The organism is Methylocystis sp. B8 (genome assembly GCF_005771425.1).
Lineage (GTDB): Bacteria > Pseudomonadota > Alphaproteobacteria > Rhizobiales > Beijerinckiaceae > Methylocystis.
In genome coordinates this window covers 168,864-224,327 of sequence record NZ_VBTZ01000002.1, presented here as the reverse complement: position 1 = coordinate 224,327, position 55,464 = coordinate 168,864, and the positions used below count along the sequence as shown (strand labels likewise).

Sequence of the window (55,464 nt, the reverse complement as noted above, 5' to 3'; positions counted from 1 at the left end):
GCCCCAGTGTCGCCTATGCGACAAGTCAAAGCGGCATCTGCCTTTTTTGTGAAGGCCATGTGTCGGCCGCGGCGAAACGGCTGCGCTCGACCGGCCTACCCGATCCCGAATCACGCTAATATCGCCCATGGCTTCAAAACCCGATCTTTTCAGCGGCGCGGCGCGCAAGGCGCCCGCAGCGAAACCCGCCGCAAAACGAGGTCCGGCTGAATATTCGGCCGCCTCGATCGAAGTGCTGGAGGGGCTCGAGCCCGTCCGCCGGCGCCCCGGCATGTATATCGGCGGCACCGACGAAGCGGCGATGCATCATCTCTTCGCCGAGGTGCTGGACAACGCCATGGACGAGGCCGTGGCCGGCCATGCGACCTTCATCGAAGTGACGCTGGAAACAGGAGGCTGGCTCACCGTCATCGACAATGGCCGCGGCATTCCCGTCGATCCGCATCCGAAGTTTCCCAAGAAATCGGCGCTGGAAGTGGTGATGACGACGCTCCACGCCGGCGGCAAATTCGATTCAGGCGCCTATCAGACCTCAGGCGGTCTGCATGGCGTCGGCGTTTCTGTCGTCAATGCGCTGTCGGAAAAGCTCGAAGTCGAAGTCGCGACAGGCGGCGAACTTTACCGGCAGGAGTTTTCGCGCGGAGAACCGCTCGGCAAGCTTAAATCGCTCGGGCGTATCGCCAATCGGCGCGGCACCAAGGTGCGCTTCAAGCCCGATGCGCAGATTTTCGGCGCGAATGCGCATTGGAAGCCGGCGCGACTCTTCCGCATGTCGCGCTCCAAAGCCTATCTCTTCGGCGGCGTCGAGATCCGCTGGCGCTGCGATCCTTCGCTGATCGAGCCAGGCGCCGATACGCCGCATGAGGCGGTGCTGCGCTTTCCTGGCGGGCTGAAGGATTATCTGGCGCGCGAAATCCACGGCAAGGAGTTCGTCACCGACCAGCCCTTCGTCGGCAAGATCACGAAGGAAGGCGGTCACGGTTCGCTTGAATGGGCGGTTTCTTGGCTCGCCGAGGACGACGGTTTCGTTCACTCTTATTGCAACACCATTCCGACGCCGGACGGCGGCACGCATGAAGCGGGATTTCGCGCCGCGCTGTTGAAGGCGCTCAAGGATCACGCCGAGCGCGTCGGACAGGCGAAGCGCGCCAAGGACATCGCCGCCGACGATCTCATGGGCCAGTCGGCCGCGATGATCTCCGTCTTCATCCGCGAGCCGGAGTTTCAGGGCCAAAACAAAAGCCGGCTGATGAGCGTCGAAGCTTCGCGCATCGTCGAGAGCGCGGTGCGCGACGCCTTCGACCACTGGCTCGCCGGCGCGCCGTCACAGGCCAATAAGCTCTTAGATTTCGCCGTGGAGCGCGCCGAGGAGCGTCAGCGCCGGCGCGCCGAGAAGGACATCGCCCGCAAGACGGCGACCCGCAAACTGCGTCTGCCCGGCAAGCTCGTCGACTGCACGAATAATTCGGCGCAGGGCTCAGAACTGTTCATCGTCGAAGGCGACTCAGCCGGCGGCTCTGCGAAGGAGGGGCGCAACCGCGCAACGCAGGCGATTTTGCCGTTGCGCGGCAAGATTCTCAACGTCGCCTCGGCGACGAAAGACAAGCTCCTCGCCAATCAGCAGCTCGCCGATCTGACTCAGGCGCTCGGCTGCGGATTGGGCGCGCATTACCGCGATGAGGATCTGCGCTACGAGAAGGTGATCGTGATGACCGACGCCGACGTCGACGGCGCCCATATCGCGTCGCTGCTCATCACTTTTTTCTATCGGCAGATGCCGCGGCTCATCGAGAACGGGCATCTCTATCTCGCGCAACCGCCGCTCTATAAGCTGACGCAGGGCGCCAAGACCGTCTATGCGCGCGACAATGAGCATCGCGACGAGCTGATCGCCAAGGAATTGACCGGCAAAGGAAAGATCGAGACGAGCCGCTTCAAGGGGCTCGGCGAGATGAGCGCGGCTCAGCTCAAGGAAACGACGATGGATCCGACGAAGCGCACCCTCCTTAAGGTCGTCGTCGAACCGGAAGATCGTGAGGAGACCGCCGATTGCGTCGAGCGGCTGATGGGAAACAGGGCGGAAGCGCGCTTCGCCTTCATCCAGGAACGCGCCGCCTTCGCGGCGGAGCTCGTCGATATCTAGCCCTCGCGTCCGGACCCGTCCGGGAGTATGCTGCGGGGCTCCCAACCGACGATAGGCGCCGAGTGACCGATACGGAAATTCGCCCAGAAACCGATGACGCGCGCTCCGCGCGGTCCTTCTGCGACGAGCAGGCCTTTGCTCTGGAGCGGATGCAGCTCGCGCTCGACGCGGGGCGCACTGGCATCTGGGATTGGAACCTCCTTACCGGCGAGGTGCATATCGACGAACGCGTGCGCCGCCTATGGGGACTGCCCGAGGGCGTTCCGGCAAGCTTCGAGATTTTCCGCAGCGCGTTGCATCCGCAGGACAAGAAGCGCACCAAGGAGGCGGTCGGCGTCGCGCTCGATCCTACTCACGAAGGCGATTACGAGATTGAATATCGCGTGATCGGTCAGACCGACCGCATCGAGCGCTGGGTCTCGGTGCGCGGCCGCACCTTTTTCGAGGACGGCAGGGCGGTGCGCATTCTCGGCACCGCGCGCGACATCACGCCGCGCAAGCAGCGCGAGCAGCATGTGCGCGTTCTGCTGCGCGAACTCGTGCATCGCTCGAAGAATCTGCTCGCCGTTGTTCAGGCGATGTCGCGGCAGACGGCCGCCGGCTCGCCGTCGCTCGAAGAGTTTCAGCGCAAATTCGCCGCGCGGCTGCAGGCGCTGTCGATGGCGCATGATTTGCTCGTGTCGCAGGACTGGCGCGGCGCCTCGATGCGCGAATTGGTGCGCGCTCAGCTCGCCTATTGCATGGATGTGGCGCGGGGCGACCTGCCGGCGCGCGCCAAGATCGACGGACCGATAATCATGCTCAAACCCGAGGCCGCGCAGAACATCGGCCTTGCCTTGCATGAGCTCGCGACGAATGCGCTGAGCTATGGCGGCTTATCACGACCCGATGGGGCCGTGTCGCTGACATGGCGCTTTGACGACGGGCGGCTCAATATCGAGTGGCGTGAAAGCGGCGGTCCGGCGGTGGCGATGCCGCCACGCGAAGGTTTCGGCCACAAGGTCATCAAACGCCTTGTCGCCCAGGCGCTCGATGGAACGGCGACGCTGAATTTCCCGCCCGAGGGATTGATCTGGACGCTGTCGATCCCGGCGAGCTACGCGACGGTCAGGGAAGCTTCGGCATAGCGCCTAGCCGCTCGCAAAATGCCTTGTAGTCCTTCGCATTCTGCTTTGCGTAGAGCATCGCAAAGGACGCGAGCGCGTCGTCGAATGCTTCGCTCTTCCCCATGTAGCCCGCGAGAGTCGCTGCGTCGACGGAGCGCGCATGCGCGCGCGCTAAGGTGCGCCCGCACAGTTTGGCGTAATCCAGCAAATCATGGCGTTGCATCAATTCGGTGAGCCCGCCCAGACGGCGAGTTTTTAGCTGGCGCATGTAGAACTCTCTCTGGGAAGCCGGGTCGCTCATCGGGGCCAGGAAGATGTCTGAAGCCGCCTGCATCATGCGTTGCCCTCTGACGACGCGCTCGGCCTGAGCGCTCGGCCATGCGCCAACGCCAAAACGCTCCAGCACTGACTGCTTTGCTTCCTTCACTTGGATGAACAGCGGCTCATCGTCCGGGCTCATGAACAGCGCGACCGTGCAATAGGTTCCCAGGCTGCCAACGCCAACGGCCTTGAAGGCAATGTCGCATAAACGGTAGCGGCGCAATAAAGAGGCAATATGCGGAAGCAAATTGGCGAATGCGGCGGCAAGCAGCCTATTGACGTCGAATTGGTTGGCGACGCTTTCGTCGAAGTGGAAGAGCCGCGGCGGCTTATCGTCGATTCGCGAGTCGCCGTTTGCTCCATTCGAAATCTTCGGAAAGTCGTCAGCATGATCGTCTTCCTCCCGACGCGCCGATTGAGCGGCGTGTCTAACGTCGGGGAGAACCCGGTTGCGGAGTTCCGCGACGACATCGCGAAGCGGGACGCGCGTGTTCCAGGCGCGGAGCGGCGGCAAGGCCGCGAGCTCCGCCACAGCCTTGCGATAGGCCTTAATGGCGGCCCGAGCCGTTGATCTTGCAGCTCTCTCACTTTTATCGGCGAGCGCCGCGACGGCGACGCTCGTCGCGAACCGTCGCAAATCGATCGTGACGTCGACATTCGGCAGCGTCTCGTCGAAATCGTTCACGTCGAACAGCGCATGTCCTTCAGGCGAGACGAAGGCGCCAAAATTCATCAGATGGCAGTCGCCGCAGACCTGAACGCGAATTCCCGGCGCTGGCTGCGTCGCAAGATCGGCGGCCATGACGTCGGCGGCGCCGCGTAGAAACGCATGCGGCGACTCCGCCATGGATTTGCGGCGAAGCGGAAGTAAGAATTGTATCCGATCGCGCTCGGTCTCGGCGATGATCGCCGCCGCGTTTCGGTTTGGGGCGGGCATGAAGTCCGCGAGCGACTCGCGCGAAACATTCTGGCGCAGGGCCTTCCCTGCCGTATAGCGGGCGCGACGGTCGGGAGCGCGCTCAATAACGCCGCCGCCCCATGTTTCAATGTCCATTGTCGGCAATCCTCAAACAACCAATCAGGCCATAATGGCACAAAGAATTGGCGGGGTCAGCTTGGCATTGCGATTACCCGAGCAGATCAATCAGTGGCCCGATCAGCGGCGCATCGGCGGGCGGCATTGGATAGTTGCGAAGGTCTCGCGCGCGCGCCCATTTCACCGCCTGTCCTTCTGTTGGCGAAATAAAACCCTCCCACTTACGGCAGACGTAAAGCGGCATCAGAAGATGGAAGTCGTCATAGGCGTGGCTCGCGAAGGTTAGCGGCGCAAGGCAGGGCGCGCACACGCGGACGCCGAGCTCTTCTTCCAGTTCGCGCGCGAGCGCATCTTCTGGCCGCTCGCCGGGATGAATCTTGCCGCCGGGAAATTCCCATAGACCCGCAAGCGTTTTGCCTTCAGGCCGCTGCGCGATGAGCACACGATTGTCAGCGTCGACGAGCGCCGCCGCAACGACAAGCAACAAATTCATGGGTACGCTCAATTGCCGGAGAGAACGACTTTGACAGGGCCTTTTTCCTTGCCGGTGAGCGTCACTTCCTCATACATCGCGCCCCCTTCAGGCGTAGCCGAGTCTTTGGGCGTCCATATGAGCTGCGTGGTGAGGTAGTAGCGTCCTGGCGCGACATTCTCGAAGGTGAAGCGCCCGTTTGATTCTGTCGTCGTCGTACGCGTCAGCGAGGCGTATTGCGTATCGGGCTCGACCTTCGGAATCGACGCCACCGGCAGGAATTTCACTGAGCCGTAGAATTTCTGGATGCGCGCTTGCGCGTAGGTCGTCGCGGGTATGAGCCGTACGGTTTCGCCCGCGGCGTAACGCACGTTCGATTGTCCCAAGCCGTCGGGCAGAAAGGCCTCGCCGGTAATGACGCCCTTGCCAGGCGCCCTGATGTAATTCGCCTGCGACGGATCGAAGGCCATGCCCGGCTCGGGGCCGCGCGCGGTGTTGCATGCTGAAAGCATGGCGAGCGGCGCGACAAAAAGAAACTTAACGCAACGCATGGCGACAACGCTCCACGACGAACGCAGATCGCAACCCCTTGACCGGCGCCGACGCCCCCTCCCGCTAGGCCGGCGAGGCCGGTTCGGCGGCGATCAGATAATCTAGCACGTCATACATGGTTCTGACGACTGCGACGCATACCGACCGTTCCGCGGCTGTCGCCGGCGCCATGTCGGGCACCATAATGGTCATCGCGCCCGAGGCGGCGGCGGAGCGAACGCCGGCCGGCGAGTCCTCGAGCGCCAGACAATATTTCGATGCAATATCAAGTTCCTCTGCGGCTCTCACAAAGGTTTCGGGCGCCGGCTTTGCTTCCTTCACCATATCGGCCGTTATTTGCGCTGCGAAATAGTTAAGAAGGCCGGCGCGCTCGAGATGGCGTCTTGCAATCTCGCCGCTCGTCGACGTCGCCACAGCCATCGGCGTGGAGCGAGAGCGCAGATGCGCGAGGAGTTCGCGCACTCCGGGCTTAACGGGAACGCCGTCGCGGGTGAGCGCGCCAAAGCGATCTTCGAACAGCGTGTCAAAACGCTCCCGCACGAAGCCGTCGCCAAAGCGGCGCTCCATGAGCGCATAGCAATTCGACCAGGGCGTTCCGAGCATCTGCAGATAGAAGCCGTCATCGCCTTCCAATCGCATAGAGGAACACGCCTCGCTGATCGCCCGCAGATAAAGCCGCTCAGTGTCGAGAAGCGTGCCGTCCATATCGAAGATCGCGGCGTGAACCGCGTTCGGGAGCATCATTCGGCGGATCAGCTTCGATAGTCGCCATTGATTGCGACATAGTCCTTGGTGAGGTCGCAGGTCCACACCGTCGCTGCGCCCTTGCCGAGTCCAAGATCGACATTGATGACGATCTCGTCGCGCTTCATGATCTGCGAAACTTCAGCTTCGTCATAATCGGGATCGCGCAGCCCCTTGTGGGCGACGCGCACGCCACCGAACCAGATCGCGAGCCTGTCGCGATCCGCCTTCTCGCCGGCCTTGCCGACCGCCATGACGATGCGGCCCCAGTTCGCGTCCTCGCCCGCGATTGCAGTTTTCACGAGCGGCGAATTGGCGATGGAGAAGGCGACGCGCTTCGCCGCCTTGGCGTTGTCGGCGCCTGTCACCGTCACTTCGACGAATTTACGCGCGCCTTCGCCGTCCTTCACCACCTGATGAGCGAGATCAAGCAACACGGCGTCGAGCGCGCGCTTGAATTCAGCGAGGCGCTTGTCGCTCACCTTTTCGATCTTCGGCGCGCCGCGTTTCTTCGCCGCGCCCGTCGCAAAGAGCAGCAGCGTGTCGGAGGTCGACGTGTCGCCGTCGACGGTGATGGCGTTGAAGCTGCCCTTGGCGCCGCTGTCGAGCATCGCCTGCAGCGCTTCTGCATCGATTGCGGCGTCGGTGAACACGAAGGCGAGCATCGTCGCCATGTCCGGCGCGATCATTCCAGCGCCTTTGGCGATGCCGCTGATCGTCACTTCGACGCCAGCGATCATCGCGGTGCGCGTTGAAAGCTTCGGATAGGTGTCGGTGGTCATGATGGCGCGCGCGGCGTCCAGCCAGCCGTCCGGCCGCGCTTCTTCAACGAGCCTGTCGAGCAGGCCATCGAACTTATGCGCGTCGAGCGGTTCGCCGATGACGCCTGTGGAGGCGAGGAAAATCTGGCGTTCTGGCGCCCCCGTCGCGGCCGCGGCGAGCTTCGCCGAGAATTTGACCGCCTGCGCGCCGGTCTTGCCGGTAAAGGCGTTGGCGTTTCCGGAATTGACCAGAAGCGCGCGCGCCTTGCCGCCCTTTAACTTGTCGCGGCACCAGTCCACCGGCGCTGACGGACATTTGGATTTGGTGAAGACGCCCGCGACTGTCGTTCCTGTATCGAGCAAGGCCAGCATCACGTCGGTGCGTCCGGCATAGCGTACGCCAGCAGAGCCGACGGCGAGGCGCACGCCCTCGAGCGGCGGAATTTCGGGCGGGGATTTCGGCGCAAGCGGCGAGACCGGGACGTCATGAGCCATTGATCTGACCTTTTAAGGATGAAGCGGCGCTGCGCGGTTTGACGGGGCGGACCGCCGGCGTCAAGGCGGCTCATAAGGGAAAGGGATTTTCAGCGCAATCTTGCGCCAAGCGCGCAAGCTTTCGCATGTTTGTCATAACCTCGGACTGTATTGGAAAACCGCGCCTATTTGCGGATTGATTTGAGGATTGACGATTATGAGTCCGACTTACGAAATTGGCCTTGTCTTGTCCGGCGCGATATCGGCGGGGGCCTATTCGGCCGGCGTGATGGATTTTCTGATCGAGGCGCTCGACGCATACGAGGAAGCGAAGGGACGAGCCGATTGGGACGGCCCCACTCACAATGTACGTATTCCGGTCATGGCCGGCGCGTCGGCAGGCGGAATGACCGCCGCAATCGCCGCGCTACATACATTTCGTCGACTCGAACATGTCTGGCCGGACAAGCCCGTTCCGCCCGATACGCGCAATCGCCTCTATTCGAGCTGGGTGCGAGACATAGACATCATGCGATTGCTCGAAACGACCGACCTCGATGGCGTCAAAGCGTCGGCGGGCGTGAAATCGGCGCTTTGCTGCGACGTGATCGACGAAATTGTCGCCAACGCCTTCAATCTGTCGGGAGAATTGCGGCAGCCAAATTGGGTCGGGCGCGGCGACGAACGAACCTTAAGAGTCATGCTCACGCTGACCAATCTGCGCGGCGTGCCATATTCGTTCCAACTCTTCGGCACGAATGATCCCCGTCGCTACGGCATGCTTAATCACGGCGATTATCTCGATTTCAATATTGGCGTCGAGCCTCGAGCCGTCGACGCCGCGTTGCCTCTCGATATTCGAAATACCGTCGGCGACGGATGGGATCTGTTTCGAACCGGCGCCAAGGCGACCGGAGCCTTTCCGATGGGGCTTGCGCCGCGCTATATCGAGCGTCCGTCGACCGACTATTGGCACAGCGACCGCGTCGGATTCGAGAGAGACGGCGGCTTCACGACCGTCTGTCCCGACGATTGGGTGAAGACTGTCAAGCCATACGCTTTCGTTTCCGTCGACGGCGGCACGATCGACAATGAGCCGTTGGAGCTTGTGAGACGCTATCTCGCCGGCGCCGGGGGAAAAAACGAGCGCGCAGGCGACAAAGCGACCAAATCCGTCATCCTCATATCGCCGTTTCCGAATTATCAGAAGACCACCCATGAAAGCCGCGGCGAGAAATTAGTCGAAGTCGTCCCGCGCCTTCTTTCGACGCTTATCGACCAGGCGCGCTTCAAGCCGGCGGAACTGGAGCTCGTCCAGAATGAGAATGTGTATTCCCGATACATGATCGCGCCCGAAAGGGAGTCAAACGCGAACCCAGATTCGAAGCTCTATCCCATCGCTTGCGGCGTCTTGGGCGGCTTCGGCGGTTTTTTGCATCAATCCTTCCGCAGGCATGATTATCTGCTGGGACGTCGCAACGCACAGGCCTTCTTTCGCGCGAATTTCGCGTTGCCCGTCAGCAATCCTCTCTTTAGCGAATTCCCTCAGGAGCGGCGGGACAAGTGGCTCGTGCGCGACATCAAGACAGGAGCCATAAAGACATATGCGACGGACGCTGGCGAGGAATATGGTTTGCCCATCATTCCTCTCACCGAGCCACTAAGCCGGGAAATCAAAATCGACGAAGCGGACTTGCCAAAGCCGCAGGTATTCAGTCAGCCGGAAGTTCGGAGCGCGTTGCGGGCGGCTATCCGGCGGCGGGCGGAAACGGTCGTCGGCGCGCTCGTGGATAACGACCTGAAAGACGCCACTTCGGGATTTTTCAGCCCTCTTAAACGCCTCGGCGCGAAGCATTTTGGAATTGATTTCGCGGTCAGCAAAGCCAATGAGAACATTTTTCCGGCGATCGACAATGTGACGAACGCATTCTACGAGAGCTAATTCGATATTTAGAGCATTTTCCGCCGAAGCCGGTTCGGCGACAAAAATGCATCAATTCAAAAACACCACAGCCTGTTCGCGAACAAATGATTCACGAACAGGCTTTGGCTCTCGCCCGCGGGCGCGGGCGGGCGTCGCTTACTTCTTCTTCGGCGCTTCGGCGGGCTTGGCGCCTTCCGCGGGCTTCGCGCCCGGCGAGCCCTCGCCTGGCTGGTCGGAGCGCTCGATCTTCGAGCCTTCGCGCAGCTTCATGACGAGTTCGCTCTGCGCCTTCTGCACCACATAGCGGGCGACCTGGTCCTTGACCTGATCGAGCGGCGGGAAGGTTTTCGGGCGCTTCTCGTCGAGCTTGATGATGTGCCAGCCGAATTGCGTCTTGACCGGCTCTGAGACCTGACCTGGCTCCATCTTCGCCGCCGCCTCGGCAAACTCCGGCACCATCCGATCCTTTGTAAACCAGCCGAGATCGCCGCCCTTGGCTCCGGGATCTTTCGACAGTTCCGTCGCGACCTTGCCGAAGTCCTCGCCGGCCTTGATGCGTTTCAGCGCGGCCTTCGCCTCATCTTCGGTCGGCACCAGAATATGATGGGCGTGATATTCCGTTTCAGGCTTCTGATTCTTCGCCGCCTCATCATAGGTCTGCTTGATCGCCGCTTCGGTCGCCGATTTTTGGGCGACGTCACCAAGCAGCGTCTCCATCAGCGCCTTGTCACGCAGATAGGCGAGCTTCTTGGCGAATTCCGGCGTCTCGGCGAGCTTGTCTGCCTGCGCCTTTTGCACGACGAGTTGCTCATCGATGAGGAAGTCGAGCACATAAGTGTCGCGCGCTTTTCCTTCGAGCTGGCGCGGGATCGCGGGGCCGAGATCGTCCATAGCGAGCTTTAGGTCTTCGTCGGTGATCTCGACGCCATTCACCTTGGCGAGAACTTTCGCCGCGGCCGCCGCGGCGCCGCCGGCGCTCATCGCCAGCAGGGCGGCGAGTCCGGTCGCTCCAAGCGCGGCGCGAGCGAGAGAACGCGCATTCTTGCGGGCGTGGGACATGATGTGCTCCAAAAAAGAGGCCGAACGGCCTGAAAAGCGACCGTCGCCGCCGAGGGGGAAGGTCCTGCGCGAGGAATCCGGCGTATCTATGCCCGAGCGGCTGGTTCTGCAACTCCCGGTCAAGCTGAAACCGGGCGCTCGGCGACTTCGCCAACGACGCTCGTGAATATTTCCCGGGTCTTTTTCTGCGTATCGGCGAGCAGGGCTTCGAGGTTGGAAAGATCGGGCGCGTCACCGACGCGCAGCAGCAGCTCCGTCAGCCCACGCGGCGCGTCGGCGGGACGGAACACGTCATCGATCGCCAGCCGTAGCAGTTGCGTCAGTCCCTGATAGAGCTTCGAGGCGTCCGCCAACGCCTCCGCAGCGCCCGCGTCGAGAAAGCCGGCGTCTTTGAGATGCTGTAGGGCGATCGTGGTGGTGGTGGAGAAAAGCTCAGGATGCTGCGGGCCATGAAGCAGCATCAGATATTGCGCAATGAATTCGATGTCGACGAGCCCGCCGGGGACCTGCTTGACCTCCCATGGACTTCCCGACCCCTTTTCCTTTTCGAGCCGGCGGCGCATGGCCAACACGTCGTCCTTCAATTTCTGTGCGTCGCAGGGCCTCGTCAGCGCTGCGCGGATCGCCGCATCGACTCGGCTTGCGAACGCTTCAGGACCCGCGATGACGCGGGCGCGGGTCAAGGCCATATGTTCCCAGGTCCACGCCTCGTGAGCCTGATAGTCTGAGAAGGCTTTAAGGCTCACGGCGATCGGCCCGCTGTTGCCTGAAGGCCGCAAGCGAAAATCGACTTCGTAAAGCAGCCCCTCAGCCGTGGGAGCGGAAAGGGCGCTGATCAGCCTCTGGGTGAGGCGGCCGTAATATTGTTGCGTTGAAATGGGGCGCTCGCCGCCTTTCGATTCCGCCATGGGGTCCGCGTCGTAGAGCAGCATCAGATCGAGATCTGATGCTGCGGTCATTTCGCATCCGCCGAGCTTGCCCATAGCGATCACCGCCGCAGCGCCGCCCTCGATTGTTCCATGCGTCCTTGCGAATTCCTCGCACACGCGCGCGAAGAGTTGGGCTATGACCGTCTCGGCGAGGCGCGTATAGGCGAGACCGGCCTCTGCGACCGACATGGAGCCCGTCAGGATGCGCACGCCGATGAGGAATTTCTGTTCCTGTCCGAAGATGCGCGCGCGGTCGAGCGCATCTTCATAAGAGCGCGCCTCCGAGAACTGCGCGGCGAGTCGCTGATCGAGCTCCGCCTGCGAGGGCACGGTCTCGAAAAACGCCGGCTCGAGCAGCGCGTCCAATACGCGCGGGCGGCGCGAGATGGTCTCAGCGAGCTTGGGCGCCGCGCCCATGATCGCGGCGAGCAAATTGAGAAGGCTCGGCTGCGAAACTAAAAGCGAAAAGAGCTGCACGCCGGCGGGCAGTTTCGCGATGAGCTTGTCGAAGGCGAGAAAGGCGGCGTCGGCGTTCTCTGTCGCGGCGAGCGCTTCGAGCAAGACTGGCGTGAGTTCGGTGAGGCGCTCGCGCGCGATCGTCGAACGCGTCGCGGCGTAGCGGCCGAAATGCCAGCCGCGAATCGTCGCCGTCACTGTCTTCGGGTTGGCGAAACCCATATTGGCGAGCGTTTCGATCGTGCCCGGATCATCATCGTCGCCGGTGAAGACGAGATTGCCGGCGGACGAGGTGAGCTGCGGCGCGCTTTCGAAAAGCTTCGCATAATGGCTCTGCACGAGATCGAGCCGCTTCAACAGCGCCTCGGCGAAATCGGCGTAGCAGGCAAAACCCATCATGCGGCCGATGACGGCGACGCCGTCTTCAGTTTCGGGCAAAGTATGTTTCTGCTCGTCTGCGACCATCTGAATGCGATGCTCGACATCGCGCAGGAAGAGATAGGCTTCGCGCAGATCGTCGCGCGCCTGCGGCGCCACCCAGCCGCTCTCGACGAGTTGGTCGAGCATCGCGAGCGTCTCGCGTCCGCGCAGGCGCCGATCGCGGCCGCCGGTGATGAGCTGCTGCGTCTGAACGAAGAACTCGATCTCGCGAACGCCGCCGCGTCCAAGTTTAATATTGTGGCCGACGACGGCGATCTTGCCGTGGCCCTTATGCGCGTGAATCTGCCGCTTGATCGAATGCACGTCGGCGATCGCGGCGAAGTCGAAATATTTGCGCCAAACAAAGGGCGCGAGTTCCTGCAGGAATTGCTCGCCGGCGTATATGTCGCCAGCGACCGGACGCGCCTTGATGTAGGCGGCGCGCTCCCAGTTCTGGCCCATGCTTTCGTAATAGGAGAGCGCCGCTTCGAGCGGGATGGCGATCGGCGTCGCGCCTGGATCGGGACGCAGCCGCAAATCGGTACGAAACACATAGCCCTCGGCGGTGCGCTCGCTCATGATTTTGACGATCCGCTTCGTCAGTCTGACGAAGAGATCGACGTCCGCCGCTGGGTCGGCGAGGCGCGCGCGCGAACGGTCGAAGAAGACAATGAGGTCGATGTCAGAAGAGTAATTGAGTTCGAACGCGCCGCCCTTTCCCATGCCGAGAAAGATCCAACCTGAGCCGCGTTCGGGATCACGCTGGTCGGCGAGTTCGATTTTGCCCGCAAACGCAGCGGCGCGCAGCGTGAAGCGAACGGCGGCGGAGAGCGTGGCGTCGGCGATCCGCGTGAGCGCGCGCGTCGCCTCCGGCATGTCCCAGACTTTGGCAAGATCGGCGAGCGCGATGACGAGCGCGGCTTCCTGCTTCGTGAGTCGCAGCAGGCGCATCAGTTCTGCTTCGTCGTCGGTTTCGATGTTTCGCGTCGACTGGATGAGGGCTTCGATGCGCCGGGCGGGATCGTTTTTGAGGATGCGCGTAAGCCGCGCGGGATCGCGGGCGGCAAGGTCCGTCAGATAGGGCGATGAGCCCAATGCGCCGAGCAGCAGGTCGCGCGCTTGCGGCCGTTCCTGCAACAGCGCGGCGAGCGCCCCATCGCCTGCGCCGTCCTTCTCGAGAACGCGCGCGAGCGCCTCTTCCGCCTTCTCGGCGTCGAGAGGCGCGATGAAGACCTTGGCGCGGTCGATGAGCGAGTGTTCGGTCGGCTTCAAATCTTTTCCCGGCTGAGCCGTCGATGCGGCGCTCGCCCTTCGGTATAATCCTGTGCGTCGCGCAAATCAGCCCCGGCCGCCGACCAGCCGGGTGCCTCAGATTTTCAAGAATCCGCGGGGAGGTTCATGTCGCAGGAGGATGTCGCCGAGCTTCTCGCCCGCATCGCCGGAGCGCTGGAGCGGCTTGCGCCGCCAAATCCAGATAGGCCCGATTTTTCTGCCGCCGAAGCCTTCGTCTGGCGCGCGGCCGGCGAGGCGTTCCATTCGGTCGGTCGCGTCAATCGCGTCGATCTGGCGCTGCTCAAGGGCGTCGATCGCCAGCGCGACATGCTCTTCGCCAATACGAGCCGCTTCGCTCAGGGGCTTCCCGCGAACAACGCGCTGCTCTGGGGCGCGCGCGGCATGGGCAAATCCTCGCTGGTGAAATCCGTCCACGGCGCGCTTGCGGAGAGGGGCTTAAAACTCGTCGAAATCCATCGCGAGGATATTGAAGCGCTGCCAGCGCTGCTCGGCGCGCTGGCGCAGGCGCTGTTCCGCTTCATCGTCTTTTGCGACGACCTTTCGTTCGATGGTTCGGAGACGAGCTACAAGGCGCTCAAGACCGCTCTCGAAGGCGGGGTCGAAGGGCGGCCCGACAATGTGCTGTTCTACGCCACGTCGAATCGCCGCCATCTGCTGCCGCGCGACATGATGGAGAATGAAAGCGCGACCGCGATCCACCCCGGCGAAGTGATTGAGGAGAAAATCTCGCTTTCAGACCGCTTCGGATTATGGATCGGTTTTCACAATTGCAGCCAGGACGACTATCTGGCGATGGTCTTCGGCTACGCCGATCATTTTGGACTGAACGCGCCAGAGGCGACGATCCGCGCCGAAGCGCTGGAATGGTCGATCACGCGCGGCGGGCGTTCGGGCCGCGTCGCCTGGCAATATATTCAGGATTTGGCCGGGCGGTTGGGGAAGACGCTCGGGTAGTCTCATTCCCGACAGGCCGAATACGCCGCATAGAGGGCGTCATTGCGAGGAGCGCAGCGACGAAGCAATCCAGAGTCGCGGGGCGGATTTTGGATTGCTTCGCCTTCGGCTCGCAATGACATGTGCAAACTTCAGACGAGAGTCTTCGCCTTGAAGCGACACAGATCGGCGATGATGCAGCGCGGACATTCGGGCTTGCGCGCCTTGCATACATAGCGCCCGTGCAGAATGAGCCAGTGATGCGCGTGCAGGAGATATTTTTCGGGCACGATCTTCTCTAGTCCCGCTTCGACTTCTTCGGGCGTCTTGCCTGTCGCCAGCGGCAGCCGGTTGGAGACTCGGAAAATATGCGTGTCGACAGCGATCACCGGCTGGTGAAAAGCGACATTGAGCACGACATTCGCCGTCTTGCCGCCGACGCCGGGGAGCGCCATCAGCTCCTCGCGCGTGCGCGGAACTTCTCCGCCATGTCGTTCGACAAGCATTCGGGACAGGGCGACGACATTTTTGGCCTTGGCGCGGTAGAGGCCGATCGTCTTGATGAGGTCGCGCACCCGCTCTTCGCCCAGCGCCGCCATTTTGGCGGGCGTGTCCGCGAGCGCGAAGAGCGCCGGCGTCGCCTTGTTGACGCCGGCGTCGGTCGCCTGCGCGGACAGCACGACGGCGACGAGCAGCGTGAACGGGTTCTTGTATTTGAGCTCGCTCTTGGGTTGGGGATTGGCGGCTGAAAGACGCGCGAAAATCTCCTCGATGCGGGCGGCTTCGGCGGCGGACGGCCGCCGGCCGGGTCGCGCTCTTTTGCGGACGCGCGCGCTTGAAGTATTTGTTTCCGCCATTGGCGCGTTATAACTTTTAGAATCTGAGGGAGAAAGCGCCGGCGGGAGAAATGTCTGACCCCTTCGAGCGGAAAATTTACGAAGCGCGGCTGACGCCGCACCGATCGATGACGCCGCACGCTTTCTATCTTTTCATCCTGATATTCTGTCTCGGCCAGGTCCTGTTTGCGCTGCCTTTCTTTTTTATGGGGGCCTGGCCGGTCGCGGGCTTCATGGGCCTTGACGCTCTCGGCCTCTATCTCGCCTTTCGCGTGAGCTTCCGCGCCGCGCGCAGCCACGAGACCCTCGATCTCACGCCGCTCGAACTCGTCTTTGCGCAGATCGGCGCGCGCGGGCAGCGAAGGGAATGGCGGTTCAACCCGTCCTGGGTGCGGCTCGAGCAGACCGTGCATGAAGAATTCGGCACTGAGCGGGTCGAATTGGTCTCGCGCGGCGAGAGCGTCGAAATCGGCGCCTTTTTGGGGCCTGACCAGAAGGCGGAGCTGGCGCTCGAACTCAATCGTGCGCTCGTCGACGCGAGGATGGGCGCGCGTTTCAGCTAGCGCCGCTGGCTCAGTATTGCGTCGGCTTCGCGTATCAGGCGCGCCTCATGGCGCTTGTAGTAGCGCCAAAGCATGAAGAGTCCGATCGCTAGACCGCAGGCGAGGGCGATTGCAATCGGACCTTTGATCTTTTCGAAGCCGGCGGTGAGAAAATAGGCCCCGTAGCCGAAGACGCAGGCCCAAACGACGCCGCCGGCGGCGTTGTAGATGAAGAAGCGGCCGGGCGGCAGATGATTTGCGCCGGCGAGCGAGGCGGCGAGAATCCGCAACAGAGCGAAGAAGCGCCCGAAAAACACGATGGCCCCGCCCCATCGGTAAAACAAATATTGTCCTAAGCGCAGTTTCTCGGGCCCGAGCCCAACATAATGGCCGTAGCGCTCGAGCAGCTTCGTGCCAAATTCCCGACCCATCCAATAGCCGAAATTGTCGCCGACGATTGCGCCTGCGGCTGCGGCCACAACGATGTCTTCGATGGCCATCGCCCCGGAGAGCCGCGCCAAAATCGCCGCGCCGACGAGCATGGTTTCGCCGGGCAACGGAATCCCGGCGCTTTCGAGAGCCACGACAAAAAAAATCGCCCAATAGCCAAAGGTCGCAAGGATGGCGGCGATCTGCGCCTGATCAAGTAGATGCGGCATCACCGGCCAGGAACGAGACGGCTCTCGACTTTCATATAGGCCTGATGAAGAAAAGGGCGACATCGCCGCAGCGACGCCGCCCTTTCAAGTTGAAAGGCTGGCGGTCAGTGATACCGCAGCGCATTCTCACGCGCGGCGCTGAACCCATAGGGTGGCGTGGCGGCGACTGCTTCGCCGTCTAAAAAGAAAGGGTCCCGCTCCAGCGCCGCTTCGAGCACTTCACGCAAGCCTCTGAGCAGAGGCTGGTCGTCACGGACAACTTTGACGCGAAGCGCCTCTTGCGCCGCTTCGTCGGACCGGCTCGCGAAGTCCCGCACCGCGAGGACGACGAACTTGCCCACGCTGAGGCCTTTCTCGCCGGCGACCGCGCGCACCCGTTCGGCGAAGTGTCCGCCGATGCACGACAGCGCGGCTTGAGCGACCTTGTCGTTAGAGCAGGAATTGATCAGATCCAGGATGACCATGATGACCTCCGCCCTTGACCCCGTTCCCCAGTTCTCGTTGGTCGCGGACGCTTTGCCCCGCGACATTTGTTCCAGTTCACGCGCCGCAGCGCGCGTCTGTTTAGGCAAGCTGTCCAGTTAAGCTGGACGTCATCTTTAATAAAATTGCCGAGAATCTCCTCATCCGCTCTCAGGATGGGATCTCAAAGCCGGCGCCAAAAACCGACCTACGCTCCAAGCCGCGGCTGATTACTTTCTAACTGAAAGCCGTGACAGCTTCGCGACGAAAGTTCGTCAGCATATCAACAACATATCGATTGGCCGAGCGAAGGCCACAGCTCGACCTCTGACTCAACTCATGGCCGGAGCAATAGTTCCGAGAGGCAAAAAAATTCGTAGCTGCAGCGCAAAAATTTTAGGCGCCGCAAAAAATGCTCACCAATTGCCGATATTCGGCGCCGACGCCCAGGGTTCAATGGGCGGCAGCGGCGCGCCTTTTTGCAGCAGTTCGATCGAGATCATGTCCGGCGTTCGCACGAAAGCCATATGGCCGTCTCGCGGCGGCCGGTTGATCGTCACCCCCGCCGCCTGCAGACGCGCGCAGGTCTCGTAAATATTCTCGACGGCGAAGGCGAGGTGCCCGAAGTTTCGCCCCCCGGCATATTCCTGCTCATCCCAGTTGTAGGTGAGCTCGACCAGCGGCGCGTCCTTTTCCTTGGCGCCAGCGGCGTCGTCGGGCGCCGCGAGATAGACGAGGGTGTAGCGCCCCTTCTCATTTTGGGTGCGACGCACCTCTTTCAGTCCAAGCAGTCCACAAAAGAAATTGAGCGAGCGGTCGAGGTCGCCGACCCGAATCATGGTGTGCAGAAATCTCATCGTGCGGCTCCTATCTCATCGGTCGGCCATAGTTCTAACATTGGGCGGGGCGAATTTGCGCACCTGCTCGTCGCTTGCTAGAGGGCTGGCGTTCCAGAACTTAGAGTGGCGCGTTTACGTGACCGAGACGAAAGCTCTTCCCAGAGCGCGAACGAGCGTCAAGCTCGCGGCCGCCAAGGCGTCGATCGCCGCCAGCGCTTTGCTCGCAGTCGCCAAACTTGCCGCTGGACTATGGTCCGGCTCGCTTGCGCTCCTTTCAGAGTCCGGCCACGCCTTCGTCGACACCGGCGCGACAACGCTGACCTATTTCGCCGTGCGCGAAGCGGAGAAGCCGGCGGACGCAGAACATCACTACGGCCACGGCAAATATGAGGCGCTCGCCGCGCTGATCGAAACCGGCTTCCTATTCGGTCTCGCGCTGTTCGTCGTCGCCGAAGCGTGGAGACGCCTACAAGAAAAGAATGTCGAGATCGACGCCGGTTGGCCAATCTATGGCGTTCTCCTCATTTCGATCGTCATCGACTACGTGCGTGCGCGTCAGTTGCACCGCATCGCAAAAGAGGAGTGTAGCGACGCCCTGGCCGCTGACGCGCTGCATTTCGCCAGCGATCTGGTGTCGTCGACGCTGGTGCTCATCGGCCTCATTGCGGCGCATTATGGGTTCGAGCGCGGCGACGCGCTGGCGGCGCTGGGCGTCGCGGCCTTCATCGCCGTCGCCGGTTTTCGGGTGGGCCGACGCACCATCGACACTTTGCTCGACGCCGCGCCGCGCGAACTCGCGCCGCACGTCGAAAGGGCGATCGCCGAGGCGCCGGGCGTTATCGCAATCGATTCGTTGCGGCTGCGCACAATCGGACCGGACATCGTCGGCGAAGCGACGATTGGGGTGGCGCGCGGACTGCGCGTAGAACAGGCGGCGCGGATCAAATCGGCGGTCTCTGAGGCCATCGCCGGCGTGACGCCGCGCGCGCATGTCACGCTGTCGGTCGAGCCGCGCGCGCTCGATGACGAAACGATCGCGGAGCGCATCCTGCTGGTGGGCGCGCGCCGACATATTCACGCGCATCACGTCATCGCCCAGCAGGTCGACGGCCGCCTGTCGATCGGCGTCGATATTGAACTCGACGGCGCCATGACGCTTGGCCGTGCGCACGCCATCGCCACCGATTTCGAATGCGCGCTGCGCGACGAATTCGGCGCCGACGCCGAAGTCGAGACGCATATCGAGCCGCTGGAAATGCATCTGCTCTCGGCGCAAGCCGCGGATCGGGCCGCCGCCGGCGCAATCGAAGCGGCGATTGCGCGCGTCGCCGCTCAGACCCGACCGCCCGCGCAAGTCGGCGACGTTCGGGTCCGCAAGACGGAAGGAGGAATTGTCGTCAATTTCCGCTGCCGACTCAACTCCGCCGTTTCCGTGCAAGACGCTCATGACGCGCTCGACGAAATAGAGCGTCGCACGCGCGAGGAATTTCCGGCGATCCTGCGCATCGTCGGGCGCGCCGAACCGGATAATCGCTGAGCGCGCTGCGTAGCCAAGGACGCGCGCTTCGTCTATGAGAGAACCCATGACGCAGGAGCCCGACGCGAACGCAGACATCGCTTCGATGCCTTTCGAACAGGCGATGCAGGAACTTGAGCGCATCGTCGGCGATCTCGAAAAGGGCGCCGTCTCGCTCGACGAGTCGGTGAGGCTCTATGCGCGGGGGAAGGCGCTCCAGGCGCGCTGCGAGAATCTCCTGGCGGAGGCTGAAGCCCGCATCGAGAAGATCACCCTTGGCGAAAACGGCCAGCCGACGGGCGTCGCGCCTTTCGACGTAGAGTGATAAGTTTCATAATGTGATTTTGCATTTGTATAAGGAATATTGCCATGGCCAAGAAGCTGGTCATTTTCTGCGACGGCACGTGGAACGAGCTGATCGAGCGCGGCACCAATGTTCTGCGAACTTTACAAGCCATCGAGAGCGCCGACGATAAGGGCGCCCCGCAACTCGTGCATTACATTGCAGGCGTGGGCACGCGTCGCGGCGAAAAATTCAAGGGCGGAACTTTCGGATACGGCATTTCTAACAACATTAAGGATGCCTACTCCTTCCTTGTAAGCAATTACGAAGAGAATGATGAGGTATACCTTTTCGGGTTCAGCCGAGGCGCTTACACGGCGCGCAGCATTGCAGGTCTAGTCCACAATCTCGGCATCCTTAGGCGATGTAACATGCCATTGGTTTCGATCGCTTACGATCATTACAAGGACAAGTCGGATTGTTGGAGACCAAAGGGCGCAGATGCGGCGCAGTTCCGCAGTGATTACTGTCATCCTTGGCCCGTGAATATCCGTTTCCTCGGCGTATGGGACACAGTCGGCGCGCTGGGCGCGCCTTACGGCGAATTCCTTGGATATCTCGTCGATAAACTGTTTGGGTGCAGCTTCCACAACGTGACATTGAGCGAAAGCGTGCAAAGCGCATATCACGCCTTGGCCGCGGATGAGCGTCGTTGGCCGTTCCGTCCGACGCCGATCGAGTTCACCGATTACCATCGCCAACGAAACGAAAAGAATCTCTCGGAGCGCAAGTTTGCGCTTTACAAGCAAAAGTGGTTTCCCGGCGTGCATTCCAATGTCGGCGGCGGCTACCGCGAATATGGATTGTCGGATTGCGCATTGGAATGGATGGTGGAATGCGCGCGCTTGAACGGACTTAATATCGCGCCGCTGGAAAAAGCGAAATTTTCCAAAGATCGCCTTTTCAAAAAGGATTATTCGCAGCCCATCGAAAAGAGCCAGAAGCTCTATTACCAACTGCTGACGGCGACCTTTGTCAAAGCGCCGTCGCTGCTCGGCCTAAAGTCTGTCTATCCTCGCTGCGACTACGAGCTCGTGAAACACCTCACTTGGGGGGGCGAATATATACGTCCCGTAGGACCCGATGAGGATGTGGAAGCGGTGTTAGAGAAGTGCGCGATTGATCCAAACTATCGCCCCGCCAATGTGCAGATACCGCAGGCCGCTCGTTCCCGCGTTCTTGAGTCGGCGTAGTTCTCATCGCCGCTCGCTCAGGTAATGACGCTCGGCGCGGCGCGCCGAGTGTAGCGCTCGATCTCGGCGAGTTCGCGCGACAGCGTGATGAGGTCGGCGAGCGCGGCTTGAGTCTCCATATATTGCCGCGCAGGATCGGGTTCGAAGCGCTCGATATAGACGCGCAGCGTCGCGCCGGCCGTGCCGGTGCCTGATAGCCGATAGACGATTCGCGAGCCGTCGGCGAAAATCACGCGCAAGCCCTGATGCCTCGAGTCGGAGCCATCAACGGGATCGTGATAAGCGAAGTCGTCGGCCTTCGCGACTTCCAGAGCGCCGAAACATTGGCCTTTGAGCGTCGGCAGGCGATCGCGCAAAGCTTCGATCAGCGCATGCGCGCCGTCGCTTGCGACTTCCTCGTAATCATGACGCGAATAATAATTGCGCCCATAAGTCGTCCAATGTTGCCGGACGATGGCGTCGACGCTCTCCTTGCGCGCAGCGAGTATGTCGAGCCAGAACAGCACCGCCCATAGCCCGTCCTTTTCGCGCACGTGATCGGAGCCGGCGCCGGCGCTTTCCTCGCCGCAGATCGTCACAAGGCCCGCGTCGAGCAGGTTGCCGAAATATTTCCATCCCGTCGGCGTCTCATAAAGCGGAACGCCAAGCTTTTCCGCGACGCGGTCAGCGGCGCCGCTCGTCGGCATAGAGCGCGCAATTCCTGCAACGCCCTGGCGATAGCCTGGCGCGACTGTCGCGTTGGCGGCGAGAATCGCGAGACTGTCCGATGGCGTGACGAAACGGCCACGGCCGATGATGAGATTGCGATCGCCGTCGCCGTCTGACGCCGCGCAAAGATCGGGCGCGGCGTCAGACATGGCAAGATCATAGAGATGCTTGGCGTAGACGAGGTTGGGATCGGGATGATGGCCGCCGAAGTCGGGCAGGGGCGTCGCATTGATGACGCTGCCCGGCCGCGCGCCAAGCTCTTTTTCGAAGAGCACGCGCGCATAGGGGCCGGTGACAGCGGACATGGCGTCGAATTTGAGGGTCAGCCCTGAGCGAAAGGCGTCGCGGATGCGATCGAAGTCAAAGAGGGTCTGCATCAGCGCTTGGTAATTCGCGACGCTGTCGACGACATCGATGCGCATGTCACCGATCGTGGTCTCGCCGAGCCTATCGATGTCGACGTCTTGGGATTCGACGATCTTGAATGAGGCGATCTCGCGTGTGCGCGCATAGATCGCTTCCGTCACCTTCTCAGGCGCCGGACCGCCGTTCGCCACATTATATTTGACGCCGAAGTCGCCATGCGGGCCGCCCGGATTATGGCTGGCGGAGAGCACAATTCCCCCGAAAGCCCTGAGCGAACGGATGAGCGCCGAGGCTGCAGGCGTGGACAAGATTCCGCCTTGTCCGATGACGATGCGGCCGACGCCATTGGCGGCGGCGATCTTCAGGATCTTTTGGATGGCCTCACGGTTAAAAAAACGGCCGTCGCCGCCAACGACGAGCGTTGCAGCCTGATATCCGTCTAAAGCGTCGAATATCGACTGAATGAAATTCTCGAGATAATGGCGCTGCTCGAAAACCTGGACTTTCTTGCGCAGACCAGACGTGCCCGGGCGCTGGTCGGCAAAGGGCGTCGTTGCGATCGTCGTCGCGTGTGAATTCCCCATTTGGACGGAGGCCTCGCGTCGTTATTGGCGCCACAATCGGCGCGGCGTCCGCTTCTACAATTCGCCTCCGGGTACGGCAAAATGGCGGCGCAGAAGCTCCACGCCGCCATTCAGATTCTTTAAAGCTTTGAGCTTACCAGCCCCAGCCGCCGTAATAGGGATATCCCCATCCGTTATAATAATAACCAGGGTAGTACCCATAGCCGTAGCCGTAAGGATAGGCGCTGGAAGCCGCCAGGCCGGCGCCAAGAAGTCCGAGGCCGACGCCCGCAGCGACGGCGGCGCCTGGATTGTAATAACCGCGACGCCAGCCCCGGCGATACCAAACATTGTCGACAGGGCTTGAGGGCGCCACGACCGACCGATCCGGCGCGCTCATTGGTCCAGCGAGCGTTTCAGTAGGAAGGGCCGTCGCGAGAGTCGCGCTGCAAAGCGCGCCCGCAAGCGCCAATTTAAGGCCTCTGTGCATTATCTATCCTCCTCTTGGCGCGGCGTTCCGCCGCGCTGCGCCGCAAACCCAACTTGAGCTTGCGTGTGGGTAGAACTCAGTTAGGCGCGATTCGATCCGATACGAGTGGGTCTCAATGAATTTTTTTTGAGATTTAGGTTAAACTGCTGATTTCGATATCGAATGCCGAAGCCTCGACGCCGGCGTTGTGAACGAAATCCAAAAGCCTTTGACGAAAGAAGTCGCGAACGTGCGCGGCGGTCGCTGGATGCTGCTCCAAAATTAAATGAAACAGGGGCCGCAGGATCCTGAGCACGGTAGTCGGCTCGCGAGCGATGGCGGCGGCTGGGCGCATCGACGGCGCCACAAGGGCGGTTTCGCCGATCAGCGTCCAGGGCCGAACGATCGTCGACTGCGGACGCCCGTCGTCGTGCGGGTCGAGCGCCATTGATCCCATGGTGAGCACATAGCCGCCGTCGGAAATTTCGCCGCGTCGAAACAGCACGTCACCGGCCCGCAGCAGGCGTGTTTCTGCCGAAAAGGCAAGCATGCGCAGGGCGTTGGGCTCGAAGATCGAAAACAAGGGAATGCGCGTGAGATTGTCGATATCGTCTTCCAGCGTCATGGATTTTTTTGTTTCGGCGCTCCCCAGCATTTCTATATGCGGCTCAATATGCGGCGGCCTCAGGGCATAGGGTCAAAACGCTGAGTTTTCTTCGCTCGCGGCGGCGAGCCGGTAGCCGTCGCGTTCCGTTTTGAGCCAACGCGGTCGATCGGGGATCGGCTCCAGTTTGCGTCTTAAGCGGTGGATATGCGTTTCGAGCGTGCGGGTCGACATGTTCGGACCGTAGCCCCACACGTCGCGAAGCAGCGCCTCGCGAGAGACTGTCGCGCCCTGCGCGCGTGCGAGCCTTGCGAGGATGGCGGCTTCTTTTTCGGTGAGCTTGACACGCGCGCCCGATGGCGTCCGCAGTTCGCCGGCTTCGAAACGATACGGTCCGACGTCGGCTGAGGCAGGCGCGGCGTCTATGAGCGTGACGAGTTCAGCAAAGCGGAACGGGCGCAGAATCACGGCGTCGACGCCCTCTGGCGGCGATCTACGTGCATCAGCGATCAGCACGATGCGAGTCTTGCAGCCGCGTGCGCGCGCACCGGCAAGCGCATCGGGGTTGAACTGCGCCTCGTCGAAGATTGCTGCGTCCGGCCATTCTTCGGCCGTCGCGCCGAGGCCGCCCACGCGCAGCGCATAGCGGCCAAGCGCAGCGAACTGCTCGACGAGGGTGGCGCGCAACTGCGGTTCGGCGGCGATGCTGAGGGTGCGCGGAAGTGACATGGGCCGTCGGTCGCTGCTCGCTTGGAAAAGAGTATTCCTGCTATAGGCGGTCACGCGCGCCGGCGAGCGGCGCATAGAGCGCTTCCCGATCACATGGAATCATGTGATCGATAAGGAATCGCTCAAAATCAAAACATGGCGCAGGTTCTCACCGAAAAAGTCTGTCAACTTTTTCGGAACCTGCTCTAGAACCCATCATGCTTCGGCGATCAAAACGGGCGAAACCTGGCGGACTGGCTCTGCTGCGCGTGGCGCGGCGTATCGGCGGGCGCCCGCATGAGGGACGGCTGATCGCCGGGTCGCTCGTTCTTCCTTGCGCGCTCGGCCGCACCGGAGTCACACGCGACAAACGCGAGGGCGACGGCGCGACTCCAGCCGGCCGCTGGCCGCTTCTCTATTTCTACCTGCGCGAGCCTATTCCGTTGCGCCTGCCGTGGCGGCGAACGCGACGGGGCGATCTCTGGTGCGACGACCCGCGCTCGTTTCTTTACAACAAGCCGCTCCGCGCGCCATCGCGCCTCGGGCACGAAGAAATGTGGCGCAAGGACGCGCTTTATAACGCCGTGGGCGTAATGGATTACAATCTTCGGTCCCGCGCGCGCGGCCGCGGCAGCGCGATTTTCTTTCATATCGCCGCCGAAGAGCTTTCCCCGACCGCTGGCTGCGTCGCTCTGCGGGCGCGCGATATGGCGAGGCTTCTGCCGAGATTGGGACGCGAGGTCGCGCTGCTGATCGGATAGGCGAGACCGACGCTCTCCCCTCAAGAGGGAGGGTGGGCCTATCCGTCAGGCCACATAATCCCGCTCGCCCATGATCGCCGAGCCGACCCGGACATAGGTCGCGCCGAGCTGGATCGCGAGTTCGAAATCCGAGCTCATGCCCATGGACAGTTCGCTCAATCCATTGCGGGCGGCGATGTCGGCGAGCAGCGCGAAATGCGGCGAGGCTTGCTGGTCGACGGGCGGCACGCACATCAGCCCTTCAATTTGCAGCCCATAATTGTCGCGGCACGCGGCCAAAAAGCCGTCGGCGTCCTCGGGGAGGATACCCGCCTTTTGCGGCTCGGCGCCGGTGTTGACCTGTACAAAGAGCCGCGGGCGCTTGCCTGTCTTGGAGATTTCATCGGAAAGCGCTTTGGCGATCTTCTCCCGATCGACGCTCTCGATGACGTCGAAAAGCTCCACGGCCTCGCGCGTCTTGTTCGATTGGAGTGGGCCGATGAGATGCAGTTCGATATCCGGATATTTTTCCCGCAGCTTCGGCCACTTCGCCGCGGCTTCCTGCACCCGGTTTTCTCCAAAAATGCGATGGCCGGCCTCGAGCAGCGGAAGGACCGCCTCGGCTGGAAAGGTCTTGGTGACGCAGACAAGGCGCACGGAGCGAGGCTCGCGGCCGCAGTCCGCTGCGGCGCGGCATATCGAGTCGCGCGTCGACTCAAGGCGATCTAGGGCTCCCATGGCGGCCGAAAATCGCGATTTCCGTCAAAGGGTCAAGCGCCAAATCTTTTGCGCCTTCGCAGTGCGGAACTTCGTTCATCTCCGCGCGTTAAGCTGCCGGCGGGGGCAGATGCGGGATCGTCGCGACATTCATAAGTGAGAAACGCTCCCGCCATATCAGTGATTATTTCCACAATATTGGAGGCCGACAATGGTGAATGACAGCCTGGTTTATGAAGACCGCACGATGCATCTGCATCATCTGCGCCGCAAATGGGGATGGATCGTCGCGCTCGGCGTCCTGATGCTCGTTGGCGGCCTGTTTGCGCTCTACGACGTCACGACCGCCACGCTCGTGACTGTGTTTTACGTCGGCGCGGCGATGCTCGTCGCCGGCGCAATGGAGATCATCACCGCCGTTCAGATCCGGCCCTGGACCAGGGCGCTGCTGTGGGGCGTGATCGGCATCATCACGGTCGTCGCGGGTTTCCTGGTCTTTCGGGACCCGTTGCTTGCGGCGGTGTCATTGACCGCGATCATCGGCGTCGCGCTAATCGTCGCCGGGCTGTTCAAGCTGATCCTCGCCTGGCACATTCGGGACGTCGGTCCGTGGGGCCTTGTGGCCTTCTCCGGACTTATCAGCATTGTGCTGGGCGGCATGATCCTGGCGCAGTGGCCGATGTCCGGCCTTTATATCCTCGGGCTCTTCCTCGCGATCAATCTGATCTTCGAGGGCGTCAGCTGGATCACCGTCGGCCTTTCGGCGAAGGCTTGAGCGGGTGAGAAGAAGGCAAGGGGCCGCTCGTCGGCCCCTGAATTTCCGTAACCGCGCTGATGGCGTCCGCCTTTGACATCCCTTTGACCCCCCGGCATTAGAGGCGCACTCCAGAAAGAATTTGACCGGACGCGCCAGCCAGATGAGACCCGAACGCTATAATTTCGCCGAGGCGGAGCCGCGCTGGCAAAAGATTTGGGAAGAAAAACAATCTTTTAAGGCAGGCGTTAGTCCCGACGCCGCGAAATATTACGTGCTCGAGATGTTCCCCTATCCCTCGGGCCGGCTGCACATGGGGCATGTGCGCAATTACTCGATGGGCGACGTTATCGCGCGCTTCATGCGCGCCAAGGGCTTCGACGTCTTGCATCCGATGGGATGGGACGCTTTCGGACTTCCCGCCGAAAACGCCGCGGCGCAGACCGGCGCGCATCCCGCGCAATGGACCTACGCCAATATTGCGGCGATGCGGGCGCAGCTCAAAACTCTGGGCCTGTCGCTCGACTGGTCGCGCGAGATCGCGACCTGCGATCCCGAATATTATGGGCGCCAGCAGAAGCTTTTCCTCGATTTTCTCAAAGCTGGGATCGTCGACCGCAAGAAGTCGAAGGTGAATTGGGACCCCGTCGACATGACCGTGCTCGCCAATGAGCAGGTCATCGACGGACGGGGCTGGCGCTCGGGCGCGCTCGTCGAGCAGCGCGAACTGACGCAGTGGTTCTTCAAGATCTCGTCCTATTCCGAAGAGCTGCTGACGGCGCTCGATACGCTCGACCGCTGGCCCGACAAGGTGCGCCTCATGCAGCGCAATTGGATCGGGCGCTCGGAAGGCATGCTCGTGCGCTTCGCGCTGGCCGAGGCGCTTGGAAAGACGCGAGAGATCGAAGTCTTCACCACCCGCGCCGACACGCTCTTTGGCGCCAAATTCGTCGCGCTCGCCGCCGACCATCCGTTGGCGAGGGCCGCCGCCGAAAGAGACCCCGCGCTCGCCGCCTTCGCAGAGGAGTGCCGACGCGGCGCGACATCCGCTGAAGCGATCGAGACCGCCGAAAAGAAGGGCTACGACACGGGATTGCGCGTCGTTCATCCCTTCGATCCGAACTGGACGCTGCCTGTCTATGTCGCGAATTTCATTTTGATGGATTATGGCACAGGTGCGATCTTCGGCTGTCCGGCCCATGACCAGCGCGACTTGGATTTCGCGACGAAATATGGGCTTGGCTTCAAGGTTGTCGTCTGCCCGGAAAATCTCACACCGCAACAGCTCGAAAAGCAGATCGCCGAAAGCGGCGAAGCCTTCGAAGCCGATGGCAGGCTGGTGAATTCCAGCTTTCTCGACGGGCTCACTGTGCCGGAGGCGAAGGAAGAGGTCGCGAACCGTCTCACAACGACGGCGCTGTTTGACCGCCCTCAAGGTGAGAGGAAGGTCAATTTCAAGCTGCGCGACTGGGGAATTTCGCGCCAGCGCTATTGGGGGTGCCCGATCCCGATCATCCATTGCGAGACCTGCGGGCCGGTTCCGGTTCCCGAGGCCGAGCTGCCTGTGAAGCTGCCGGAGGACGTCTCATTCGATCAGCCGGGCAATCCGCTCGATCGCCATCCGAGCTGGAAAAATGTTCCCTGTCCCTCGTGTGGCGCGCCCGCCCGACGCGAGACCGACACGATGGACACTTTCGTCGATTCGTCCTGGTACTATGCGCGCTTCGCTGATCCGCACAATGAAACGGCGCCGGCGGCCGCCGAAGCGCTCGCGCGCTGGCTGCCGGTCGATCAATATATTGGCGGCATCGAGCACGCGATTTTGCATCTTCTCTATTCGCGTTTTTTTGCCCGCGCCATGCGCGACAGCGGCCATGCCGCGGTCGCCGAGCCCTTCGCCGGGCTCTTCACCCAGGGCATGGTCGTTCACGAGACCTATCGCGCGCCGGACGGCCAATGGGTCGCGCCCTACGAGGTTCGCATCGAGGCGAAGGAAGGGGGCCGCCGCGCATTTCTGACCGACGGCGACGTCGAAATCGAAATCGGCCCGATCGAGAAAATGTCGAAGTCGAAAAAGAACACGGTCGATCCCGACGATATCGTCGCGAGCTATGGCGCCGATACCGCGCGCCTCTTTGTCCTGTCGGACAGCCCGCCTGACCGCGACGTCATCTGGTCGGACGAGGGCGCGCAGGGGGCCTGGCGTTTTGTCCAACGCTTGTGGCGCCTGACCGGCGAATTGGGACGGGTCGCGGCGCCCCTCGGGGCTGAGCCGCCGGCGGCGTTTCACGATCTCGCGCTCGCCGTGCGCAAGGCGACGCATCGTTCGATTGCTCAAGCGAGCGAAAATATCGAGCGGCTGCGCTTTAATAGCGCCATCGCCCGCATCCGCGAATTCGCCAATGAGCTGACGAGCGCGCTCGACGCCGTGACTGAAACGCCTGTCCCGGCCGATCTCGCCTTCGCCTTCCGAGAGGCGGCGGACGCGCTCATTCGCCTTGTCGCGCCGATGACGCCGCATGTCGCCGAGGAATGCTGGGCCGATTTGGGCCATAAAGGCCTGGTTGTTGAAGCGCCTTGGCCAGTTGCCGATCCTACCCTTGTGGCGCAGGAGATGATAAGCCTGCCGGTGCAGGTCAACGGCAGAAAGCGCGCCGAAATTCTCGTCGCGCATGACGCCGACGAAGAAACGATTCGCAAAGAGGCTTTGGCGCAAGATGGCGTTCAGCGCGCCATGGAAGGCAAGCCCTTAAAGAAGTTCATTCTGGTTCCGAAGAGGATCGTCAATGTGGTCGTTTAGCAAAGCGGCAATTGGCAAGTCGGCGGTCGGCGGTCGTCCTACTGCCGATTGCCGACTACCGGCGGCCTTCTTCCGGCATGTGGCGGTTCTATGCATGGCGCTTATGGCCATGCCGCTTTCCGGCTGCCTGCAGCCGCTTTACGCGCCAGTGGCCCCAGGCCTCGACGCCTCGCCTCTGGCGGCCGAGCTTCAATCGATCGCAGTCGACGAAATTCCGTTGCAGCTTGGACATTATGTCCGAAACGAGTTGATCTTCGGTCTGAACGGCACCGGCTCGCAGCCGCCGCCGCGCTACCGGCTGATGGTTACGCTCCGCGAGCGCGTGCAGACGCCGATTCTCGACACGGTGACAGGTCGCGCTACTTCGGCGGCGGTGATCGTCGACGCTGAATATCGGCTCATCACCATCCCTGGCGAGGTGGAGGTGACGAAGGGCATTGCCTTCAACATTGCAAGCTACGATCGTTTCTCGAACCGCTTCTCCAATGTGCGCGCCGCGCGCGACGCAGAGATTCGCAATGCGCGGGTCATCGCCGAATCGATCCGCACTAGGATTGCGACGGTGATGGCGGCGCGTCTGTCGTCCGGCCCGCCGCCTGTTCTCCCCAATTGATGGGAGAAGCGGACAACAGGGCGCCATGACGGCGGTCAGGAGTCGCGACGCCGAACGCTTTATCGCCGCGCCGCCCGAGACCGTTTTTCTGTTCCTCGTCTTCGGCTCGGATGCCGGCATGGTGCGCGAGCGCGCGCTTGCCATCGTCGATAAGCGCGTCGACGATCGCCACGACCCGTTCCAATTCGTCGAGATGGGCGGCGATGCGGTCGCCTCTGATCCACTCGGGCTGCTCGATGAGGCCAACACCACGCCGCTTTTCGGCGGACGGCGCGCCATTCTCGTCGAGGCCGGCGCGAAGTCGGTCATTCCGGCGATCACTTCGCTCATCGCCGCGCCGCCGGCCCACTGCACGATCGTGCTGACCGCCGGCGCGCTGAGACGCGACTCGCCGCTGCGCAAGCTTATCGAAGGCGCAAAGCTGGGTGCGGCGATCGAATGTCAGCCTGATGCAGAAGCCGATTTGCAGGCGCTGATCGATCGCAGTCTGCGCGAGGCGGGACTTGTGGCGAGTCCCGAAGCGCGCAGCCTGCTCTTGGGCGCGCTCGGCGAAGACCGGTTGATGAGCCGCGCTGAGCTCGGAAAGCTCGCGCTCTATATGCATGGCCGCGAGCATGTCGAGGCGAAGGACGTCGAAGCGATCGTCGCGCATGCCTCAAACATTGCCTCGGATCGCATCGTCACGGCGGCGTTCGGGGGCGCCCCTGACATCGGCGCGGCGCTTGACGCTTATTTCGCGCAGGACGGCGACGCGCAGCAGCTTCTTATCGGCGCGCTACGCTACGCCGTCGCGCTGCATCGCGGGCGTCTTTCCATGGAGCGCGAGGGGGGGCGTCCCGACGCCGGCGTCTCGGCGCTCATGCGCGCAGGCTTCGGCTTCATGCATCGCGCGTTGATGGAGGAGCAGCTCAAGAGCTGGTCGTCGTCGCGTCTTGGCGCGCTGATCGAGCCGCTGCGCGCGGCGCAGACGCGGGCGCGCGCCAACGCCGCCATTGCGCAAATGGAGGCTGAGCGCGCATTGTGGAACGTCGCGAAAGCCGTGCGGCGATAGTCAATCCTTGCCTTCGTCCAGCAATATGTTGAAGCCGCCAAAGATCATGCGCTTGCCGTCGAAGGGCATCGGCATATCCTCCATACGCGGGTCTTCATGCATTTTTTTGTGGGCCGCGTCGCGCACGTCTTTGGAGGGCCATAGGACCCATGAGAACACGACGTTTTCGCCGCTCTCGGCCGCGACGGCGCGTTTGAAGTCGGTGACCTTGCCGTCGGGCACGTCGTCGCCCCAGCATTCGACGACGCGTAGCGCGCCCCATTCTTTCATGATGGGCCACATCAGCGCGGCGGCCTTGTGGTAATCTTCCTTCCGGCCCATTGGCACAGGGATCACGAAACCGTCGACATAGCTCATTGCGCCACTCCTTCCTTCTGACACGCTTCTGACGCCGCCTCGGCGTCCATCCACATAATCTCCCAGATATGTCCGTCGAGATCTTCGAAGCTGCGGCCATACATGAAGCCGAAATCCTGCGTCGGCGTCGGGTCCGGCGCGCCGCCGGCGCGCGTCGCCCTTTCGACGACAGCGTCGACGTCGGCGCGGCTATCGGCCGAAATACAGATGAGGACTTCGGCGCTCGTATGGGCGTCAGCGATCTTCTTCGTCGTGAACTGCAGGAATTTGTCATGCGTGAGGAGCATCGCGTGAATCGTATCGGAAAAAACCAGGCAGGAAGCGGTGTGATCGGAGAACTGCGGATTCTTCCTGGCTCCGATCGATTCATAAAAAGCTGTCGCTTTCGTGAGATCGGCGACGGGAAGATTGATGAAGATAAGCTTGGACATTGAGCGCTCCTCTCGGACCGGTCGTTGCCAAACCTACCGCATAAGTTATAAAATGCAACAATGAGGTTAGAAAAAATAACTAAAAAGAGGCTTGCGGAGAAGAGTATCCTTTCCGTGCGCAGCTATGACGACGCCTGCGCCGCCGCCCATGCGCTTGATCTGATTGGCGAACGCTGGGCGCTGCTGGTGATGCGCGAACTGATGTTCGGCCCGAAAAGATTCAGCGACCTGCGCGCCGATCTTCCAGGAATCAGCGCCAATGTGCTGACGCAGCGGTTGGAGCGGCTCGAGGAAATAGGCGCGCTGAAACGGCGTAAGCTGCCGCCGCCGGCGGCGAGTCATGTCTATGAACTGACGCCCTGGGGCTATGAGATCGAGTCGGTCTTAGGCGTGCTCGGTCGCTGGGCGGCGCGTTCGCCTTTGCACGACCCGACGCTGCCTCTGAGCGCTGCGTCGCTGATATTATCGTTCAAGACGATGTTCGACGCGCGTCGCGCCAAGGGATTGAACGCGCGCATCGGCTTTCGCATCGGCGACGAGACGTTTCTTGTGCGCATCCATGGCGGCAAATGCGACGCCGCGCGGCAGGCGTTGGACGGCGCCGACGTCGTCTTCGCCGGAAAGGCGACGGCGATCGCCGCCGCCGTCTATGGCGGGGCCCCCCTGAAGGCGCTCATAGCGAAGAAGGCTCTTGCGGTTGAAGGCGACCGCCGGCTGGCGGAACGTTTCACTGGTCTCTTTCCATTGCCTGAGAAGGCCTAATGGTCAGGCCGCGCTCGCGAGGCTCTCGAAAAGCGCACGCCCATCGGTTCCGCCTACAAGCGGGTCGATGAGATTTTCGGGATGCGGCATCAGGCCGAGCACATTGCGCTTTTCGGAATAGATTCCGGCGATGTCGTTGCGCGAGCCATTGGGATTGGCGTCGCCGCCGACATTGCCGGCGGAATCGCAGTAACGGAAGGCGACGAGTCCTTCGCCTTCAAGCCGCTCAATCGTCGCGTCATCGGCTTCGTAATTGCCCTCGCCATGCGCAATGCAGACTTCGATCGTCTGGCCCCTGGCGTAATGTCGCGTGAAAGCAGTGTCGTTGCGTTCAACCTTGAGGTGCTGCATCCGACAGACGAAACGCAAATTCGCGTTGCGCATAAGCACGCCAGGCAGAAGGCCGCTTTCGCAAAGAATCTGGAAGCCGTTGCAGACGCCGAGCACAAGTCCGCCGCGCGTGGCATGGGCGCGCACCGCGTCCATAATCGCCGCGCGCCCGGCGATGGCGCCGCAGCGCAGATAGTCGCCGTAGGAAAAGCCGCCGGGCAGAACGACGAGATCGGTCCCCGCTGGCAATTCATGGTCGGCGTGCCAGAGCATCGTCGGCTCGCGCCCAGTCGCCTGTTTCAGCGCGCGCGCCATATCGCCTTCGCGATTGGAGCCGGGGAAAACGACGACGGCTGTTTTCATCACAGTTCGATGCGATAGTTTTCGATCACGGTGTTGGCGAGCAGCTTTTCGCAAGCCGTTTGCAATTGAGCTTTAGCCGCGTTCGCATCCCCGCCGGCGAACTCCACGTCGAACACCTTGCCTTGCCGCACGCTCGCGACGCCTTCGACGCCAAGCGACTTCAGCGCGCCCTCGATCGCTTTGCCTTGCGGATCGAGGATGCCGGACTTGAGAGTGACGACGACGCGGGCTTTCATCGGCTGAGGTCCCTGGTGAATGGGAAACTGTTAGTGGGAGGCGCGCAAACACGCAATCTCATTTACGCCGATATTCACCAGACCGCCATCGGCCTCGGCCAAGATGGATCCGGCGTTCCGTCGGAACGCGTTCGGGCCCAGCATTGCCCGTTAACGTAATGGGGATAAGATCGAGCCATGAATTTCCAACGTTCATCGATTGTTTGGATCGCGACGGCCGTGATCGCCGCCGGAACGATCTTCCTGTTACGCGAGATCTTGACGCCCTTTTTGGTTGGGATCGCTTTGGCTTATTTGCTCGACCCGCTCGTCACCCGATTAGAGCGCCTCGGATTGGCCCGGGGCGTGGCGGCGCTCGGAATCATCAGCCTTTTCTATGCCGCCATCATCGCCTTGATCGTCGTTCTCACCCCAATCCTCGGCGAGGAGATCGCGCTTTTCGTCGAAAAGGTCCCCGGCTATCTCACGCAACTGCAAGCCTTGGCGACAGATCCGGGCCGGCCATGGATGCGCAAGATCATCAGCGAGGGGCTAAGCGAAGCGCGGCAGTCGACTGGAGAACTGACGACCCTCGGCGCCAATTTGAGCGCCAACCTCTTGCGCAAGCTATGGTCGGATGGCGGCGCATTGGCGTCGATCTTCTCCTTGCTCGTCGTCGCGCCGATCGTCACTTTCTATTTACTTGTCGATTGGGACCAAATCATCACGGCGCTCGACAAGATGATTCCCGTGACGCACCGGGAGACCGTGCGGAGCTTGGCGCGCGAGATCAATGAGACGATCGGCGTTTTCCTGCGCGGCCAAGGGCTCATTTGCCTCATTCTCGCTTTGTATTATGCCGTAGCGCTCAGCTTTACGGGCCTCAATCATGCGTATCTGATCGGCATCGTCTCGGGGCTAATCAGTTTTATTCCTTATTTGGGCGTGCTTACCGGCTTGGTGTTGTCGATTAGCGTGGCGCTTCTTCAGTTTTGGCCAAGCTGGAACTCGATTCCCTTCATAGTGGGCATTTTCATAATCGGACAATTAGTAAATGATAACGCATTAACTCCCCATCTCGTCGGCGCGCGCGTGAAGCTCAACCCGCTCTCGGTCATGTTCGCCATCGCCGCCTTTGGCTATTTGTTCGGCTTTATCGGACTTCTCATCGCCGTGCCCTTGGCGGCCACGATCGGTGTGGTCGTGCGATTTATAATCGCGCAGGGGATCGAGGGACCGTTTGGCGAGGCGCAGGCGAGCGTCGATGCGCCAGCTCTTCAGCCGAAGAAACGTTGGTGGCTATGAAACCGCCGCCGGGGCGTAGCGCCCTGCGGCGGACATAGGCGAGGTCGCGCTTAAAATTATGCGTCGCCGCGGCGCGCCGGCTACTGCACCAGCTTCGGCGCGCCGGTGCGGATCGTCTCGTTTTCCTGCATGATGCCGAGGCGGCGTGCGACCTCTGTGTAGGCCTCGACGAGTCCGCCCAGATCGCGACGGAAGCGGTCCTTGTCGAGCTTGTCGTTCGACTTCATGTCCCACAGCCGGCAGCTGTCGGGCGAAATCTCGTCGGCGACGACGATTCGCATCATGTCGCCTTCCCAGAGCCTTCCGCATTCCATCTTGAAGTCAACGAGACGAATGCCGACGCCGAGGAACAGTCCAGAGAGGAAGTCGTTGACGCGGATGGCGAGCGCCATGACGTCGTCGATCTCCTGCGGAGTCGCCCAACCAAAGGCGGTGATATGCTCCTCCGACACCATCGGGTCATCGAGCGCGTCGTTCTTATAATAGAACTCGATGATCGAGCGGGGCAGCTGCGTGCCTTCTTCCATGCCGAGGCGCTTGGAGAGCGAGCCGGCCGCGACATTGCGCACGACCACTTCGAGCGGGATGATCTCCACCTCGCGTATCAGCTGCTCGCGCATGTTCAACCGGCGGATGAAGTGGGTCGGCACGCCGATGCTGTTCAAATGCTGGAAGATATATTCGGAGATCCGGTTGTTGAGCACGCCCTTGCCGTCGATCACCTCGTGCTTCTTCGCATTGAAGGCCGTAGCGTCGTCTTTGAAGTGCTGAATCAAAGTGCCGGGCTCCGGGCCCTCATAGAGGACCTTGGCCTTGCCCTCGTAGATGCGGCGTCGGCGGTTCATTGGGATCAACCGGGGCTTGAGGAAGTCCATGTGGCGGGTCGTCGCTCCTCCGAAGTGGGTGTACGCATGCCGGCCTTGCGGCGCGGCCCTCAGGGAGCGGCGGCGGGCGCGCGCCCTGGCCGCGAATATCGGCGGTCCTAGCGTCTTTGGCGGCCAGTGACAAGCCGACATCACACTCTATCGCAAAGGGAAAGGCGATACAACGCGCCTAAAATTCGTGCTTTTGCCTGCGGCGACGACAGCGCTTTCCGCCATTGGCTTTGCGCGCGAATACGCCTATATCGGGCCGTCGCCGATACGGCAGACCGCCGAGCCCTCACTCTTAAAGAACAATCCGGCCGAGGATGGACATGAGCACTTTCGACCAGCGTGAAGAATCCTTCGAAAAACGCTTTGTCCATGAAGAAGAGCTGCAGTTTCGCGCCGAGGCGCGCCGCAACAAGCTGCTTGGCCTTTGGGCGGCTGAAAAGCTCGGCAAGACCGGCGCCGAGGCGCAGGCCTACGCCGAATCCCTCGTCGCGGCGGAAGTCGCCGCCGACGCCAATGAGCGGGTCGTGGCTCAGGTCAAGAAGGATTTCGAGGCGGCTGGGGTGAACCAGTCCGAGCACCAGATCCGCCGCACCATGGACGAAATGCTGGCCAAGGCGAAGGCGGAGATCAAGGCGGGCGAGTAGCCGCTAGGGCGTTTGTTCATTTTCTTGGACGATGGTCGCGCCATGCGCGATTCGTCCCTGAGAACGCCGCGACAGAAACCGCTCCCGGAAGCTTCCCATTTTTCGGCTGCGCCGCCTGTCGCCGAAGAAGCGGCCTTATGGCTGCGCTATCTCGCCGGCGAGCGGCGCGCTTCTCGGCATACGGTCGAAGCCTATGGCCGGGACCTCGCCGCGTTTCTCTCCTTTCTGACCGATCATTTTGGGGAGCGGGTGAATTCCGCTCAGCTGAAATCTCTCCAGCCGGCGGACCTACGGGCCTATCTCGCCAAGCGTCGACGCGATGGATTGGAGAGCCGCTCGCTGCTGCGGGCGCTCGCCGCCGTGCGCAATTTTCTCCGATTTCTCGAAAAAAAGGGCCTCGCCCGCACCGACGTCTTTGGCGCCGTTCGTGCGCCCAAGCGCCCGCATAGCCTGCCAAAAGCGCTCACAGTCACGGACGCGCGCGATATCGTCGACCCCGAGCAGCGGGCCGGCGAGGCGCGCGAGCCCTGGGTCATCGCCCGCGACGCCGCGGTGCTGGCGCTGCTCTACGGCGCGGGACTGCGAATTTCCGAGGCGCTGTCGATTGCGCGCGCCGACGCGCCCGTGAGCGCCATTGACCGCGTGACGATCCTGGGGAAGGGCGGCAAGAGCCGGACCGTTCCGGTCATCGCGCCGGTCCGCGCGGCGATCGAAGCCTATCTCGCCATATGTCCATATGACCTTACCGGCGGTCCGCTTTTTGTCGGCGCGCGGGGCGGGCCGCTGTCGCCGCGGATCGTCCAGCTCGCCGTGCAGCGCCTGCGCGGGGCGCTCGGCCTGCCCGACAGCGCGACGCCGCATGCGCTGCGCCATTCCTTCGCGACGCATCTCCTCGGCCGCGGCGGCGATTTGCGTACGATTCAGGAATTGCTCGGCCACGCCTCGGTCTCGACGACGCAGATTTATACGGCCGTCGACAAGGCGCGGCTCCTCGACGCCTATAAGTCGGCGCATCCGCGCGCGAAGTGAGGCAAAGAGCGCGTCATGGCCGGGCTTGTCCCGGCCATCCAGATCAGGATTTCCGACGTGGATGCCCGCGACAAGCGCGGGCATGACGGCCGTTGGGATTGTGAGTTAAGCCGTTCACTCCACCGGCTCCACCGCCGTGATCTCGATTCCGAAGCCGGAGAGACCGACGAAGGCGCGCGGGCGCGAGGATGAAGAGCGCAGGCGAATCGACGAAACTCCAAGATCCTTCAAGATTTGCGCGCCGAGACCGACATCGAGCCATTGTCGCTTGCGCGTCTCCTCGGCCTTTTCCTGGTCCTCTTGGCGTCCCACGATATTTGCCGGCACGCCGGCGGCGCCGTCGCGGAGATAAACGAGCACGCCGCGTCCTTCGCGGGCGAAGCGGGCCAGAGTCTTCTTAATGGTCGGCGCGCCGCACATCACGTCGGAGATGATGTCGGCGCGGTGCAGGCGCGTCGGCACGTCGCGTCCGTCGCCGATCGCGCCGAGCACGAAGGCGAAATGCTGCACGCTGTCGAAAGGCGTCACATAGGCGTGGCCGATCATCTCTCCGGCCTCCGTGGCGACGGGAAAGGTTGCGACGCGTTCGACGAGCTTTTCGCGCGCCTGCCGGAACGCGATGAGATCCGAAACCGACACGAGTTTGAGATTATGCGCGCTGGCGAATTGCTCGATCTGCCCGCCAGTCATCACTGTGCCGTCGTCATTGGCGAGTTCGCAAATGACGCCGACGGGCGGCAGGCCGGCGAGTCTGCACAAATCCACCGCCGCTTCCGTATGTCCGGAGCGCATCAGCACCCCGCCGTCCTTGGCGATTAAGGGGAACACATGGCCCGGCCGCACGAAATCATTCGCGCCCATATTGCCATTGGCGAGCGCACGCACCGTATTGCAGCGTTGCTCGGCGGAAATGCCGGTGGTGAGCCCGTGGCGCGCGTCGACGGAGACGGTGAAGGCCGTCGCGAGCGGCGCGTCGTTTTCGGCGACCATCGGCGCGAGATGGAGGCGGCGCGCCTCTTCGAAGGTCAGCGGCGCGCAGACGATTCCGCTCGTGTGGCGGATGATGAAGGCCATTTTCTCGGGCGTGCAGAGCGACGCTGCGATGACGAGATCGCCCTCGTTTTCGCGGTCGTCGTCATCGGTGACGACGACGATCTCGCCTCGCGCGACGGCCTCGATGGCTTCGGTGATGGAATGGGACAAAGAGATCTCCGGGACGCGCCCTTGCGGCGCCTGCTTAACCTATCTAGCCTTGCCGAGACGCCGTTTCAAACGGGTCTTCGCACGTCATTCCCGCACGGCCGTATTACCCGTCATTGCGAGCCGAAGGCGAAGCAATCCAGAATGCGCTCTATGACTTCTGGATTGCTTCGTCGCTACGCTCCTCGCAATGACATGATAGCGGAAAGGAGGCTCCGTTGTATGAAGCGGGATTGAAGAAGAAGCGCGCGATCTCAAGCTTCCTGAGGACGCTGGCGACGGCCGCGCTGGCGTTCTTTGCGCCGCCCGCGATCGCAAGCGAAAACCCTTGCGCCGAAGTCCAAGAGGGAGGCGCCGCCTATACAGTTTGCGATTTCGACGCGCGCAAGAGCGACATTCGGCTTTTTCTGCGCGATGAGAAAGGCGAGACCTATGGCGACTTCTCTCGCTTGGCGAATGAACTCGCCAGCAAGGGCAAGACGCTCGTCTTCGCGATGAACGCCGGCATGTATGCGGAAGATCGCACGCCGGTCGGCCTCTTTATCGAGAACGGCCGGCTGCTCAATCCCGCGAATACGCATGCCGGCCCTGGCAATTTTCACATGAAGCCGAACGGCGTTTTCTGGATCGAGGGCGGACGGGCCGGCGTCACCGAGACGGCGCGCATTCTGAAGAGCCATCAACGCGTCGATTTCGCAACGCAGTCAGGACCAATGCTCGTCATTGGGGGGCGCGTTCATCCGCGTATCCATGAAGACGGCATGTCGGAAAAGTTTCGCAATGGAGTCTGCGTCCAGGACGGCCATATCGTGCGCTTCGCGATCTCCAACCGGCCGGTAACGTTTTTTGAGTTCGCGCGGCTCTTTCGCGACCGCCTGCATTGTCGAGATGCGCTCTTTCTCGACGGCGGCTCGGCTTCCGGACTCTATGCGCCGTCGCTGTCGCGCCATGACCGCTTCATGCCCGCCATGGGGCCGATCGTCGGCGTCGTCGAGAAGACGAATCGCTAGCTCAGCCGCGTGAGCGCAGCGTTGAGCTTTTCGATGCGCGCCGCTGTTTCTTCGCGTCGGTCGCGGTGCTCTTCGATCACCTCTTCGTCGGCCTTGGCGAGGAAGCCCTCATTGGCGAGCTTGGCGTCAAGCTTCTTTAGTTCGCCTTCGAGCTTGCCGATCTCTTTCGCAAGCCGCGCCTTTTCGGCGCTAAGGTCGATCACGCCTTCGAGCGGCATGGCGGCGACGCCGCCGCGCACGAGAAGTTGCGCCGAGGATTTCGGCGCGGCCTCTGCAAAACCGAGGCGCGAGAGGCGGGCGAGCTTACGGATCGTTTCGTCCCAGCGCGTCGCGCGCGCCTTGAGCGCGTCATCGGCGCCGATCAGCAGCAGCTCGGTCTCGTTCGTCAGATTCATCTCGGCGCGCAGCGAGCGCACTTCAGAAATAAGGTCGACGACCCAGCCGATTTCGCTTTCGGCTTCGGCGTCTTCGAGTCCTTCGAGCGACGGCCAGGCGGCGAGCGCCAGCATTGTGTCGCGCTTTGGTCCGTCAGCGCCCTTGATCGCCCACAGCTCCTCGGTGAGGAAAGGCATGAAGGGATGCAGCAGGGCGTAGATCTGGTCGAGAACGAAGGCGACCGTCGCGCGCGTTTCGTCCTTTTCCTTGCCGTCCGCGCCTTGCAGCAGCGGCTTCGCGAGCTCCACATACCAGTCGCAGAAGACGCTCCAGACAAAGCGATAGACGGCATTCGCGGCGTCATTGAAGCGATAGGCCTCGATCGCCGCGCTCACCTCCGCCGTCGTGCGCGCCGCTTCGCCGACGATCCAGCGATTGAGCGTGATTTTATTGGCGCGCGGATCGTAATTTGCGACGCGCGCGCAGCCGTTAAGTTCTGCAAAGCGCGAGGCGTTCCAGAGCTTCGTCGCGAAATTGCGATAGCCTTCGACGCGCTGGGTCGAGAGCTTGATGTCACGGCCCTGCGCCGCCATCGCCGCAAGCGTGAAGCGCAAGGCGTCGGCGCCATAGTCATCGATGAGATGAAGCGGGTCGATGACATTGCCCTTCGACTTACTCATCTTCGCGCCCTTCTCGTCGCGGACGAGCGCGTGGATATAGACGTCGCGGAAGGGAACCTCGCCCATGAAATAAAGGCCCATCATCATCATGCGGGCGACCCAGAAAAAGATGATGTCGAAGCCGGTGACGAGCGCGTTCGTCGGATAGTAGCGCGCAAGCTCCGGCGTCTGCTCCGGCCAGCCGAGCGTTGAGAAAGGCCAGAGCGCCGAGGAAAACCAGGTGTCGAGAACGTCTTCGTCACGTGTAAGCGTCACGCCGTCGCCGAGTTTGGCGCGCGCGGCTTTAAGCGCTTCTTCTTCGCTCTCTTCGACATAAACATTGCTGTCTTCGTCGTACCAGGCGGGGATTCGATGGCCCCACCAGAGCTGACGCGACACGCACCAGGGTTGGATATTTTCTAGCCATTCGAAATAGGTTTTCTCCCAATTCTTCGGCACGAATGTCGTCTTGCCTTCGCGCACGGCCGCGAGCGCCGGCTGCGCGAGAGTCTTGGCGTCGACATACCACTGGTCGGTGAGGCGTGGCTCGAGCACCGCGCCCGACCGGTCACCGTGCGGGACCATATGTTTGTGGTCGTCGACGCCCTCGAGGAACTCGCGCTCTTCCATCATTTCGACGACGCGCTTGCGCGCGGCGAAACGGTCAAGGCCATTGAGAGCCGTAACCACTGCCGCAAGCTCTTTCGAGGGCGTTACGCCTTCGTGAAAATCACTGTTAGTGGCTAGCGTCATTTGTGCTTGTGCGTCGAGCACATTCACAACACGTAGCCCATGCCGCTTGCCGACCTCGAAATCGTTGAAGTCATGCGCGGGCGTGATTTTCACCGCGCCCGTGCCTTTTTCTGGATCGGAATAGTCGTCGGCGACAATCGGGATAAGCCTGCCGACCAATGGCAGACGCACGCGCTTGCCGACAAGCGCCTTATAGCGCTCGTCTTCCGGATGCACGGCGACGGCGGTGTCGCCCAGCATCGTCTCGGGGCGAGTCGTGGCGACGATGATATAGTCCCCCGTCTCCTCGCCTGCGTCGTCGACGATCGGATATTTGAAGCGCCACAAATGGCCTTTCACTTCGACCTGCTGCACTTCGAGGTCAGAAATCGCGGTGTGCAGCGCGGGGTCCCAATTGACCAGGCGCTTGTCCTTATAGAGCAGTCCGTCGCGATAGAGCTGCACGAAGACTTTAACGACAGCGCGCGACAGGCCTTCATCCAGCGTGAAGCGCTCGCGCGACCAGTCGCAACTGGCGCCGAGCCGTTTCAATTGCTCGACGATCTTGCCGCCGGATTCCGCTTTCCATTCCCAAACGCGCTCGACGAATTTCTCGCGCCCGAGCTTTCGGCGATGCTCCTGGCGCTCCATCAGCTGGCGCTCGACGACCATTTGCGTTGCGATGCCGGCGTGATCGGTGCCCGGCTGCCAGAGCGCGTCGTCGCCCTTCATGCGGCGATAGCGAACGAGAATGTCCTGCAGCGTATTGTTGAGCGCATGGCCCATATGCAGGCTGCCGGTGACGTTCGGCGGCGGAATGACGATTGAATAGGGCTTGGCCTGCGCGCGCTCGGGCCGTCCGGCGCGAAAGGCCTGCGCCTCTTCCCACGCGTCGCGGATGCGCGATTCAATTGCGGCGGGATCGAAGGTTTTTTCCATGGTCATGGGGCGAGCGAAGGCAGGATGGGCGTTAATCCCTCCCCCTTACGGGGAGGGCGGGCCGGCGAAGCCGGGCCGGGTGGGGTTCTATAACGCAAAGAGATCGTGTCCGTCGAAGTCGGCGAGATCTACGGATTTCCCCCACCCGGCGAGCTTTGCTCGCCACCCTCCCCGCAAAGGGGGAGGGATTCGAACGTCACGATTCAAATAAGTATGCGAGGCGCAGCTGTTGCGGTTCTACGCCAGCGCCTTGAGCGCGCTCTTGCCGGCGTAGATCGCCGCGTCGCCGAGCTCCTCCTCGATGCGGATAAGCTGATTGTATTTGGCGATGCGGTCGGAGCGGGCGAGCGAGCCGGTCTTGATCTGGCCGCTGTTCGTCGCGACGACGAGATCGGCGATGGTCGAATCCTCGGTCTCGCCGGAGCGGTGCGAAAATACGGTGGTGTAGCCGGCGCGATGCGCGGTCTCGACCGACGCGAGCGTCTCGGTCAGCGTGCCGATCTGATTGACCTTGACGAGCAGCGAATTGGCGACGCCTTTCTTGATGCCTTCATTGAGGCGCACGACATTGGTGACGAAAATATCGTCGCCGACGAGCTGAATCTTCTTGCCTAGAACGTCGGTGAGCTTCTTCCAGCCCTCCCAATCGTCCTCGGCCATGCCGTCCTCGATCGACACGATCGGATAGGCGCCGGCGAGCTTGGCGAGATAGGCGACCTGCTCGTCGATCGAGCGCGTCACGCCCTCGCCTTCGTAGACATATTTGCCGTCCTTGAAGAACTCCGTCGCGGCGCAGTCGGAGGCGAGATGCACGTCGACGCCCGGCTTGAAGCCCGCCGTTTCGATCGCCTTCATGATGAAGTCGAGCGCCGCTTCGGCGGAAGGAAGATTGGGCGCGAAGCCGCCTTCATCGCCAACCGACGTGCTGAGGCCAGCTTTCTTCAGCGCCGCTTTCAGCGTGTGGAAAATCTCCGCGCCCCAGCGGATGGCGTCGCGCACATTCGGCGCGCCGGTCGGCATGATCATGAATTCCTGGAAGTCGATCGGATTGTCCGCGTGCACGCCGCCGTTGACGATGTTCATCATCGGCGTCGGCAGAACCCGCGCCTGAACGCCGCCAACGTAGCGATAGAGCGGCAGCGCCGTCGCCTCGGCCGCCGCCTTGGCGGCGGCGAGCGACACGCCGAGAATGGCGTTGGCGCCGAGCCGCGCCTTGTTCGGCGTGCCGTCGAGCTTGATCATCGCCTCGTCGATGGCGACTTGATCCTCGGCCTCGAAGCCGAGGAGCGCGCCCGCGATCTCGTCATTGACATTGTCGACCGCCGCCAGCACGCCCTTGCCGAGATAGCGCGCCTTATCGCCGTCGCGCTTTTCCACCGCCTCATGCGCGCCGGTCGAGGCGCCCGAGGGAACGGCCGCGCGGCCCGAGGAGCCGTCCTCCAGCGTAACTTCGACCTCGACAGTAGGATTTCCGCGGGAATCGAGAATTTCGCGGGCGTGGATGTCGACGATCTCGGTCATTTAAGGCCTCTATGGTGCGGCGCGGGCGGGCGCGACTTCTTAGACCGATTGCGCCTTTCGGAAAAGCCTCAGCCGCAAAAAGCTTCTGCGCCAGTCTCAGGTTTTGAGGCGACTATGCTGCGCCGCGGCGATGGCGCAGCCGACAATTCAATTGACTGATAAGAGCCCCAACCTATCCTTGAGCTTGATCAATAGAGCGGGCATTCGCCGCTATGCGCGGCAGGAGGGGAGGTTCGGATGTCCCTCATCGACAGGCCATTCGCGCACATTGTCGCCGCCGCCGCTCTGAGTCTTTGCTTAGGCCTTTGCGCCACCAGCGCGCCTGCTCAGTCGCCCGAGCATGTCGCCGCCGCCAAAGCGTTTTTGGAAAAATCGCCGGTACGAGGCAATTGCGCGCCGGCGCAGGAAGATTTTCTCGGCTGGCCGGCGAAACTTGTTCAAAGATGCGAATATCAGCGCGAAGACATGCCGGGCCTCGCCTATGTGCTCGACGTCCCGCCGGAAATACTGGCGCGCTGGGTCGAAACCGGCTGCAGCGCGCATATGGCCAGCGCCGCCGCGCGTTGTTTCGATCAGGTGCTAAAATGCGCGCTCGGCGGCACGGGGAGCGCCTTCGTCGTCGGCGGCGATCTGATCGCGACTGTGAAGGGCGTTAAGCAGAATCGCTTCTATCGCAACGGCGTCGCCATCGTCGCGCCGAAGAGCGGCATGCCGGGCGCCGTGCCGATCGCAGAGCAGGAGCCGATCGCGCATATTCCGGAGAAGGATGTGTCTGGAATGCTCGACCGAGGCGGCGTCGCCTTCTGGAGCACCATGCCTTATCAGTTCGCGGTGAAGGCCATCGACCTCGGCGTGCCAGCGGAGATGAACACGCCGGACAGGCGCGAGAAATGGCTTGAGATTGTGCGCGTCGAGATGCTCAAGGCGCTGGAGAGCCCGGAGAACCGCTTTCTCTCGGGCTGGATGTCGGCGCATCCGATCACCTTGCGCGCCGGCGAATGCCCCGACGAACGGGATCCTTAGAGCGCTCCCCGATCACATGGAATCATGTGATCGATAAGGAATCGCTCAAAATCAAAACGTTGGAGCAGGTTCTCATCGAAAAAGTCTGTCAACTTTTTCGGAACCTGCTCTAACGCTCGCGAGCCTTGTCGGTTCTTCCCCCGAACGCGTCACTCCGCGGCGATCTTTCCCTCGGCGACCTTGTTGGCGCGATCCTCGGCGATCTTGGTCAGCATCTGGTCTGCGGCGTATTCTTGATCGAGCAGTTCCGACAAGATGCGTGCGGCTTCCATCCGCCCAAGCTCGCGCGCCCATTCGCGCAGCGTGCCGTAGCGGGTGATCTCGTAATGCTTGATCGCCTGACAGCAGAAGATCGCCGCCGCGTCGGCGGCTTCGGTGTCGCCGAACTGATCCAGGACGTTGGAGCTTTCCTCCAATATTCCCTTGATCGCTTCGCAGGAAATTGCTTTCGGCTTTGCTTCGAAAATCTCGAAGACTTTTTCGAGTCGTTCGGTTTGATCCCTGGTTTCTTCACAATGCGCGGTCAGCGCCGCCTGCAGGCTCGGGAGCTTTGCGCTTCGGGCCACGTCGACGAAAGCTTTGTGAATGGCGCCTTCGGCGAAATACATGTCCTTCAGGGCGTGGAGAAAGAGCCTTTCCAGCGCGCTTCTATCGTTCTTTTTCGCCGTGTCCTTCTTCGTCATGTCCTGCTCCTGTGCTCGGCGGGCTACGCCGCCGCAGTTCAAGGTTAAGCGTAAGAAAGAGGAGGCGGCGACGCTTTGAAGAAACGGATAAATGTCGCGCGGGCGAAACGGATCAATGTCGCCATTCGCTTGACGAAAGACGAAAGTCGCGATTGTTACGCGCATGGCCAAGATACATAAGGGCGCCGCGCTGCTCGGCCGAAAGGCCGCGTTGCCGGCTTCGCCGGACGAGGCGGAACTCGACCTGGTGCAAAACCCGCACAAGGATACGACTTATCTCGTGCGTTTTACCGCGCCGGAGTTCACGTCGCTTTGCCCGGTGACGGGACAGCCGGATTTCGCCCATATCGTCATCGATTACGTGCCCGCCGAATGGCTGGTCGAGGCGAAGGCTTTGAAGCTTTATCTCGGGAGCTATAGAAACCACGGCGCCTTTCACGAGGACTGCACGCTTCGGATCGCGCGCGATCTCGTCGGGGCGATGTCGCCGAAATGGCTGCGCATCGGCGGCTATTGGTATCCGCGCGGCGGCATTCCGATCGATGTGTTTTGGCAAACCGGGGCGCCGCCGGAGGGGTTGTGGCTGCCGGACCAGGGCGTGCCGCCCTATCGCGGACGAGGCTAACGCCGGGGCGGATAGGCCCGGACTGCGCTTGGATAGACCTCTATCGGCCCCTTGGCTCGATAGACGAGCAGGGAAACGAGCCAGCTGGCGATCAGAATTCCGGCGATCGCTATGCCGAAATCAGCGAGATTGTCATTCAGACGCTGAACGAGGCGCCAAAGGCCGCCTTCGAAGCCGAGCTTGTCTGCGATGAGACCGAGCGCTTCCATCCCGCCAACAAAGATCGCGACGACCACGGACATCGCGGTCATGATCAAATTGTACCAAAGCTTCTTCAACGGATCGTCGAAGGCCCAACCATAGGCGCCGGTCATCACGACGCTGTCCGTCGTGTCCATCAGAGACATGCCGGCGGTGAACAGGGCGGGAAACACCAGCAACGTCGAGAATGACATGCCTTGCACGGCCTGCTCTGCGGAAATTCCAAGTAGGCCAATTTCAGTCGCGGTATCGAAGCCCAGGCCGAACAGAAAACCGACGACGTACATGTGCCATGACCGCGAGACGAAGCGAAACAGAGGCCGGAAGACCCGCGCCAATAAGCCCCGACCGTTGAGCAGATGATCGAAGTCTTCATCGAGCACCGGCTCGCCACGTCGGGCGCGGTTGTAAGCAGACCATATGCCTCTGAGCAGGAGCAAATTCGCGAGGCCGATGCCAATCAGAAACATCGCGGAGACGATCGTGCCGATGGCGCCGCTTAGCGCTTTGAACTCATCCTGGCCTTGCACGGCCACGGCTGTGGCGACCATCGCGACGGAAGCGAGCGCGACAAAAGTGGAGTGGCCAAGCGAGAAGAAAAATCCGACCGAATAGGGCGTCTTGCCGTCCTGCATCAACTTACGAACGACATTGTCGATGGCGGCGATGTGATCAGCGTCGAAGGCGTGCCGGAGACCGAACATGAAAGCCAGAACGGCGGCTCCCATCAGACCTGGACGATCGGCGAAGGCCGTCCAGGCCCATGTCCAGGCGAAGGCATTGGCCGCAATGATGAAAACAAAGGTCGTCGCGGCCTTGGCGCTGACGTTCTCTCTTCGGTCGTCGAAAGGGTTGAGCGCCATGATCCCGCCCGGCTGAGCAATATAAATATTAACCGTAATCGCTTAATTAGGAAAGTTCATACTAGTGGCCAAGGGTGAGATGGGGCCGCGCCGCACTGTCGCGAGGTGTTCCGCTTTAGCTTGCAGTGTGGATGTCCAGAGCAAATCCTTTGTCTGGCGTTGTAAATCTGGATTCCCGATCAGGCCTTCGGCACGTCGGGAATGACAATTCCGGCGAATTGACCGGCGCCATTCCGCGTCAGCCGCGCGCCTTCGCCAACCTATCGAAGCCGATGAGCTCTTCGACCAGCGCCCCAAGCTCGCCGAGCGGAACTTGCGTCGCCCGGTCCGAGATCGCCGCGTCCGGATCAGGATGTGTCTCGACGAAAAGCCCTGCGACGCCGATAGCGACCGCCGCGCGGGCGAGCGTCGCAACGAAACGCCGCTCGCCGCCTGAAGACGCCCCTTGTCCGCCCGGCTGCTGCACGGCATGCGTCGCGTCGAAGACGACAGGGGCGCCTGTGGTCTCTTTCAGGATCGGCAGCGCGCGCATGTCGGCGACGAGCGCATTGTATCCGAAGCTCGTTCCGCGCTCGGTGACGAGCACGCCGGCGGCGCCAGAGTCGCGCGCCTTCTTGACGGCATGGACCATGTCCCAGGGCGCGAGAAACTGCCCCTTCTTAATGTTGACGGGGCGGCCGGTTTTCGCCGCAGCGACGATGAGATCGGTCTGGCGGCAGAGAAAGGCGGGGATCTGCAAAAGGTCGACGACCTCGGCGACGCGCGCGCATTGCCATGCTTCATGCACATCCGTCGTCAGCGGCAGGCCGGTTCTTTCCTTGATTTGCGCAAAGATTGGCAGAGCGGCGTCGAGGCCGACGCCGCGCGCTGTGTCGCCGCTCGTGCGGTTCGCCTTATCGAAAGAGGCCTTGAAGACGACGCCGATCTTCAGTCGCTCGCCGAGCCGGGCCAGCTCTCCCGCAATCTCCAGCGCCATGTCCGCATTTTCGAGCGCGCAAGGACCGGCGATCAGCGTCAAGGGCAGATCGTCGCCGATCTCGACTAGAGCGCGCTGCGAAAAAGTGGGAACCGGTTTTTCGCGTAAAGCGCGCTCTGAACTTTTGGAATCGATCACGTTATCTGCATTTGGGCGATTTCGCCCAAATGCAGCGTGATCTGGGCGCGCGCCATCTCCGATAAGAACTCTTGTCACGCGGCCTTGTCTCACGTTTTGACGAGACGCGCGACTTCTGCGCGCAGCGCCGGCAGGACCTCGGCTTCAAACCAAGGATTGCGCTTCAGCCAACCGGTATTGCGCCAGGACGGATGGGGCAGGGGAAAGATCAGCGGCGTGGCGTTCTGGAACTCTCGCCAGCGCGTGACGATTTCCGAGACGCCCGCGCCTTTCGGCAATGCGTGGCCAAGGCGCGCGAAATGATAGTCCTGCGCATAGCGTCCGATCGCGATGACGGTCTCGATCTGCGGCAGCGCCGCGAATAATGAATCGTGCCAGCGGGCGCGGCACTCGGGACGCGGCGGCAGGTCGCCGCCTGCGGCGTCGTTTCCAGGAAAGCAGAAGCCCATTGGCGCGATGGCGATGCGGGAAGCGTCGTAGAAGGTCTCGCGGTCGACGCCCATCCAGTCGCGCAGCCGATTGCCGGAAGGGTCGTTGAAAGGAATTCCAGTCTGATTGACGAGATTGCCGGGCGCCTGGCTCGCGAGCAAGAGCCGCGCGGTGGGCGAGACGCGCAACACCGGCCGCGGCTCATGCGGCAGTTTCGCGCCCTCGGGCGTTTCCACACAGAAGCGGCAGGCGCGAATGCGCGCCGTGATCTCCTCAAGTTTCTTACCAGATGCTGATCGCGCCATCAGGGAACGACGCTCGGGCGCGCTGAGACTTCCGCGCGCCAGCTGGAAAGATGCGGCAGATCATCGGGAATATCGACCCGCGCGAGCTTTGTCAGATCCATCGCGACGATGGCCGTAATGTCGGCGATGGTGAAGTCATCGGAGGCGATGAAGCGTCGCGAGGCGAGTTCGCGATCGAGAAAACGCATCATCTGTTGCGCGCGCGGCCGCTGCAGTTCGGCGAATTCCGGCCGCTGCGGCGACTCAAGCCGCGCCAGCGCCGGATGGCTGTGACGAAACGCGAGCCCGACCGGAATGAACAGGCGGAATTCGACCCGACGCTGCCACATCTCGACGAAGGCCTGTTCGCGAGCGTTCCGGCCAAATAGCGCCGGCTCAGGATAAAGAGATTCGATGTAGCGGCAGATGGCGACGGATTCGGTGAGCGTCGCGCCATCATCGAGAACGAGCGCCGGAACTTCTTCGAACGCATTAACAGCCGCGTAGGGTTCCTGCTTGTGCTCATGCGCCATCAGGTCGACGTCGCGTATGGGAATCGTGACGTTCTTCTCAGCGAGGAAGATTCGGACGCGTCTGGGATTTGGCGCGAGCGGCGTGTTGTAAAGCAACATCCTGGTCTTTGCTCCGAATAGGGGAATTCGTCGTGATCGGCGAGCGCGCCGTTCTTAAAATGCGCTCACGGCGAAGGCTCGCAGTTTTAGAGCGATGATTTAAGTTAGGCGCGATGACGAACGACCTTAAGACCCAATCGCCCGCCGCGCTCGTGCTGTTTTCCGGCGGGCAGGATTCCACGACCTGTCTCGCCTGGGCGCTGTCGCGCTTCGATCGCGTCGAGACGGTCGGATTCGACTATGGCCAGCGCCATCGCGTCGAACTCTCGCGCCGCGCCGCCTTGCGCGACGGGCTTGCGTGGCTCTCGCCGCTCTGGGCGAAGCGGCTTGGCGAAGATCGCACGATTTCGATCGAAGCGCTCGGCGCGATTTCTGAGACCGCGCTGACCCGCGACGCCGAGATCGCTTTCGCCGCCGATGGGCTCCCCAACACTTTCGTTCCCGGGCGCAACCTGTTGTTTCTGACCTTCGCCGCGGCGCTCGCCTATCGTCGCGGGATCGCCAATCTTGTCGGCGGCATGTGCGAGACCGACTATTCGGGCTATCCCGACTGCCGCGACCAGACGATCCGCGCCATGGCGCAGGCGCTCAGTCTCGGCATGGATCGGGCTATCAACATCCATACGCCGCTGATGTGGATCGACAAGGCGGAGACCTGGAGACTGGCGGAATCGCTCGGGGGTGAGCCGTTGGTGCGGCTCATCGTCGAAGAAACCCACACCTGCTATCTCGGCGAGAGAGGCCGGCGCTTCGACTGGGGCTATGGCTGTGGCGACTGCCCAGCTTGCAAGCTGCGCGCGGCGGGCTGGGAGAAATATCGCGCCGGACAGAGCCGCGTGACCGCCTGAGACGCGTCCGTCTCTGACCTTTCCCGATGTGGCGCGCAGGCCACAGCGGGCGGCGATCTGCGCATTTCGACCCTTCTGCTTATTGACGGGCTTCCGCTAGCTTCGGATATGTTATGTTATAACATTATCACGGAGACCGGCGGCCATGAGGAAGAGCGTTTTCACCCGCGTGGCAGTCGGCGGCGCAGCGGTGGCGCTTTTCATCAGCGCGAGCGCTGTGGCTCAGCAGGCGTTGCCGACGATCGAAGTCGGCGCCGTGAGTCCGATCGCGGGCGGCAAGACTGCCGCCGCCCCGCAGTCCCCCCACGCGCCCGGCGGGCGCAGCCGCAGCGTCGCGCGCCCGAGTGGACCCGAGCCGCGCGAAACGGCCGTGGCGCCGCAGGGCGTCCTCCCCATCGTCGCCGATCAATTCGCGACGGTGACGGTCGTCACCAATGAGGAGCTGCGGCGCTCGCCGGGCGCGACGCTCGGCGACGTGCTCTTCGCCAAACCGGGCGTCACCGGATCGACCTTCGCGCCCGGGGCGGCGAGCCGTCCCATCGTCCGCGGCCTCGACAACTACCGCGTGCGAATCCAGGAAAATGGCGTCAGCAACAGCGGCGTTTCGGAACTTGGCGAAGACCACGCCGTTCCGATCGACCCCGTCGCTGCGAGCCAGGTCGAGGTGGTGCGCGGCCCCGCCACGCTGCGCTGGGGGTCGCAAGCGATCGGCGGCGTCGTCAATGTCGAAAATAATCGTATTCCGACGGCCTTGCCCTGCCGTCTCGCGTTCATCCCCACGGCCGAGACGGAGGGCTGCGCGATCGTCGAGACGCGCGGCGCGGTGATGACCGTCGACAACGGGTTGGAAAACGCGACTTTGCTCGACGCCGGCCGCGGCAATGTCGCTGTCCACATGGATGTGCACGGCCGGCGCGGCAGCGACTACCGCATTCCCGGCTATCCTTATCTTTATCCGCCGGACCCGCCGCCTCCCGTTTTCGGACGCCAGCCCAATTCGTCGATGCGCTCGGCCGGCGGTTCAGCAGGCGCCTCCTATTTCTTCGACGGCGGATTTGTCGGTTTCGCGGTGACGCAATTCAACTCCCGCTATCACATTCCCGGCATCGAGCCGACGCAGGCCAATACGCGCATCGAGCTTCGCCAGACGCGCGCGACGAGCAAGGGCGAGTTCCGTCCGCAGTCGGCCTATATCGAAGCGGTCCGTTTCTGGGCGGGGCTGACCGACTACAAGCACCACGAACTCGCCAATGAGGGAGGCTTCGACGGCGTTCAACAGACTTTCACCAACAAGGACCTCGAGGCGCGCGTCGAAACGCAGCTTCGCCCCGTTGACCTGTCCTTCGCCATTCTGACCAGCGCCTTCGGCGTTCAGGGGATGCACCAAATTCTAACCTCGCCGGGGCGCGAGGGCGGGCTGTTCGACCCTAATCGCACGCGAAGCGTCGCCGGCTATTGGTTCAATGAATTTAGATTGACCGACACGTCGAGAACGCAGCTTGCCGGGCGCATCGAACATGCGACCGTCTCCGGCGCCTTTCCCGAACTCTTGATTGATCCGGCGCTGCAGATCGCGCGTGTGCGCAATTTCACGCCTAAGAGCGCAGCCTTTGGTTTTCTGCAGGACCTGCCGGAGGGCGTCGTCGCCAGCCTCACCGCGCAATATGTCGAACGCGCGCCGCGCGCTCCGGAGCTCTTTTCGCGCGGCGCCCATGAGGCGACGGGAACGTTCGATATCGGCAATCCAAATCTCGGAATCGAAGCGGCGAAGACGATCGAAATCGGTCTGCGCCGTCCCTTGGGCCCGTTCCGCTTTGAAGCGACCGCCTATCTCATGCGCTTCGACGGCTTCATCTTCCGCAATCTCACCGGCGCGGTCTGCGAGGCCGATTTTGCGAGCTGCGCCTTCGACGGCGCCGGCGATCTGCGCCAGGCGTTCTATGCGCAGCGCAATGCGCTCTTTCGCGGCGCCGAGTTTCAGAGCCAGCTCGACGTCGCGCCGCTGCTGGACGGTGTTTTCGGCGTGGAGCAGCAGTTCGACGTGGTGCGCGCGACATTCGTCGGCGGCGGCAACGTCCCCCGCATCCCGCCCGTTCGGCTCGGCGGCGGTGTGTTTTGGCGGGACATAAGCTGGTTCGCGCGCGTCAACCTTCTGCACGCCTTCGCGCAGCGGAATATCGACCCGAGCAATGAAACGCCGACGAAGGGCTATAATTTGCTGAGGGCCGAAATCAGCTACCGCATGCTGTTCGATCCGGGCGACCCGCGCGGCCGCGAACTTGCCCTGGGACTTGTCGGCGACAACCTCCTCAACGACGACATCCGCAACAGCGTTTCTTTCAGGAAGGACGAGGTGCTGCTGCCGGGAGCGAATCTGCGGCTCTTTGTGAATGCGCGTTTTTGAGCGCTTAAAGGGGGCCAGGGCAGTCGGGTGAAGGGTTTCCTCATCCTGAGGAGGCCTCAAAGAGGCCGTCTCGAAGGACGAGGAAAACAATTCTTCACCGATCGCCCCTGTTAAAGGGGCGCGCGCGGCTTGATCGCCGGGGCGAAATAGGGCATAGGCGGGGCCAACGAGGCGCTGGGCGTATCCCGGCCAGATCGCTATTGCCGGGGTGAGACCGATGAAAGTCCGTAACTCTTTGAAAACATTGCGCTCGCGCCATCGCGCCAATCAGATCGTGCGCCGCAAGGGCCGGGTCTATGTGATCAACAAGGTGCAGCGGCGCTACAAGGCGCGCCAGGGCTGAGTTGCTCCGCCCGAGAGGCGACTGTTGAAAGAGGGCCGGAGCGTAAGCTCGCGGCCCTTTTGATTTTCCGCAAGTCAGCCGCGCTACGTGTTGGCGTCGCCCGAAACGCCCATCAGCGCGAGCACATGGGCGTTCACCGAGCGGCTAAGCGCGTCGACGTCATAGCCCCCTTCCAGCATCGAGACGATTCGGCCGCCGCAGCGCCGGTCGGCGATCTCCATCAGCCGTTTGGTCGCGTCGCCAAAATCTGCCTCGCGCAGCCGCAATCCGCCGAGCGGGTCGCGCTCATGGGCGTCAAAACCCGCTGAAATCAGGATCAGGTCGGGCGCGAAATCGCGCACGCGCGGCAGGATTCGATCTGCAAGCGCCTCTTTAAAGGCTTCGCCGGTCGAACCCGCGAGGAGCGGCGCGTTGACGATCGTGTCGTGAACGCCCGTCTCGTTGCGTCCGCCGGTGCCGGGGTAGAAGGGCGCCTGATGGGTCGAGCAGAACAGCGTCGTCTCATCGGCCCAAAAAATCTCTTGCGTGCCATTGCCATGATGCACGTCGAAATCGACGATCGCGACCCTTTCGGTCCCATGCGCCGCCTCGGCGTGACGGGCCGCGACGGCAATATTGTTGAAAAAGCAAAACCCCATCGGATTGTGCGCGCCAGCGTGGTGCCCAGGGGGCCGCACGGCGACGAAGGCGTTGTCGGCTCGACCCGACATGACCTCGTCAACAGCGGCGACGGCCCCGCCGGCGGCGCGCCAGGCGGCTTCGAGCGTCTTGGGACACATCAGCGTATCGGCGTCGAGCGCGGCATAGCCTTCGCGTGGCGCGGCGCGCTCAAGGGCCGAGAGATAGGACTGTGGGTGGACGCGCTGCAGAGCTTCCGGCTCCGCCCTAGGCGCGCTCAAGCGAATCAGAGAGGCGAATCGCGCCTGCTCCAGGCCCTGCATGATCGCGCGCAATCGCTCAGGGCGCTCCGGATGGCCGGGACCCATCTCGTGATCGAGCCCGCTCTCATGGGTGACGAAAAGGGTTTTCAATGCTGCGACGCAATCCGGACGAGCGACCCTACGCCAGTTAACGCGCTGATTTTCGGCCCTATGGGGCCGTCTGTCCATGAAAAAGAAATTGCAAAGTTCAAGCGCGGCGCCCCGTGGCTTTGCGTGGCGCCGGCGCAACAGTGGGGGAATAATTCCGAAGACGTGATCACAGCCCCAAAGTTCATGATAAGAAAATCGTAACAACTGTTTTGCGGCGGAAAGGAGTGCCGGAAATGAGTTTCAGATATGTGACGGCGGCAGCGTTTCTCGCTGTCTCTCTCGCGGGTTGCAACGTCGCGGGGACGCCTCTTCCCGATCCGAGGATGAGCGGTCGCGACGCCGAATTCATGGCGCTCGCGCCGAAGGCTGGAGTCAGCTCGCAATACGAACGTTACCTGGTCGATTACAGGACCAACGAACCCGTTGGCTCGATCATCGTCGATAACCGCTCGAAATTCCTCTATTATGTCATGCCGGGCGGCAAGGCGGTGCGCTATGGCGTCGCCACCGGCCAGGACGCGATGGCCTTCACTGGCCGCGCCTATGTCGGCGGCATGCAGGAATGGCCGCGCTGGATTCCGCCGAAGGACATGCTTCAGCGCTGGCCGCATCTGCAGCCTACGGCGGACGCGGGCGGTCTGCCCGGCGGTCCCGACAATCCGCTAGGCTCGCGCGCCCTTTACCTCTATCAGAACGGTAAGGACACGCTCTATCGCATCCACGGCACCAATGAGCCCGACAAGATCGGACAGGCCGTGTCCTCGGGCTGCATTCGCATGCGCGACATTGACGCGATCGATCTTTACAACCGCGTGAAGGTCGGCACGAAAGTCGTCGTGCTCTAAGTCCGCGAACTCTCAGCAAAGTTTATGACGCCCTCCGCTCATGCGAGAGGGCGTCATCCGTTTTGATGAAGCTATTTTACGCGCGCGGCGCCACTCCCTAACGCCATAACCAAAGCAAAGCCCAGTCGCTTGACGCGGGGGTGCGCCGTCGCACTGCGCCTTGGCGACGCGACTCCTAAGGTCGCGAGGTTCGCAAGATGCGGGCGATGGAAGAGGGGGAAATAATCATGCGTCCGACGAACAACATCAGCTGCCTTGTCTTGGTTGTTTGCGTTCTTTTGCTGGA

Annotated in this window: 54 protein-coding genes; 24 read left to right on the top strand and 30 right to left on the bottom strand. The window is 62.1% G+C overall.

The window, feature by feature from the left end:
• Positions 1-127: 127 nt before the first annotated feature.
• The gene (gene parE / locus FEV16_RS05945; protein WP_138166718.1) at positions 128-2,143 is read left to right on the top strand and encodes a DNA topoisomerase IV subunit B; all 2,016 of its coding nucleotides are present in this window, start codon (positions 128-130) and stop codon (positions 2,141-2,143) included.
• Positions 2,144-2,205: 62 nt separating this feature from the next.
• Entirely contained in the window at positions 2,206-3,270 is a 1,065-nt protein-coding gene (locus FEV16_RS05940) for a sensor histidine kinase (RefSeq protein ID WP_138166717.1), read from the top strand.
• Here FEV16_RS05940 and FEV16_RS05935 read toward each other — a convergent pair.
• The 5 genes from FEV16_RS05935 to argJ form a co-directional block, all read right to left on the bottom strand.
• On the bottom strand, positions 3,251-4,624 hold the full coding sequence (locus tag FEV16_RS05935) for a DUF2252 domain-containing protein (protein WP_138166716.1): 1,374 nt from the start codon (positions 4,622-4,624) through the stop codon (positions 3,251-3,253). The two genes, FEV16_RS05940 and FEV16_RS05935, sit on opposite strands and share 20 nt — an antisense overlap.
• Positions 4,625-4,697: 73 nt before the next feature.
• Complete coding sequence (locus tag FEV16_RS05930; RefSeq protein WP_171015142.1) at positions 4,698-5,099, bottom strand: (deoxy)nucleoside triphosphate pyrophosphohydrolase; 402 nt, start codon at positions 5,097-5,099, stop codon at positions 4,698-4,700.
• Positions 5,100-5,107: 8 nt separating this feature from the next.
• Positions 5,108-5,629: a carboxypeptidase-like regulatory domain-containing protein gene (locus FEV16_RS05925; RefSeq protein ID WP_138166715.1), complete on the bottom strand. Its 522-nt coding sequence runs from the start codon at positions 5,627-5,629 to the stop codon at positions 5,108-5,110.
• Between the two features lie 64 nt (positions 5,630-5,693).
• Positions 5,694-6,374 carry an HAD family phosphatase gene (locus tag FEV16_RS05920; RefSeq protein ID WP_138166714.1) on the bottom strand — a complete coding sequence of 227 codons (681 nt, stop codon included), beginning with the start codon at positions 6,372-6,374 and terminating at the stop codon, positions 5,694-5,696.
• Between the two features lie 8 nt (positions 6,375-6,382).
• Positions 6,383-7,630, bottom strand: a complete 1,248-nt coding sequence (gene argJ / locus FEV16_RS05915; protein WP_138166713.1) for a bifunctional glutamate N-acetyltransferase/amino-acid acetyltransferase ArgJ — start codon at positions 7,628-7,630, stop codon at positions 6,383-6,385.
• Between the two features lie 196 nt (positions 7,631-7,826).
• Here argJ and FEV16_RS05910 point away from each other — a divergent pair, with 196 nt between their 5' ends.
• Entirely contained in the window at positions 7,827-9,551 is a 1,725-nt protein-coding gene (locus FEV16_RS05910) for a patatin-like phospholipase family protein (RefSeq protein WP_138166712.1), read from the top strand.
• A 138-nt stretch (positions 9,552-9,689) separates the two neighbouring features.
• Here FEV16_RS05910 and FEV16_RS05905 read toward each other — a convergent pair whose 3' ends face one another.
• Positions 9,690-10,592, bottom strand: a complete 903-nt coding sequence (locus tag FEV16_RS05905) for a peptidylprolyl isomerase (protein ID WP_138166711.1) — start codon at positions 10,590-10,592, stop codon at positions 9,690-9,692.
• Between the two features lie 119 nt (positions 10,593-10,711).
• Positions 10,712-13,669, bottom strand: coding sequence for a bifunctional [glutamine synthetase] adenylyltransferase/[glutamine synthetase]-adenylyl-L-tyrosine phosphorylase (locus FEV16_RS05900; RefSeq protein WP_138166710.1), 2,958 nt, complete (start codon positions 13,667-13,669; stop codon positions 10,712-10,714).
• 126 nt (positions 13,670-13,795) lie between these two features.
• Between FEV16_RS05900 and FEV16_RS05895 the strand changes: the two genes are divergently transcribed.
• A complete protein-coding gene (locus tag FEV16_RS05895) occupies positions 13,796-14,644 on the top strand; it encodes an ATP-binding protein (protein ID WP_138166709.1) in 849 nt (282 codons plus the stop codon).
• Between the two features lie 131 nt (positions 14,645-14,775).
• On the opposite strand, the gene nth is transcribed toward FEV16_RS05895, so the two are convergent.
• The gene (gene nth, locus FEV16_RS05890) at positions 14,776-15,480 is read right to left on the bottom strand and encodes an endonuclease III (protein ID WP_138166708.1); all 705 of its coding nucleotides are present in this window, start codon (positions 15,478-15,480) and stop codon (positions 14,776-14,778) included.
• A 50-nt stretch (positions 15,481-15,530) separates the two neighbouring features.
• Between nth and FEV16_RS05885 the strand changes: the two genes are divergently transcribed.
• Complete coding sequence (locus tag FEV16_RS05885) at positions 15,531-16,022, top strand: DUF2244 domain-containing protein (RefSeq protein WP_138166707.1); 492 nt, start codon at positions 15,531-15,533, stop codon at positions 16,020-16,022.
• Here the strand turns inward: FEV16_RS05885 and FEV16_RS05880 are convergent.
• From FEV16_RS05880 to FEV16_RS05870, 3 genes are all read right to left on the bottom strand, one after another.
• On the bottom strand, positions 16,019-16,660 hold the full coding sequence (locus FEV16_RS05880) for a DedA family protein (protein ID WP_138166706.1): 642 nt from the start codon (positions 16,658-16,660) through the stop codon (positions 16,019-16,021). The two genes, FEV16_RS05885 and FEV16_RS05880, sit on opposite strands and share 4 nt — an antisense overlap.
• A gap of 104 nt (positions 16,661-16,764) precedes the next feature.
• The gene (locus FEV16_RS05875; RefSeq protein ID WP_138166705.1) at positions 16,765-17,124 is read right to left on the bottom strand and encodes a hypothetical protein; all 360 of its coding nucleotides are present in this window, start codon (positions 17,122-17,124) and stop codon (positions 16,765-16,767) included.
• A gap of 414 nt (positions 17,125-17,538) precedes the next feature.
• The gene (locus FEV16_RS05870) at positions 17,539-17,979 is read right to left on the bottom strand and encodes a VOC family protein (RefSeq protein ID WP_138166704.1); all 441 of its coding nucleotides are present in this window, start codon (positions 17,977-17,979) and stop codon (positions 17,539-17,541) included.
• 118 nt (positions 17,980-18,097) lie between these two features.
• Between FEV16_RS05870 and FEV16_RS05865 the strand changes: the two genes are divergently transcribed.
• From FEV16_RS05865 to FEV16_RS05855, 3 genes are read left to right on the top strand one after another with little or no spacing between them, the layout of a single operon-like run.
• A complete protein-coding gene (locus FEV16_RS05865) occupies positions 18,098-19,498 on the top strand; it encodes a cation diffusion facilitator family transporter (RefSeq protein ID WP_138166703.1) in 1,401 nt (466 codons plus the stop codon).
• Positions 19,499-19,544: 46 nt separating this feature from the next.
• Positions 19,545-19,802 carry an exodeoxyribonuclease VII small subunit gene (locus FEV16_RS05860; RefSeq protein WP_138166702.1) on the top strand — a complete coding sequence of 86 codons (258 nt, stop codon included), beginning with the start codon at positions 19,545-19,547 and terminating at the stop codon, positions 19,800-19,802.
• A 44-nt stretch (positions 19,803-19,846) separates the two neighbouring features.
• A complete protein-coding gene (locus FEV16_RS05855; protein ID WP_138166701.1) occupies positions 19,847-21,013 on the top strand; it encodes a DUF2235 domain-containing protein in 1,167 nt (388 codons plus the stop codon).
• Positions 21,014-21,030: 17 nt separating this feature from the next.
• Here FEV16_RS05855 and FEV16_RS05850 read toward each other — a convergent pair whose 3' ends face one another.
• The 4 genes from FEV16_RS05850 to FEV16_RS05835 all read right to left on the bottom strand — a co-directional run bounded on the left by FEV16_RS05850 (position 21,031) and on the right by FEV16_RS05835 (position 24,452).
• Entirely contained in the window at positions 21,031-22,671 is a 1,641-nt protein-coding gene (locus FEV16_RS05850) for an alpha-D-glucose phosphate-specific phosphoglucomutase (protein ID WP_138166700.1), read from the bottom strand.
• A gap of 133 nt (positions 22,672-22,804) precedes the next feature.
• Positions 22,805-23,140, bottom strand: a complete 336-nt coding sequence (locus FEV16_RS05845) for a hypothetical protein (RefSeq protein WP_138166699.1) — start codon at positions 23,138-23,140, stop codon at positions 22,805-22,807.
• A gap of 133 nt (positions 23,141-23,273) precedes the next feature.
• Positions 23,274-23,744 (bottom strand): cyclic nucleotide-binding domain-containing protein, encoded by a 471-nt coding sequence (locus FEV16_RS05840; RefSeq protein ID WP_138166698.1) that lies wholly within the window; start codon positions 23,742-23,744, stop codon positions 23,274-23,276.
• A 72-nt stretch (positions 23,745-23,816) separates the two neighbouring features.
• The gene (locus FEV16_RS05835) at positions 23,817-24,452 is read right to left on the bottom strand and encodes a winged helix-turn-helix domain-containing protein (protein WP_138166697.1); all 636 of its coding nucleotides are present in this window, start codon (positions 24,450-24,452) and stop codon (positions 23,817-23,819) included.
• Between the two features lie 197 nt (positions 24,453-24,649).
• Here FEV16_RS05835 and FEV16_RS05830 point away from each other — a divergent pair, with 197 nt between their 5' ends.
• A complete protein-coding gene (locus FEV16_RS05830) occupies positions 24,650-25,192 on the top strand; it encodes a L,D-transpeptidase family protein (RefSeq protein ID WP_138166696.1) in 543 nt (180 codons plus the stop codon).
• A gap of 45 nt (positions 25,193-25,237) precedes the next feature.
• On the opposite strand, the gene FEV16_RS05825 is transcribed toward FEV16_RS05830, so the two are convergent.
• On the bottom strand, positions 25,238-25,909 hold the full coding sequence (locus FEV16_RS05825) for a YggS family pyridoxal phosphate-dependent enzyme (protein ID WP_138166695.1): 672 nt from the start codon (positions 25,907-25,909) through the stop codon (positions 25,238-25,240).
• Between the two features lie 190 nt (positions 25,910-26,099).
• On the opposite strand from FEV16_RS05825, the gene FEV16_RS05820 reads away from it, so the two are divergent.
• From FEV16_RS05820 to holA, 4 genes are all read left to right on the top strand, one after another.
• Complete coding sequence (locus FEV16_RS05820; RefSeq protein WP_138166694.1) at positions 26,100-26,663, top strand: HdeD family acid-resistance protein; 564 nt, start codon at positions 26,100-26,102, stop codon at positions 26,661-26,663.
• Positions 26,664-26,805: 142 nt separating this feature from the next.
• Positions 26,806-29,442, top strand: a complete 2,637-nt coding sequence (gene leuS, locus FEV16_RS05815; RefSeq protein ID WP_138166693.1) for a leucine--tRNA ligase — start codon at positions 26,806-26,808, stop codon at positions 29,440-29,442.
• A complete protein-coding gene (locus FEV16_RS05810) occupies positions 29,429-30,055 on the top strand; it encodes a hypothetical protein (RefSeq protein WP_246657194.1) in 627 nt (208 codons plus the stop codon). The genes leuS and FEV16_RS05810 overlap by 14 nt, the downstream gene beginning before the upstream one ends.
• A gap of 25 nt (positions 30,056-30,080) precedes the next feature.
• On the top strand, positions 30,081-31,106 hold the full coding sequence (holA, locus tag FEV16_RS05805) for a DNA polymerase III subunit delta (RefSeq protein WP_138166692.1): 1,026 nt from the start codon (positions 30,081-30,083) through the stop codon (positions 31,104-31,106).
• Here holA and FEV16_RS05800 read toward each other — a convergent pair whose 3' ends face one another.
• Both FEV16_RS05800 and FEV16_RS05795 read right to left on the bottom strand, forming a co-directional pair.
• Positions 31,107-31,463 (bottom strand): DUF1428 domain-containing protein, encoded by a 357-nt coding sequence (locus FEV16_RS05800; protein WP_138166691.1) that lies wholly within the window; start codon positions 31,461-31,463, stop codon positions 31,107-31,109. It lies immediately after the preceding gene.
• Positions 31,460-31,894 (bottom strand): VOC family protein, encoded by a 435-nt coding sequence (locus FEV16_RS05795; RefSeq protein WP_138166690.1) that lies wholly within the window; start codon positions 31,892-31,894, stop codon positions 31,460-31,462. The genes FEV16_RS05800 and FEV16_RS05795 overlap by 4 nt, the downstream gene beginning before the upstream one ends.
• Before the next feature lie 60 nt (positions 31,895-31,954).
• On the opposite strand from FEV16_RS05795, the gene FEV16_RS05790 reads away from it, so the two are divergent.
• A complete protein-coding gene (locus tag FEV16_RS05790; protein ID WP_138166689.1) occupies positions 31,955-32,656 on the top strand; it encodes a winged helix-turn-helix transcriptional regulator in 702 nt (233 codons plus the stop codon).
• Between the two features lie 3 nt (positions 32,657-32,659).
• Here FEV16_RS05790 and purQ read toward each other — a convergent pair whose 3' ends face one another.
• Together purQ and purS are read right to left on the bottom strand one after the other, a co-directional pair.
• Positions 32,660-33,349, bottom strand: a complete 690-nt coding sequence (gene purQ, locus FEV16_RS05785) for a phosphoribosylformylglycinamidine synthase subunit PurQ (RefSeq protein ID WP_138166688.1) — start codon at positions 33,347-33,349, stop codon at positions 32,660-32,662.
• Positions 33,349-33,585 carry a phosphoribosylformylglycinamidine synthase subunit PurS gene (gene purS, locus FEV16_RS05780; RefSeq protein ID WP_138166687.1) on the bottom strand — a complete coding sequence of 79 codons (237 nt, stop codon included), beginning with the start codon at positions 33,583-33,585 and terminating at the stop codon, positions 33,349-33,351. Before purS ends, purQ begins: the two co-directional genes overlap by 1 nt.
• Before the next feature lie 177 nt (positions 33,586-33,762).
• On the opposite strand from purS, the gene FEV16_RS05775 reads away from it, so the two are divergent.
• Positions 33,763-34,869, top strand: a complete 1,107-nt coding sequence (locus FEV16_RS05775; RefSeq protein WP_138166686.1) for an AI-2E family transporter — start codon at positions 33,763-33,765, stop codon at positions 34,867-34,869.
• A gap of 80 nt (positions 34,870-34,949) precedes the next feature.
• On the opposite strand, the gene purC is transcribed toward FEV16_RS05775, so the two are convergent.
• On the bottom strand, positions 34,950-35,744 hold the full coding sequence (gene purC, locus FEV16_RS05770) for a phosphoribosylaminoimidazolesuccinocarboxamide synthase (protein WP_138166685.1): 795 nt from the start codon (positions 35,742-35,744) through the stop codon (positions 34,950-34,952).
• A gap of 320 nt (positions 35,745-36,064) precedes the next feature.
• Here purC and FEV16_RS05765 point away from each other — a divergent pair, with 320 nt between their 5' ends.
• Both FEV16_RS05765 and FEV16_RS05760 read left to right on the top strand, forming a co-directional pair.
• Positions 36,065-36,388, top strand: a complete 324-nt coding sequence (locus FEV16_RS05765; RefSeq protein WP_138166684.1) for a DUF1476 domain-containing protein — start codon at positions 36,065-36,067, stop codon at positions 36,386-36,388.
• A 42-nt stretch (positions 36,389-36,430) separates the two neighbouring features.
• The gene (locus FEV16_RS05760; RefSeq protein ID WP_138166683.1) at positions 36,431-37,417 is read left to right on the top strand and encodes a tyrosine recombinase XerC; all 987 of its coding nucleotides are present in this window, start codon (positions 36,431-36,433) and stop codon (positions 37,415-37,417) included.
• Positions 37,418-37,531: 114 nt separating this feature from the next.
• On the opposite strand, the gene ribB is transcribed toward FEV16_RS05760, so the two are convergent.
• The gene (gene ribB / locus FEV16_RS05755; protein ID WP_138166682.1) at positions 37,532-38,620 is read right to left on the bottom strand and encodes a 3,4-dihydroxy-2-butanone-4-phosphate synthase; all 1,089 of its coding nucleotides are present in this window, start codon (positions 38,618-38,620) and stop codon (positions 37,532-37,534) included.
• Between the two features lie 308 nt (positions 38,621-38,928).
• Between ribB and FEV16_RS05750 the strand changes: the two genes are divergently transcribed.
• A complete protein-coding gene (locus tag FEV16_RS05750) occupies positions 38,929-39,627 on the top strand; it encodes a phosphodiester glycosidase family protein (RefSeq protein WP_246657206.1) in 699 nt (232 codons plus the stop codon).
• On the opposite strand, the gene FEV16_RS05745 is transcribed toward FEV16_RS05750, so the two are convergent.
• Entirely contained in the window at positions 39,624-42,332 is a 2,709-nt protein-coding gene (locus FEV16_RS05745) for a valine--tRNA ligase (protein WP_138166861.1), read from the bottom strand. The genes FEV16_RS05750 and FEV16_RS05745 overlap by 4 nt on opposite strands.
• Before the next feature lie 237 nt (positions 42,333-42,569).
• Positions 42,570-43,853, bottom strand: coding sequence for a phosphopyruvate hydratase (gene eno, locus FEV16_RS05740; RefSeq protein ID WP_138166681.1), 1,284 nt, complete (start codon positions 43,851-43,853; stop codon positions 42,570-42,572).
• Positions 43,854-44,090: 237 nt separating this feature from the next.
• Here eno and FEV16_RS05735 point away from each other — a divergent pair, with 237 nt between their 5' ends.
• A complete protein-coding gene (locus FEV16_RS05735; protein WP_138166680.1) occupies positions 44,091-44,876 on the top strand; it encodes a hypothetical protein in 786 nt (261 codons plus the stop codon).
• A gap of 149 nt (positions 44,877-45,025) precedes the next feature.
• Here FEV16_RS05735 and FEV16_RS05730 read toward each other — a convergent pair whose 3' ends face one another.
• Positions 45,026-45,559, bottom strand: a complete 534-nt coding sequence (locus tag FEV16_RS05730) for a DUF892 family protein (protein ID WP_138166679.1) — start codon at positions 45,557-45,559, stop codon at positions 45,026-45,028.
• 163 nt (positions 45,560-45,722) lie between these two features.
• On the opposite strand from FEV16_RS05730, the gene queF reads away from it, so the two are divergent.
• Entirely contained in the window at positions 45,723-46,184 is a 462-nt protein-coding gene (queF, locus tag FEV16_RS05725; RefSeq protein ID WP_138166678.1) for a preQ(1) synthase, read from the top strand.
• On the opposite strand, the gene FEV16_RS05720 is transcribed toward queF, so the two are convergent.
• From FEV16_RS05720 to FEV16_RS05705, 4 genes are all read right to left on the bottom strand, one after another.
• Positions 46,181-47,248: a HoxN/HupN/NixA family nickel/cobalt transporter gene (locus FEV16_RS05720; RefSeq protein ID WP_138166677.1), complete on the bottom strand. Its 1,068-nt coding sequence runs from the start codon at positions 47,246-47,248 to the stop codon at positions 46,181-46,183. The two genes, queF and FEV16_RS05720, sit on opposite strands and share 4 nt — an antisense overlap.
• Before the next feature lie 238 nt (positions 47,249-47,486).
• Positions 47,487-48,284: a 3-deoxy-8-phosphooctulonate synthase gene (kdsA, locus tag FEV16_RS05715; RefSeq protein WP_138166860.1), complete on the bottom strand. Its 798-nt coding sequence runs from the start codon at positions 48,282-48,284 to the stop codon at positions 47,487-47,489.
• Positions 48,285-48,451: 167 nt separating this feature from the next.
• Positions 48,452-49,096: a uracil-DNA glycosylase family protein gene (locus FEV16_RS05710; protein WP_138166676.1), complete on the bottom strand. Its 645-nt coding sequence runs from the start codon at positions 49,094-49,096 to the stop codon at positions 48,452-48,454.
• Complete coding sequence (locus tag FEV16_RS05705; RefSeq protein ID WP_138166675.1) at positions 49,096-49,707, bottom strand: glutathione S-transferase; 612 nt, start codon at positions 49,705-49,707, stop codon at positions 49,096-49,098. Before FEV16_RS05705 ends, FEV16_RS05710 begins: the two co-directional genes overlap by 1 nt.
• 113 nt (positions 49,708-49,820) lie before the next feature.
• Between FEV16_RS05705 and queC the strand changes: the two genes are divergently transcribed.
• The 3 genes from queC to ykgO all read left to right on the top strand — a co-directional run bounded on the left by queC (position 49,821) and on the right by ykgO (position 53,302).
• A complete protein-coding gene (gene queC / locus FEV16_RS05700) occupies positions 49,821-50,555 on the top strand; it encodes a 7-cyano-7-deazaguanine synthase QueC (RefSeq protein ID WP_138166674.1) in 735 nt (244 codons plus the stop codon).
• 145 nt (positions 50,556-50,700) lie between these two features.
• Positions 50,701-52,959, top strand: coding sequence for a TonB-dependent receptor (locus tag FEV16_RS05695; RefSeq protein WP_138166673.1), 2,259 nt, complete (start codon positions 50,701-50,703; stop codon positions 52,957-52,959).
• Positions 52,960-53,176: 217 nt separating this feature from the next.
• On the top strand, positions 53,177-53,302 hold the full coding sequence (gene ykgO / locus FEV16_RS05690) for a type B 50S ribosomal protein L36 (RefSeq protein WP_138166672.1): 126 nt from the start codon (positions 53,177-53,179) through the stop codon (positions 53,300-53,302).
• Positions 53,303-53,385: 83 nt separating this feature from the next.
• Here the strand turns inward: ykgO and FEV16_RS05685 are convergent, their stop codons facing one another.
• Entirely contained in the window at positions 53,386-54,288 is a 903-nt protein-coding gene (locus FEV16_RS05685; protein WP_171015149.1) for a histone deacetylase family protein, read from the bottom strand.
• Positions 54,289-54,566: 278 nt separating this feature from the next.
• Here FEV16_RS05685 and FEV16_RS05680 point away from each other — a divergent pair, with 278 nt between their 5' ends.
• Positions 54,567-55,178, top strand: a complete 612-nt coding sequence (locus FEV16_RS05680) for a L,D-transpeptidase (RefSeq protein ID WP_138166670.1) — start codon at positions 54,567-54,569, stop codon at positions 55,176-55,178.
• Positions 55,179-55,464 lie beyond the last annotated feature (286 nt).

Excerpts from the sequence above, each read along its gene's own strand:
- parE (WP_138166718.1), top strand. The coding sequence starts at position 128 with ATGGCTTCAAAACCCGATCTTTTCAGCGGCGCGGCGCGCAAGGCGCCC.
- FEV16_RS05935 (WP_138166716.1), bottom strand. The coding sequence starts at position 4,624 with ATGGACATTGAAACATGGGGCGGCGGCGTTATTGAGCGCGCTCCCGAC.
- FEV16_RS05930 (WP_171015142.1), bottom strand. The coding sequence starts at position 5,099 with ATGAATTTGTTGCTTGTCGTTGCGGCGGCGCTCGTCGACGCTGACAAT.
- FEV16_RS05925 (WP_138166715.1), bottom strand. The coding sequence starts at position 5,629 with ATGCGTTGCGTTAAGTTTCTTTTTGTCGCGCCGCTCGCCATGCTTTCA.
- FEV16_RS05920 (WP_138166714.1), bottom strand. The coding sequence starts at position 6,374 with ATGATGCTCCCGAACGCGGTTCACGCCGCGATCTTCGATATGGACGGC.
- argJ (WP_138166713.1), bottom strand. The coding sequence starts at position 7,630 with ATGGCTCATGACGTCCCGGTCTCGCCGCTTGCGCCGAAATCCCCGCCC.
- FEV16_RS05910 (WP_138166712.1), top strand. The coding sequence starts at position 7,827 with ATGAGTCCGACTTACGAAATTGGCCTTGTCTTGTCCGGCGCGATATCG.
- FEV16_RS05905 (WP_138166711.1), bottom strand. The coding sequence starts at position 10,592 with ATGTCCCACGCCCGCAAGAATGCGCGTTCTCTCGCTCGCGCCGCGCTT.
- FEV16_RS05895 (WP_138166709.1), top strand. The coding sequence starts at position 13,796 with ATGTCGCAGGAGGATGTCGCCGAGCTTCTCGCCCGCATCGCCGGAGCG.
- nth (WP_138166708.1), bottom strand. The coding sequence starts at position 15,480 with ATGGCGGAAACAAATACTTCAAGCGCGCGCGTCCGCAAAAGAGCGCGA.
- FEV16_RS05885 (WP_138166707.1), top strand. The coding sequence starts at position 15,531 with ATGTCTGACCCCTTCGAGCGGAAAATTTACGAAGCGCGGCTGACGCCG.
- FEV16_RS05880 (WP_138166706.1), bottom strand. The coding sequence starts at position 16,660 with ATGCCGCATCTACTTGATCAGGCGCAGATCGCCGCCATCCTTGCGACC.
- FEV16_RS05875 (WP_138166705.1), bottom strand. The coding sequence starts at position 17,124 with ATGGTCATCCTGGATCTGATCAATTCCTGCTCTAACGACAAGGTCGCT.
- FEV16_RS05870 (WP_138166704.1), bottom strand. The coding sequence starts at position 17,979 with ATGAGATTTCTGCACACCATGATTCGGGTCGGCGACCTCGACCGCTCG.
- FEV16_RS05860 (WP_138166702.1), top strand. The coding sequence starts at position 19,545 with ATGACGCAGGAGCCCGACGCGAACGCAGACATCGCTTCGATGCCTTTC.
- FEV16_RS05855 (WP_138166701.1), top strand. The coding sequence starts at position 19,847 with ATGGCCAAGAAGCTGGTCATTTTCTGCGACGGCACGTGGAACGAGCTG.
- FEV16_RS05850 (WP_138166700.1), bottom strand. The coding sequence starts at position 22,671 with ATGGGGAATTCACACGCGACGACGATCGCAACGACGCCCTTTGCCGAC.
- FEV16_RS05845 (WP_138166699.1), bottom strand. The coding sequence starts at position 23,140 with ATGCACAGAGGCCTTAAATTGGCGCTTGCGGGCGCGCTTTGCAGCGCG.
- FEV16_RS05840 (WP_138166698.1), bottom strand. The coding sequence starts at position 23,744 with ATGACGCTGGAAGACGATATCGACAATCTCACGCGCATTCCCTTGTTT.
- FEV16_RS05835 (WP_138166697.1), bottom strand. The coding sequence starts at position 24,452 with ATGTCACTTCCGCGCACCCTCAGCATCGCCGCCGAACCGCAGTTGCGC.
- FEV16_RS05830 (WP_138166696.1), top strand. The coding sequence starts at position 24,650 with ATGCTTCGGCGATCAAAACGGGCGAAACCTGGCGGACTGGCTCTGCTG.
- FEV16_RS05825 (WP_138166695.1), bottom strand. The coding sequence starts at position 25,909 with ATGGGAGCCCTAGATCGCCTTGAGTCGACGCGCGACTCGATATGCCGC.
- FEV16_RS05820 (WP_138166694.1), top strand. The coding sequence starts at position 26,100 with ATGGTGAATGACAGCCTGGTTTATGAAGACCGCACGATGCATCTGCAT.
- leuS (WP_138166693.1), top strand. The coding sequence starts at position 26,806 with ATGAGACCCGAACGCTATAATTTCGCCGAGGCGGAGCCGCGCTGGCAA.
- FEV16_RS05810 (WP_246657194.1), top strand. The coding sequence starts at position 29,429 with ATGTGGTCGTTTAGCAAAGCGGCAATTGGCAAGTCGGCGGTCGGCGGT.
- holA (WP_138166692.1), top strand. The coding sequence starts at position 30,081 with ATGACGGCGGTCAGGAGTCGCGACGCCGAACGCTTTATCGCCGCGCCG.
- FEV16_RS05800 (WP_138166691.1), bottom strand. The coding sequence starts at position 31,463 with ATGAGCTATGTCGACGGTTTCGTGATCCCTGTGCCAATGGGCCGGAAG.
- FEV16_RS05795 (WP_138166690.1), bottom strand. The coding sequence starts at position 31,894 with ATGTCCAAGCTTATCTTCATCAATCTTCCCGTCGCCGATCTCACGAAA.
- FEV16_RS05790 (WP_138166689.1), top strand. The coding sequence starts at position 31,955 with ATGAGGTTAGAAAAAATAACTAAAAAGAGGCTTGCGGAGAAGAGTATC.
- purQ (WP_138166688.1), bottom strand. The coding sequence starts at position 33,349 with ATGAAAACAGCCGTCGTCGTTTTCCCCGGCTCCAATCGCGAAGGCGAT.
- purS (WP_138166687.1), bottom strand. The coding sequence starts at position 33,585 with ATGAAAGCCCGCGTCGTCGTCACTCTCAAGTCCGGCATCCTCGATCCG.
- FEV16_RS05775 (WP_138166686.1), top strand. The coding sequence starts at position 33,763 with ATGAATTTCCAACGTTCATCGATTGTTTGGATCGCGACGGCCGTGATC.
- purC (WP_138166685.1), bottom strand. The coding sequence starts at position 35,744 with ATGGACTTCCTCAAGCCCCGGTTGATCCCAATGAACCGCCGACGCCGC.
- FEV16_RS05765 (WP_138166684.1), top strand. The coding sequence starts at position 36,065 with ATGAGCACTTTCGACCAGCGTGAAGAATCCTTCGAAAAACGCTTTGTC.
- FEV16_RS05760 (WP_138166683.1), top strand. The coding sequence starts at position 36,431 with ATGCGCGATTCGTCCCTGAGAACGCCGCGACAGAAACCGCTCCCGGAA.
- FEV16_RS05745 (WP_138166861.1), bottom strand. The coding sequence starts at position 42,332 with ATGGAAAAAACCTTCGATCCCGCCGCAATTGAATCGCGCATCCGCGAC.
- eno (WP_138166681.1), bottom strand. The coding sequence starts at position 43,853 with ATGACCGAGATCGTCGACATCCACGCCCGCGAAATTCTCGATTCCCGC.
- FEV16_RS05735 (WP_138166680.1), top strand. The coding sequence starts at position 44,091 with ATGTCCCTCATCGACAGGCCATTCGCGCACATTGTCGCCGCCGCCGCT.
- FEV16_RS05730 (WP_138166679.1), bottom strand. The coding sequence starts at position 45,559 with ATGACGAAGAAGGACACGGCGAAAAAGAACGATAGAAGCGCGCTGGAA.
- queF (WP_138166678.1), top strand. The coding sequence starts at position 45,723 with ATGGCCAAGATACATAAGGGCGCCGCGCTGCTCGGCCGAAAGGCCGCG.
- FEV16_RS05720 (WP_138166677.1), bottom strand. The coding sequence starts at position 47,248 with ATGGCGCTCAACCCTTTCGACGACCGAAGAGAGAACGTCAGCGCCAAG.
- FEV16_RS05710 (WP_138166676.1), bottom strand. The coding sequence starts at position 49,096 with ATGGCGCGATCAGCATCTGGTAAGAAACTTGAGGAGATCACGGCGCGC.
- FEV16_RS05705 (WP_138166675.1), bottom strand. The coding sequence starts at position 49,707 with ATGTTGCTTTACAACACGCCGCTCGCGCCAAATCCCAGACGCGTCCGA.
- queC (WP_138166674.1), top strand. The coding sequence starts at position 49,821 with ATGACGAACGACCTTAAGACCCAATCGCCCGCCGCGCTCGTGCTGTTT.
- FEV16_RS05695 (WP_138166673.1), top strand. The coding sequence starts at position 50,701 with ATGAGGAAGAGCGTTTTCACCCGCGTGGCAGTCGGCGGCGCAGCGGTG.
- ykgO (WP_138166672.1), top strand. The coding sequence starts at position 53,177 with ATGAAAGTCCGTAACTCTTTGAAAACATTGCGCTCGCGCCATCGCGCC.
- FEV16_RS05685 (WP_171015149.1), bottom strand. The coding sequence starts at position 54,288 with ATGGGTCCCGGCCATCCGGAGCGCCCTGAGCGATTGCGCGCGATCATG.
- FEV16_RS05680 (WP_138166670.1), top strand. The coding sequence starts at position 54,567 with ATGAGTTTCAGATATGTGACGGCGGCAGCGTTTCTCGCTGTCTCTCTC.